Source organism: Brucella sp. RRSP16 (assembly GCF_052246815.1).
Lineage (GTDB): Bacteria > Pseudomonadota > Alphaproteobacteria > Rhizobiales > Rhizobiaceae > Brucella > Brucella intermedia.
The window spans coordinates 115,343-172,626 of the sequence record NZ_JBQQAM010000003.1 but is presented as its reverse complement, the minus strand read 5'-3'; the positions used below and the strand labels follow the sequence as shown (position 1 = coordinate 172,626).

Here is a 57,284-nt window from a genome sequence, read left to right as displayed (position 1 = left end):
GTGAAAATGCCCCACTGGTCGATGCGCTGTTCGATCTTGCGATAGCCTGCCTTTTCGACAAGCTGGTCCATCTCGCCCTGCGTGCGGCGGCGCATCACCCATGCCTCGCCGCCGCGATGCGAGGTCAGCGCCCGCGCGATCATTTCAAGCTGCGGATGCCATGGCTGGTTGGTGTAGATCAGCAGTGCGCCGGGCTTCTGCACGCGGGCAAGCCCCGACAGCGAACGATTGATCAGTGCATTGTCGGGGAAAAGCTCGTAAAGACCGGACACGATGGCAAGGTCCGGCTGCGGCGTGACAGCGGCAAGGCTTTCCTCGTTGAAAGCATCGCCCTCTTCCATATGGGCAATGGATTCCAGCCCGCGATCCCGGATGAGCTTGTTGCCCGCCAGCACATTGATCGGCGAATAGTCGCGCAGATGGATGCTGTCCGGCATCGCGCCGGCGCGCACCACCGCATCGATGACATAGCGGCCATGGCCGCAAGCAATATCAAGAATATTGGTCGAGCGGCCTTCGCTCTTCAGCCGGTTGATCGCCACGCCGATCAGTTCTTCCAGATGCACCTTGCGCTGCCGGATGCCCCGCCAGCCGATAGCTTCCAGAAACTGTCTGTCGATGAGCTTGCCGCCCGGTCCAATACCGCGCGCTTCATTCTCATAGACGTAATCGAGCGTCGAACCGGAATCGAAACCGGTGCGCCTGCCGACTTTCAGCCCTTCTGAAAACAGTGCGCCGAAGGCTATCGAAGCACGCGTCGACGCCCAGTAAAGCCCCTGCGCCGTCAGAAGCGGCAGCGGGGTCGACAGCCGGTCCGCCTCGTCACGCGTGTGGCCTGCAATATGCGCTTCCGTCAGGTCGGCGCGCTGTGGCGCTTCGGCAAAACGCGCCTCGATGAAATCATGGATGCGTTCGATGGCCGGTTTGCGATCCCGCTCGCCCAGCGTGTCGTGGTAGAAGCCCTTGAGCACGTGCCGCTCCTTGATGCGGCTGCCGAGGTTCTCGAAGAAGCGATGTTGCGGCGCGGGGCGCACGACGAAATCGCTGCCGGAGATGAGCAGTTGCGTCGGAACGGTAATCGCCCGCGCATCGTCCACCACGCGCTTGGCCGTCTCGTAGAGTTGCAGCAGGATATGCGATGCGATGGGCCGTGTGATCAGCGGATCGGTGCCATAGGATTCGATGCGTTCCGGATCGTGGGTCAGGAATTGCGGCTTGACGTAGGAATTGACGTAGAAAGTGCCTTTCAGCTTCTGCCACAGGCCGATGCCTTCCTTGGCGAATGGCACATAGAGCTTGATGTCGAAGGCGGGCGAAGCCAGCACCAGCGCCCGGATATTCGGCGCATAGTCATGCACCCATGCGGCAGCAAGCACCGCGCCGACGCTCTGCGCGATGATTGCCACGTCCTCGATGGCCGCGCCGGTTTCCTGCCGGATATGGGTGACGAAACAATCGAGATCGCGGATCGACGCGCCGAAGGATGGCGAGAAGCCGCGCACGCCGGGCGACTGGCCGTGGCCGCGCGCATCCCAGGCATAGAAGGCGTAGTCGTCCAGCCCCAGCTCATCGACGAGGTGCGCGACGCGGCCGCTATGCTCGTGCCCGCGATGCAGCAGGACGATGACGCCCTTCGGCTTGCCGGAAAGCGCCGGCCAGAAACGGTAGAACAGCGACGTGCCGTCATGGGTCGCGAACCGGCTTTCCTGCGCCACGCGATGCGGTTTTACTGCCTGCTCGTCCATGCATCCCTCTCCAGCGTTTCCTCGCGAGGCGGCTGCCCCCAATTTCTATTGAGTGAAACAAAATGTTTGCTTAAACGAGCTGGAGCGAACCGCAAATAGCTGTCCAATACTTATTCTTCGTTTCCCAAGAGATTCTTGATGTCCGTTTATCAACTAAAGTCGCGTTTCCAGAATTTACTGAGGCCGCTGGTCGTGCGACTTGCCGCAGGCGGTGTAACCGCCAATCAGGTTACAGTCGCCGCCGCGCTCGTCTCGATCATACTTGGGGCTTTTCTGGCGTGGAGCGGAAATGCGGCATGGTTTGCGCTCGTCCCGGTCTGGCTGTTCCTGCGCATGGCCCTGAACGCCGTCGATGGAATGCTGGCGCGCGAACATGGGCAGAAATCGACGCTGGGCGCCTATCTCAACGAGATCGGCGATGTGGTTTCCGACGCGGCGCTCTATGCGCCTTTCGCGCTGGTCGCCCCGTTCACCGGCCCGTGGATTTTCGCGGTCATATTCCTTGCCACCCTGACGGAATTTGCCGGTCTTGCCGGGGCTTCCGTGGGTGAGAGCCGCCGTTATGATGGCCCGATGGGCAAGAGCGACCGCGCCGTGGTCTTCGGCGTGCTTGGCGCCTGGATCGCCATCGACGGCACCTTGCCGGACTGGATGTTCTGGCTGCAGCCGCTCCTTTGCCTGCTTCTGGCCGCGACCACGATCAAGCGCATCGCAAACGGCGTAAGCGAGACAAAGAACCGTTAAAAGGTATTGGTCCGGTACTGGTATTGACGCAATTGGGGCCTATGTTGGTCCATTCAATTCCAGCTCAATCGGAGGCCATGCCAATGAAGAAAGCTAAGACTGCTTTTCTGTTTGCGGGCATATTCGCATTTTCATCCGCGCAGAGCCCGGCGCTCGCCGCCAGCGACGGCAGCTCCAGCCAGCGCGCCAGGGAAGTCACAGCGGTGGTCAACGCCGTGGCACAGAAGTTGCCCGGCCAGCCGATCAATACGGTGATGTATATCCGCTCCAACAATTTCGAGGTGCTGGCCGGCGACTGCACGGTGCGCGCGCATATCGTCTCCTCCGGCCACAAGGCGAAAAGCACCTCTCCCGACAAGATCAAGGTCCGGCTCAACAAGCGGCGCTGCGCACGCTAACTCCCGTTGAGCTGAGACCTCGCGACGGTCTTGACCACCCAGTCGGCGAAGACGCGCAGGCGGTTGCTCAGATGCCGGTTGGGCGGATAGACCAGATAGATCGGCATCGGCTCGATTTCCCACTCCTGCAGGACGGGGCGCAGCGTGCCGCTGGCGATGTCGTCCTTCACCATGAACAAGGGCGCCTGCACCACGCCAAGCCCGGCCCGCGCGGCGGCAAGATAGGTGGTCGATTCGTTCGCCGCCACCACATAGCGCCCGTTGACCTCGATCTCCTCCGTCCCCTTCCTGAAGCGGAACGGCATCTGCTGGCCGGTCGATGGCCGGAAATAGCCGACCACAGTACAGTCACGGCTGAGGTCCGACGGGTGAAGCGGCGTGGAGCAACGGTCGAGATATTCGGCGGAAGCGCAGGCGATGAAATGCATGTCACCGATGCGGCGCGCGATCAGCGACTGGTCGGACAGCTCGCCGATGCGAATGGCGCAATCGACATTCTCCGCCACATAATCGACGGGCCGGTCCGACACGCCGAGATCGATCTGGATATCGGGATAGCGCTGGTGAAACTCCATCAGCGCCGGAATGATGATGAGATTGGCGACCGCGCCCGCCATTTCGACGCGCAGGCGCCCCTTGGGCAAGGTCTGCGCGCTAGACAGGCTGCCGTCGAGTTCGGCAAGATCGGCGAGCAAACGGGCCGCGCGCTCGTAATAGAGCGCGCCGTCCGGCGTCACCAGAACCCGGCGGGTGGTGCGATTGAGGAGCTTCGTACCAAGATGGGCTTCCAATCCCTGAATGAGATTGCTGATCGTTGCCTTGGGCATGTTGAGCGAGGCGGAGGCGCGCGTGAAATTCCCGGTTTCGACAACCCGGAGGAAGGCGCGCATGGCCGAAAGCTGGTCCATTATCAAAAAGCCGTTATTGTTCGAGATTCTGGACAGTGTAACCAATTATAGGGGACTATTCCAGTTCATAGACAATGATAATATCGGATCATGGCAGTTTGCCGCTAACGCATGTCCCCAAAAAGTGGGAACCGGTTTTGGGGCAAGGACCTGCGTAAGACAGCCAGAGCATTTCCGACGATTTCGTTCCGACAGAAATGCTCCGGCGCATCATGCAGCCCGGTGGAGATCACCTGACAGGCATGAATGCGGCGCAGCAAACAGCCGGAGCGTAGGCGCGAACCATATATAGGCGTGTCCTGCTCCAAACGCATCATTTTCGGACCGGAAGCGTGAAACGGTTTTGCGTTCGGAAATACGTGGAAATAGAATGGATAGGGCGGTCTGGACGATTCCGTGTGACAGAACCGCTTTATACATGAAGGCCAGAAAAGATGTGCGAGAAGTTTAGTGTAGAGAAGTTGCAGGTTCCTGGGCGACTTCATGGTCAAGCCCATGGACAGGCGGGCGACTGCACCTGCAAGGCGCGCATCTACCGGGGAACAAAGCTGCTCTCCCCGCCGCCGGTGGTGCTGCACCTTCACGGTGGCGCTTTCTCGGCCAGTTGTCTGGGCGCCTGCGAGCGCGTCGCCGAAACACTTGCCGAGGCGGGTGCGGTGGTCGTGTCGCCGGAATATTCGTCAGCCTGTCTCAACCCGTTCCCGGCGGCGCTTGAGATAGTCTATTCCATCCTGACTTCGATGCGCGCGCGTTGCCCGGAGTTTGCGCACAAGAAGTCGATGCTGTTCGTCGCCGGTGAAGAGGCGGGCGGCAACCTTGCTGCCGGCGTGGCCCTGATGGCGCGCGATCAATATCTGACCGATCTCAAGGGTCAGATACTGCTTTCGCCCATGCTCGACCCCTGCCTCGCCACGGCGTCTTTCCGCAAATATTGCCCGGAAAGCGCCGTCAAGACGATGTCGGATGGCTGGCAGCATTATCTGGGCGAGTGTGCGGGTTTCACCCACCCCTATGCCGCGCCCGCCTTGTGTACCCGTCTTGCTGGTCTGGCACCCACTTTGCTTGTCACCAGCGCCCAGTGCCCGATGCGTGATGAAACGCAGGCCTATGCCGAGCGTCTTCGTCAGGCGGGCGTGAAGGTCCAATCGCATGTCCTGCCCGGAAAAGCCGGCTGGATACCTGAAAACAAGGTGGCGGGCACCGACTGGTCGCCACAGGAGCACAAACTTGTAGACCTGTTTTCCGATTTCTTCCGGCAGGCAGGAGCAAAGCCAATCGCAGCATGACATCAGTTTTAAAGTCCTCCCAAGCTTTGACCTGATGCCCCAATGAAGCCGGCCCCCACCGGTTAGAGCGAAGCTCTAACCTCCTTGATTGAAAGCATAATCAGACCGATCCTCTCCGGTCGGGTTATGCTGCAGGAGATACAACAATGACATCGATTACAGCCCGCCGGGCCCTATGGGGCGCCGGCCTGAGTATCCTATTGTCTGCAGCTGGCGGCGGCGCCATTCTCTTCGGCGCGCCCCACCTCAAGGCCGATGCCGCAACCGATATTTCCGCTCCCCCGCCTGCCGTGCCGGTTTCCGTCGCCAGGGCGGAATCGCGCCGCATTGCGACCTGGGAAGAATTTTCCGGCCGTCTGGAAGCAATCGACCGGGTTGAAATTCGCCCGCGCGTCGGCGGCGCAATCCTGAAAGCCCATTTCCGCGAGGGCGCTCTGGTGAAACAGGGCGATCTGCTCGTCACCATCGATCCCGAGCCCTATGCAGCGGCGGTGGAAAAGGCGAAGGCACAGGTTTCAGCCGAAGAGGCCCGCGTTGCGCTGGCCAAGACGGAACTGGAACGCGGACGCCAGCTCGTCACCACCCGCACCATCGCCCAGAGCGGCCTCGACCAGCGGTCCAGCGCCTATGACGAGGCGCAGGCAAGCCTGCGTTCAGCCAAGGCGGCCCTTCGTACCGCCGAGCTTGATCTTCAATATACGGAAGTGCGCGCGCCGATTTCAGGCCGCGTCGGGCGGCTGGAAGTAACGGCAGGCAATCTGGTTGCCGCAAGTTCGGCCTCGCCGGTCCTGACCACGCTGGTTTCGGTCGATCCGATCTATGCAAGCTTCAGCGCGAATGAGGAAGTCGTCACCAAGGCGCTTGCCAAGCTTGCGGCCTCGCCCGGCGGAAACGCCATCGAGCGCATTCCGGTCCAGATCGGCACCGCTTCCGATGAAGGTACCCCGATTTCCGGTCATATCCAGCTCATCAACAATGAGGTCGATGCCACGACCGGCACGATCCGCGTTCGCGCCGCAATCGACAATCCGGACGGCAGGCTCATTCCCGGCCAGTTTGTCCGCATCCGCTTCGGCGAACCGGAACCGGATGAAAAGCTGGTGGTGAGCGACCGCGCCATTGCTTCCGATCAGGACAAGAAATTCGTCTTCGTGGTCGGGGCCGATAACAAGGTCGAATACCGGCAGGTGGTTCTGGGACGCAATTATGACGGCCTGCGCATCATCGAACGCGGGTTGAAGCCCGGCGAGAATATCGTCGTGAACGGCCTGCAGCGCATTCGTCCGGGCGTGGTCGTCGCACCGCAACCCGTCACCGAAACACTTGCCAAAAACTGAATTAAAACGGCGCGCCTGAGCGCGCGCTAACCGCAAATGCTCAGCCTCAGCAACCCGCGAAATCTGCCGATTTCGCGGGCCGGGAGAGTCTTTGCCTTCCCGCTTAAGGGGGATAAACAGATGAACTTCTCACGCTTTTTCGTCGACCGGCCGGTCTTCGCTGGCGTTCTGTCGGTCCTGATCTTCGTTGCCGGTCTGATCGGCATGACAGGTCTGCCGATCTCGGAATATCCGGAAGTCGTGCCGCCGCAGATCGTGGTTCGCGCGCAATATCCGGGCGCCAACCCCGCCGTCATTTCTGAAACCGTCGCCACGCCGCTTGAAGAACAGATCAATGGCGTCGAGGGCATGCTCTACATGCAGAGCCAGGCGACCGCCGATGGCGTCATGACGCTGACCGTCACCTTCGCGCTCGGCACCGATCCCGATCAGGCCCAGCAGCTCGTGCAGAACCGTATTTCACAGGCCGAGCCGCGCCTGCCGGAAGAGGTGCGCACGCTTGGCGTCACGACTGCCAAGAGCTCGCCCGACCTGACGCTCGTCGTCCATATCATCTCGCCCGATGGCCGCTATGACGTGAACTATCTGCGCAACTATGCGGTTCTGAACGTCAAGGACCGTATCGCCCGTATCCCGGGTGTCGGTCAGGTGCAGATATTCGGCGGCGGCGATTATTCGATGCGCGTCTGGATCGACCCGCAGAAGGCCGCCGAACGCGGTCTTTCCGCAAGCGACATCGCCAATGCCATCCGCCAGCAGAACGTTCAGGCCGCTGCCGGCGTCATCGGCGCATCGCCGTCCGTCTCGGGTCTCGACCTGCAACTTTCCGTCAATGCGCAGGGCCGCCTCCAGTCGCCGGAAGAATTCGCCAATATCGTCGTGAAGTCAGGCAATGAAGGCGAAATCACCCGGCTGGGCGATGTGGCGCGTGTCGAAATGGGCGCCGCCGATTATTCGCTGCGCTCGCTGCTCGACAACAAGCTCGCGGTCGGCATGGGCGTGTTCCAGTCGCCCGGTTCCAATGCGCTGGACATTTCCGAAAACGTCCATGCGGCCATGGCGGACCTGAAGAAAACCATGCCGGAAGGCGTGGATTTCGACATCGTCTATGACACGACCGGGTTCGTGAAGGCTTCCATCGAGTCGGTCATCCATACGCTGCTCGAAGCCATCGTGCTGGTGGTCATCGTCGTCATCCTGTTCCTGCAGACATGGCGCGCCTCCATCATTCCGCTGGTTGCCGTTCCCGTTTCCATCGTCGGCACGTTTGCGGTCATGTATGTGTTCGGCTTCTCCATCAATGCACTCAGCCTTTTCGGTCTCGTGCTGGCCATCGGCATCGTGGTCGACGACGCCATCGTGGTGGTGGAAAATGTGGAGCGCAACATCGAACAGGGTCTGTCACCGGTCGAGGCAACCTATCGCGCCATGCAGGAAGTGTCCGGGCCGATCATCGCCATTGCGCTGGTGCTGGTCGCGGTCTTCGTGCCGCTTGCCTTCATCACCGGCCTGACGGGCCAGTTCTACCGTCAGTTCGCGCTCACCATCGCAATCTCGACGGTGATCTCGGCCTTCAATTCGCTGACGCTTTCGCCTGCCCTCGCGGCACTGCTGCTGCGCGGCCACGATGCGCCGAAGGATCGGCTCACCCGCATCATGGACAAGCTGTTCGGCTGGTTCTTCCGTGGCTTCAACCGTTTCTTCGGTGCAAGTTCGGAAGCCTATGGACGCGGTGTCGGCAGCATCCTCTCGCGCAAGTCGCTGGTCATGGGCCTCTATGTCGTGCTGCTCGGCGTCACCTTCGTCCTGTTCCGCGCGGTGCCCGGCGGCTTCGTTCCCGCGCAGGACAAGCAATATCTCATCGGCTTCGCGCAATTGCCGGATGCGGCAACGCTCGACCGGTCGGAAGACGTGATCCGCCGCATGAGCGACATTGCGCTCAAGCATCCGGGCGTGGCCAATGCCATCGCCTTCCCCGGCCTGTCAATCAACGGTTTCACCAACTCGTCGAACTCCGGCATCGTTTTCGTGACGCTGAAGTCGTTCGAGGAGCGCAAGACCCCGGAACTGTCGGCCAATGCCATCACCATGGAGCTGAACCAGCAATACGGCGCCATTCAGGATGCCTTCATCGCCATGTTCCCGCCGCCGCCCGTTCAGGGTCTCGGCACGACAGGCGGCTTCAAGCTCCAGCTGGAGGATCGCAACGGGCTTGGCTTCAAGGCGCTTGACGATGCGACCAAGGCGTTTCTCGCCAAGGCCTATCAGACGCCCGAACTGGCTGGTCTCTATTCGAGCTACCAGATCAACGTGCCGCAGCTTTATGCCGATCTGGACCGCGTGAAGGCGCGACAGCTTGGCGTGGCGGTGACCGACGTGTTTGAAACCCTGCAGATTTATCTGGGTTCGCTCTATGTCAACGACTTCAATGCCTTCGGACGCACCTACAGCGTGCGCATTCAGGCCGATGCGAATTATCGCAGCCATGCCGAGGATATCGGCAAGCTGAAGGTGCGTTCGCAGTCCGGTGAGATGATCCCGCTGTCGGCGCTTCTGAAAGTCGAGCAGACCGTGGGTGCCGAACGCGCCATCCGTTATAACGGCTTCCTTTCCGCCGATATCAACGGCAATCCGGCCCCCGGCTTCTCGTCCGGTCAGGCGCAGGCTGCCATTGAACGGATCGCGGAGGAAACCTTGCCACCCGGCATCACCTTCGAGTGGACGGATCTGACCTACCAGCAGATTCTGGCTGGCAGCTCCGGTTTCCTCGTCTTCCCGCTGGCGCTGCTGCTCGTCTATCTGGTTCTGGCCGCGCAGTATGAAAGCCTTGCCCTGCCGCTGTCGATCATCATGATCGTGCCGATGGGCATCATGGCCGCGCTCACCGGCGTCTGGCTGACGGGAGGCGACAACAACGTCTTTACCCAGATCGGCTTGATAGTCCTTGTGGGGCTGTCGGCGAAGAACGCGATCCTGATCGTGGAATTCGCCCGCGAGCTGGAGCTTTCAGGACGAGGCGTCGTGCAGGCGGCGGTCGAGGCAAGCCGGTTGCGTCTGCGTCCGATCCTGATGACCTCGATGGCGTTCATCATGGGCGTGGTGCCTCTGGTAACGTCGACCGGCGCCGGTGCGGAAATGCGCTCGGCCATGGGCATCGCGGTCTTTGCAGGCATGATCGGCGTGACCGCCTTCGGCATCTTCATGACGCCGGTGTTCTATGTGCTGATCCGCAAGCTCTCCGGCGAGCGCCCGTTGAAACATGCAGGCGCCAAGATCGAGGCCCCGCATCTGGCGCCGGGGGAATAATCCCGGCGTCTCCTTCCATCGCCTTCCACAGAAGGGCCGGAGCAATCCGGCCCTTACTTCATTGTGGATTGGCCTGTTGCCGTCGCGATATCGCCCGAATCGGTTTCTTAAGAGGAGGCTTTGTCCGCTGCATGAAGGAGAAGATCGTTGCAGAAGTCCGGTTTGCTTGCCCTCGTCCTCGCTGCCACCGCCCTGGCAGCATGTTCCGAAACGACGCCCGGTCCTTCGGCAAGCGCCTCCCCCGCCAGACCGCCGGTCGATCCCACCCCCATCACCGGCAACTGGTGCAGCCCTGACGGCCAGCGATTCGCCATTTCCGGCGAGCGTTTCGACAGCCGCGACAGCCAGTGCTCCGTCACGCGGATGAACAATTACGAAGGCACCTTTACCGTCTCCATGTCCTGCACGGCCAACGGCCAGCAGTCGAAGGAAAACATCACCATTTCACCGGTCGGCCAGACGCTGCATATCTCGTTCCTGTCGATGGGCGGCAAGCGCGCCGTGGTCAACCGCTGCGCCTCCTGACCGGGCCGAAATCAAATCAAGGCAGAACCGTGAACCGGCGCGATTTTCGCGCCGGATGCGTTTTTCGCGGCAAACCATGACTTTTTCCCACCAAAACTTGTGGCGAAGACCCGACAAAATCATGGCGAAAATGCGGCAAATGGCATTTTGGGGATGATGTGATGCGACAGGAGGGGTCCGCTCTGCTAAACTCCCCGCTGCAATGCCATACCCAAATTATAGGGAGACAGACATGAAAGTCGTATTCGTGACTACCGCTGTCCTCGCTCTGTCGGTTACAGCCGCGATGGCAGACTGCACCTATCACAGTGCTCAATCCTCCACGAAAATGGAGAAGCCGCAGACCACTGCAAGCATCCAGACAACGGCTCCGGAACAGAAATAACCGCCGGAAAAGCCGGGAACCGGATAGCCCATCCTGATTCGTGACGATCGCGCCGCAACGCCGGTCGTCACTTTTTCTGAAATTGAAACAGGGCAAAAAAAAGCGCGCCCTTCAGATGAAGGACGCGAAAGAGTTGCAAGCTCGCTCTGTTCGAGGAACCTGAACGGCAGGTTCTAGGCTCGACCAGATGCCTGTCGGCCATTTTGCCCTGGAAGCGACCCAGAATGCGGGACCGGTTTTTATTCGTAGCTCGAAGCGCTTCGCTTCGAGAGTAACCGTTATCGCCGCTTCCGCGCTGTCCGGACTGGTTTGGCTGCCTATCGACCCCGACTCCCCGCGGTCGATAAGCAGCCCCCGCCCAATTTTTTGCGTCAGCCTCCTAAGCCCCAACAGGCCGACGGTTATTTAGTGGACGCTCTAGTAGCGAAAAACAATTCCCCTATTCAGGGGGGTGGGTTAGAAAGAAGAACTGCCCCACTTTTCCGGCAATGACTTTCAGCAGCCGGTAGATTTTGAAAGACTTTATGAAACCGTTTGATATTTATTTGAAATTGGACCAGACTTTTTCAGTGTTATGTGCGAATTGACGCTTTTGAAGGGGATTTTCGTCCGCCAAACTCAGGAGATTCTTGAAATTTCGGGCATCCTCCCTTTTAAGCTTCGCTGCATTCGCATTCGTTCGTTTCTGGAGATACCTCACGTGTCACGCGCAAACTGGATGTTCGCTTTCCGGCGTCTTCTGGCGCTCCCGGCACTGATCGCGCTGTTCGCCGTCTGCCAAATCATCCTTTCCACAGGCGCGGCTCCTGCTGCATCGCCTGCGACGGTGACCATCACGCTGACCGTCATCGCCCCCGATGGAACGACGCGCGTATTGAGCAATGACGACTTCACGCAGTTGCCGCAGAACACGTTGCAGACCAACACCGCCTGGACCGAAGGCCCGCAGAATTTCGACGGCGTGCTGCTGCGCGACGTGCTGGCAACGGTGGGTGTGGACGGAAAAAACGTCCCCAACCGTTCGATCACCATTCTTGCGCTCAACGATTACAGTATCAGCATTCCGCTGGAGGACGCCTACAAGTACAATGTCCTTGTGGCGCGCAGGATGAACGGCCGGGAGCTGAGCCTGCGCGACAAGGGACCATACTGGATCGTCTATCCGCGTGACCAGCATCAGGAACTGAACGATTCGCGCTATGATCACCGCTGGGCATGGCAGGTGAAGCAGATCGAGGCGAAATGAGAATCAAGCGGGGCTATATTCTCTCCGGCCTTGTCATGGCAGGTTTTGCGGCCCTGCTCGCTTATGCATTCAGCCAGCTTCTCCAGATCCAGAAATCGCTGGCGACCTATACGGGCGAGAACATGGTCTGGGCCATCACCAAGACCGAACGCGACGCCGGACGCCTGGCCGAAACGGCGCTGACAATGCCAGCGGGGAGCACCGACACCGCCGATCTCTCGCTTCGCCTCGACGTTCTTTACAGCCGCTTCGCGCTTCTGGCCGACGGGCCACAGAAGAAATATTTCGCCCGCATTCCGGGCGCTGCCGAAATCATCCAGCGCAATACCGACCGGCTTCCCCAAATCGAGGCGATGATCAAGGCGGGGCCGGAACAATTCGATCCGCTCGCCATCTATCGGGCGCTGGTGCCCATGCGCGATGAACTGACCAAGGTTGCCGATGACGCGACGATCGTGGAGCAGGACCGTGGCGGCGCGCAGCGCGACCAGCAATTGCAGTCGATCTACCTGATCATGTTCGCGGTGCTGGGCATCATGGCGACGGGCGCCATCCTGTCCTGGCAGGTGGTTTCCAACATGCGCAAGGCCGAGCGCGCCCACAAGGCATTGCAGGAGTACAAGCAGCAACTGGAACAGACCGTCGCCGACCGCACCGCCGCCCTGCGCGAGGCGCTGGAAAGCGAGCGCAAGGCCAAGGAACTCTACAAGAGCTTCATCACCACGGTTTCGCACCAGTTCCGCACGCCCGTATCGATCATCGACATCATCGCCCAGCGCTTCATCCGCCGCGCCGACGAGTTCACGCCCGAAATCATCATCGACAAGGCCAAGCGGATGCGCAACGCCAGCCGCCGCCTGATCCTGCTTCTGGAAAGCACAGCCAATGCGGAACGCCTTGATGAAAGCGGGTTCCAGATCAACCGCCAGCCGGTCGATTTCTCCGAACTGGTGCGCAACACCTGCGCCTATCATCAGGAGCTGCATCCCGAGCTGGAACTGGTGACGGACATTCAGGACAGCGAGACGTTCTGTTACTGCGACGGCATTCTGGTCGAGCAGATTCTGGTCAACCTGCTTGGCAACGCCACCAAATATTCGCCCGCCGGCAAGCCCATCGAAGTGGCCACGGAAGAAGACGAGAACGAATTTCGCTGCATCGTCCGCGACCACGGCATCGGCATACCGGCGGAGGAAGCGGATCGCATATTCACGCGCTTTTTCCGCGCCAGCAACGCATCGCACATGGCGGGCACCGGCCTGGGCCTCAGCCTGTCGCGCGCGCTCGCCGAATTGCACGGCGGAACGCTTGTCTTCACTTCGATTGAAGGACAAGGTACGGTATTCATCCTCACTCTACCAAAGGTGGCCCAGCATGCGACTGCCTGAAATCCTCCCCCAGCCGACCGTCCTCTGCATCGAGGACGAAACCCATATTCTGGAAGAACTGATCGATGAACTGGGCACTTCGGGGTTCAACGCCATTGGCGCGGCCAATGCAACCGAAGCGCTGCGCGTGCTGGATACGACGACGCCCGACATCATCATCTGCGATATATTGATGCCCGGCACCAACGGCCTGCAATTTCTGGAACAGATCCGCAGTTCCCGCACCGACCTTGCCGGAACGCCATTTCTGTTCCTGACCGCGCTTGCCGACCGCAGCCACGAGCTGGCCGGCAGGGAAGCCGGTGCCGACGATTACCTGACCAAGCCCATCGATTTCGATGTCCTCATCCTCACGATCCGCGCCCGGCTCAATCTGGTGGCGCGCGTGAAGGCCATATCCAACCAGCCTGCGGCAGCGGAGCCGAACGGCGAGTTCATCCATCTTTCGCGCCGGGAAACCGAAGTGTTGAAGGAGATCGGCACCGGACAGCGCAACGGCGAAATCGCCCGCAAACTTGGACTGTCGGAACATACCGTCAGCGATTATGTGAAGGCCATCTACCAGAAGCTCAGCGTGTCGTCGCGGGCCGAAGCAACGCGGGAAGCCATCAGGCGTGGCCTGGTCGACATGAGATAGGCTTTCGAATTCAACCGGTTTTTCTGGGGATGAGCGGTAATGATCTCGACAATCCGAAAGCCCCAAATTACGGTTTGCCCATGAAGCAACCGGTTCGACAACGCGCTGTCTTCTTCATTGGCGGCTATGATCCGAAAACGCCGGTGGCGTTCTTTGGACGATTGAACAGAGAAATCAAACGGTTCGAGGCACTGTGGAGCGTTCGTTCCGACGTTTCGGATGTCAGCGTGTCGCCGGACGGCGAGATCGGCTCCGTCGCGATCGCGACGGCCTCCGCCGATGATGAATGGGCGACACAGACCGACTTCAATTTTCTCGTTCTGGACAAGATCGTGCTGGCGGATTTCGACCGTCCGCTGCCGGTCAGGCTCGCCAAATATCTCGCCGCCTTCGGTGATTTCGTCCTGACCGGCACCGCTTTGCGCTTCTTTGCCAAGGCCTGGCGCTTCGGCCTTTATTTTCTCTATCCTTTTCTCGTGCTCGCCCTATTCGCGGTTGCGGGCTATGCGGTGGCGCGTTGGACGGTCCAGTGGCTCGGCGCCCTGAGCTGGCTTGTCGGCCTGGCGGTTTTTTTCGCGGCGCTCGCCATTCTGGGCAAAAGATGGTCCACCAACCACCTGATGGACCTCTGGTCGTTCTCGCTCAATTTCATTCGCGGACGGCGGCGGGATGCAGAATCCCTGATGCAGCGCTTCGCAGCCGGCATCGTCGAGCGCACCGCGGCGAAACATTATGATGAAGTCATCCTGATCGGCCACAGCACCGGCGGCATGCTGATGCTGGATGTTGCAGCGCGCTGCCTCGCCATCGATCCGGAATTCAGCAGCCATGCGCCGAAGGTGACGGTCCTCACGCTCGGATCGACCGCGCTCAAGGCCGGTTACCACCCGGCGGGCGGGCATTTTCGCGAGGGCGTGCAGCGGCTGGTGGACGATGGCAGGATCGACTGGGTGGAAATCCAGTGCCTGACCGATGCGATCAACTTCTACAAGACCGACCCCGTGGCCGAGATGGGTTTGAAGCGGGATGCGCAGCGATCCTTTCCCGTCACGCGGACGGTGCGCATAAAGGAAATGCTGCAGCCGGAAATCTACCGGCGTGTGAAGCGAAACCTTTTTCGCGTGCATTATCAATATGTATTCGGAAATACGAAGCCCTATTGGTATGATTTCTTTCAAATCTGCTGTGGGCCGGTCTCGCTCCGGGAACGGACCGACGACCGCATAATCGGCGCCCTGCCAAGGAAGGAAACTGTTGCCGAATGACACCAACACTGGCTGCAATCGTCTGGAGTATCGGGCTTGTCGCCTGGGTCGTCATCCGCATTCCGCACCAGCGGCGCGCGCGCAAGATCAAGGTTGCGAAGGATGCAAGGACGCTGGCCGACAGGCTCGCGCTGGGGGCGGCGACTGTCGGCCTGTCGCTGATCCCGATCGTCTATGTCGCAACCGGCTTTCCCGCCTTTGCCGACTATGCCTTCCAGCCGTGGCTGGCCTGGATCGGGGTGGTTGTCGAGATCGCCTTCCTCTGGCTTTTTTATGCAAGCCACCGGCAGCTCGGCAAGAACTGGTCGGTCTCGCTTGAAATCCGCCGCGAGCACAAGCTGGTGACCGAAGGGCTCTATAAATATGTCCGCCACCCGATGTATCTGTCGTTCTGGCTGTGGGCGATTGCGCAGTTCTGCCTGCTTCCGAACTGGTTTGCGGGGCTGGCGGGCCTTGTCGGTGTCGCCATCCTCTATTTCTATCGGGTCGGCCACGAGGAGGCGATGATGCGCGCGGCGTTCGGCGCATCCTATGACGACTATGCTCGCAGGACGGGCCGCGTCATCCCGAAGATCAAAATATAGCTCAAGTTCTAGTGATTTGGCCGAAGCGGATCGGCGCTCTAAATACTCTTTCGATGCGTTCCGTTCGAAAGCCTTTTTCGAACGTGCCCCAACAGGTAGTCGAAGATGGTTTCAAAGCCCGATAGTTTGCATTCGAAAATGACCCGCCGCAGCCTGATCTTTGCGGGGGCGGCGCTCGCCTTCTGTGGGGGCGCGGCGCAGGGAGCGCCCAGAACGCCTTCGCGAACCGCGCCGCAGGCCGATGTCTATCTCCTGCGCGGCTTCGGGGATATCTTCTCCACCGGCATCGACGAGATCGGCAAGCAGTTGCAGGCCAACGGCGTCGATGCGCATGTCGAGGGGCATCAGGCCTGGCGTTTTGTGCTGAACCGGATTCTCACCGACCAGAGAAACAATCCGCGTGCGCCGGTGGTGCTGATCGGCCATTCGCTGGGCGCTAATGCCGTTATCGATATTGCAGCGGCGCTTGAAAAGAAGGGCATCCAGGTTGCCTACATGGCGACCTTTGCCGCCACCGCTCCCGCCCCCCTGCCCGGCAATATAAGACGTGTGGTGAACTTCTATTTCAAGCAGCACGGCTGGGGCCTGCCGCTGACGGCCGGGCCACGTTTCAGGGGAAGCCTCGACAACCGCGATTTTTCCGGCATGAAGGATATCGGCCATTTCAACATCGAGAAGCAACGCCCGCTTCAGGACGAAGTGGTGCGCAATGTGCTGGGCATCGTGCGCTCGAGATGATCGGAAAAGCCGATTGGCGGAAGAGAATGGGAGTCGAACCCACCAAAGACCGTCTATCGGCCCCTCCCGGATTTGAAGTCCGGACATGCCACCGGGCATGCATCCCTTCCAGATATTGATTCATTCCATAAATTCGTCTCAGGTGGCCCCGACGAGAGGCAGTTTCCGCCCCGCTGCCACCATTTCACTTACTCCTCATTCCTACCGCACCAGCAATCGAAGCGTCAATCTGGACAACTGGCCGATCACTGAATGATGCAGGTGCCCGGCCATTCATTGCAGGCTCGGTTTGCGCAACCGCCGGCGACAGCCAGAACCAGTATCAGGCACATGGTTGTTGAAAATAGCTTCACAGGGCTCCTCCCGTTTGTGGTGTTTCCCCTTGCGCAAAATCGCCGAACAGGTCGAGCTTGCGGCGGTTGAGGCGGCGCATGTCTCCGCGCCTTATCGTAACGCTGTTGCGGTCGAAGAATTCCAGTATCTGGATCGCCACCTTGCGGCCGCTGTCGACCCGGTCGCGAAATCGCGCAGCGATGAACCAGCCGCTGTCGAAAGCCGCATCCATGTCCGACAATATTCCGATCATCTCGGCAATCGTTGCGCGGAGGAAAAAATGGTCGTGCGCCACTTCATGCACCCGACCCATGCGCCCGGCAAGCTTGAGCAGGCGGCGGATAACTTCCTCCCGCTCATCCAGCAGACCCGCAATATCGCGAACGCGCGGCGGGCGAAAACGGGCATCGCCGCCAAGAAGCGGCGCGATGCGCTGCCAGAGCGCCTCGTCGGCATCGCTCATCGTCACTTCATGATCGCGCAGGCGCAGCCAGGCACCGTCGAGCCGCAACAGGTCCGCCTCGATGAGCGCGGCGATGGCGGCGCGGAAGGCCGGGGCCGGCAGGCGCGGCTTCAACAGCAAGCGCAGCCGTTCCACCCCCATGCCGATCAGGTCCGGGTTCTCCGCGTGGAAAGCACCGAGCCGCGCCACAATCTCGTCCCCCAGCGCATTCCATCGCTCCGGCAACAGGAGGAGCACGGAATTTGCCTGCGGCAGCATCACCGCATCGAGCGCCTGGGCCAGTGCTTGCGGATCGTCGGCCAGCGCCCGGTCGCGCTGGAAGGCCGTCGCATCGAGATAATATGGTTCGACGGACAGCAGCGCCCGCGCCGCCTGCACGGGATCATCGATGGAATGGGCGTCGAGTTGCGCCATGCGCTCGGGGCTGCGGCGCTTGCGCTGCGGCGGGCGCAGATCGAGAAAACGTCCGCCGCCGATGGTTCGTTGCGCGGACACATCCCGGATGACGAAACGGTCTCCGGCGGCCACGGCAAGGGGGCGATCCAGAACCAGTTGCACCCGGCCTTCCGCGCCGGGCCGAAGCTCGTCGCCCCGCAAAGGCACGATGCGCGCGCCAACTTCCGCCGACGCATGATGAAGGCGCGCAGGAAACCACTGGCCTATCGGCTTTTTCTCGGAAGGCAATATTTGCAGCGAGGCATCGATGCGGTCCGTGGGGCGATGCAGAGCGGGCGACACCAGCATGTCGCCGCGATGCACCGCCTCTTTGGATATGCCTTCACCTGCCAGATTGAGCGCGCAGCGATCCCCCGCCTGCGCGGTTTCGCTCGGCCGGTTCTGTGCATGAATGGTCCGGACCCGCGCTTCTTTTCCAGCCGGGCTGATCGCCAGATGATCGCCGATGGCGACCTTGCCGGAAAGCACTGTGCCGGTGACGACCGTGCCTGCCCCCTTCAGCGTGAAAGAGCGATCCACGACCAGACGAAAACGTCCGTTTGCCTGCCGCTCGCCAAACGCACGCGCCTGCGCCTCCAGCATGGCTCTGAGATCGTCGATCCCGGCGCCGGACACGGTGGAAACCGCCAGAACGGGAATATCGGCAAGCCCGGTCGGCGCCAGTTCGTTGCGGATAGCGGTTTCCACTTCCGCAAGGCGGTCGGGCTCGGCAAGGTCGGATTTTGTAATGACGGCGACACCGCGCCGGATGCCGAGCAGATTGACGATTGCCAGATGTTCGCGGGTTTGCGGCATGATGCCGTCATCGGCGGCGACAACCAGCATGACGAAATCGATGCTCGCCGCCCCGGCCAGCATCGTATGCACGAACTTCTCGTGCCCCGGCACGTCGACGAAGCCCAGTATATCCTTTTCGTCGCCGGACAACGGCAGATAGGCAAATCCGAGATCGATGGAAATGCCCCGCGCCTTTTCCTCTTTCAGCCGGTCCGTATCCACCTGTGTAAGCGCGCGCACCAGCGCGGTCTTGCCATGGTCGATATGCCCCGCCGTTCCAACGATCATTGATTTTCGTCCAGCGCATTGCGCGCTGCCTCGATGAAAGGCGCGGCAAGCGCGCTGCCCGACCTTGCGCGCTGCAGATAATCGTAAGCCGCCAAAGGATCGCGTTCCACGCCCATGCCAAGATGCAGCGCCGCCCCCAGCATGGCCTGCCCGTCGGCATCGCCCGCATCGGCGGCCTTCCGCCACCAGTAGACCGCCCTGGACGGATCACGCGGCACGCCGAGGGCATTATGGTAGATCATGCCAAGCCGCGTCATGGCTGCGGCAACGCCGCCTTCGGCTGCCTTCAGCGCCCATTCCCGCGCCTCGACCGGATCGGCGGAAATCACCTCGCCCTCGATGAGCATCCAGCTCAGCATGTCCTGCGCCTGCGCATCACCCTGTTCGGCGGCAAGGCGGTAAAGCCGCGCAGCTTCCGTGTAATCGGCTTCGATGCCCTCGCCCTTGAAAAGCAATGAAGCGAGATTGCGCTGGCCGGAAGCATCGCCAGCGGAGGCGGAAAGGGTCAGCCAGCGCTGCGCGAGGCCGATATTCTTCTCGACGCCCATGCCGCCTGCAAAACAGGCGCCGATATTGTTCTGCGCTCGGGCATTGCCGCTACGGGCCAGCGGCTCCCAGATGGAAAGCGCCGTTGCGTAATCACCCGTCTTTGCAGCCGCAAGCGCCTTTTCCAGCGCCTGCGCCGTCGTGTCCTGCTTCGTTTTGCGGGCGAAGAGATCAGCAAGCCGCATAGGATGACAGGTTCCTGATGAAACTGCTTTCGTTGTCAAGACAGCGCAAGTCGAGCACGAGCGCGCCCTTTTCTATCCGCCCGATGACCGGGAGAGGCAGCGCGCGCAGCGAAGCGCCAAGCGCTGTCAGTGCGGAGCCGCTGCCGTCCTTCGGTGCAATCGACAGACCGGCGCTTGGCACGGTCGAAAGCGGCAAGGCCCCGGAACCGATCTGGCTGGCGCAATCCGCCACCGTGACGGTGAAAGCGGTGCCGAGCACCTTTTCCAGCGCGGGTTTGAGCCTTTCCGCCTGCGCGGCAATTTCTGCCTGCGGGCGCGCCAGATAACGCAGGGTCGGCAGTTTTTCCGCAAGCCGCTGCGGGTTGCGATAAAGTTTCAGCGTCGCCTCAAGCGCTGCAAGCCTGATCTTGTCGACCCGCAAGGCGCGCTTCATCGGGTTCCTGTTGATGCGCGCGATCAGATCGCGCCGCCCGACGACGAACCCCGCCTGCGGGCCGCCGAGAAGCTTGTCGCCGGAAAAAGTGATGATATCAGCGCCTTCGGCCACTGCCTCGCGCACCGTCGGCTCATGTGCGAGACCGAAAGCTGTCAGATCGGCCAGCGTGCCGGAACCGAGATCGTTGACCAACGGCACGCCCCTCGCCTGCGCGATTGTCGCAAGTTCCGGGGCAGTGACTTCGCGCGTGAAACCCTCAATCCGATAGTTGGAGGTGTGGACCTTCAGCACCAGACCCGTATCGGAGTTGATCGCATTTTCGTAATCGCGCGGATGGGTGCGATTGGTGGTGCCAACTTCGACAAGCCGCGTACCGGCGCGGGTCATGATATCCGGCATGCGGAAAGCGCCACCGATCTCGATCAGTTCGCCCCGCGAAACAATGGCTTCCTTGCCCGAGGCAAGGCTGTTCAGTACCAGAAGCACCGCCGCCGCGTTGTTGTTGACGATGGTGGAATCCTCCGCCCCGGTCAGTTCGCAGACAAGCGCGCGCAGATGATCGTCACGCTCGCCGCGCGCGCCTGAAGAAAGGTCGAACTCAAGAGAAACCGCCTGCCGCATGGCTTGCGTCGCAGCCTCGATTGCGGCTTCGGCCAGAATGGCGCGCCCGAGATTGGTGTGCAGGACCGTTCCGGTCAGGTTGAACAAGGGGCGCAGGCTCGACTGCCCGGATGCTTCGAGCAGGTGAATAACCCGCTCCGCCAAAAGCACGTTGCTGGAAGGCGCGGCGCCGGACTTCACCGCCTCGCGCTCATTCCCCAGCACCTTCCGCACGGCTTCCGCCACCGACGCATGGCCAAAGCTCTCCAATGCTGCGGCAAGCGCGGGCATTTGCAGGAGGGCATCCACGGAAGGAAGATGGCGCAGCGACGATTTGATCTGGTCCATGCTGCCTCACAATCTGGCAAGAAGCGGGGAGAACCCGCCTCGCCTGTAAGGCGTCTCGCGCATCAGCATATCGAGGCCGAGGCTTGCAACATCGTCGGCCACCGGATCGGCATCCGAGGATAGCTGCTGATAGATGATCTTGACCCAGCTTTCGCATTCATCGCAGGTTTCGGCCTTGATGACGCCACCGCCTTCCTCGACTTCCTTGTAGCCGATGCCTTTTGTGGACCCGCAGCACGTGCATTTGATCCGCACATAGTGCCAGAGCGTGTTGCAGACGGAACAGGAGCAGAAGCGCGCGCCATGCGCACCGTGCCAGCCGACCACCATGGAGCTTGACGGCATGCTGCCGCAAGCGGGGCAGACGCCATCGGCAACCGGCTTCACCGACTTCGGGTCGAGCGCCGAGGCGAGCCGCGCAAGATGAAGCTGCAATCCCGCCCAGATATAGATGTGCTCGGCAATTGCGTCAGGCGGCAGAACGCCGGCAAAGATCGCCTCGACCATCCGGCGACGTTCATTCGCATCGCTGCCCGCCACACGCTCCAGCGCATCGGCGGCGTCCTGCGGCTTGGCGATATTGCGGGCGCGCTCGAAGAGCCGGTCGAAGATGGTGTGAAGCCCCGCATCCGATGCGGCATCCGCACGATCGATCGAGGGCATGCCGAACTCGCGTCCCCGATCATTCTCCTGCCGCGCAGCGACAGGGCTGAGCCCGGCGTCTATTTCGGACTGCGCGTCGCTCAGATCGGCGATGAATTCCAGATAGGGTTTCAGCGGGCTGACCGAGGCCAGAATACGCAGGCGCTCCGCCCGTCTGGCAAAGAGCGCGCCGGGGTCCGGCAGTTGCACGAAGGGTGGGGCCGATATTTCGCCGATGACCGTCGGGTCCGGCACCAGATCTTTCTTGCCTGCCATGTCACTCCTCACGAACCCAACGGGCCACGTGGACCACTGAATAACGTCATTCTGAGACGCCTGCCGGGAAATGCAACCCGGAAGGCGAAGTTTCAGAGCATGATTCCAAAAAGCTGAAACCGTCTACGCAGGGAAATCAGTCCACTGGTCTGAACTCTGATCCTGCTTCGATCAGATAAATCATGCTCAAACAAAAGCCTGGGGCGAGATGAAGCTTCAACTTGAAAGCATGCCGCTCTAGGCGGCAGGCTTGCCGCTGCCCTGCTTCGCCTTCTGTTTCGATGTCAGTTCGCGCAGCCACTTGCGATGGTGCCGCCAGGCCCATCCGCCCGTCACCGTGCCGCGTGTCATCGCATGGATCGTGCCCTTGACCCAGATCGCGGCATAGACATGCACGATCCAGACGCAGATGGCCGCGACCGCCGCCATGGAGTGAACGAACAAGGCCCAGCGCTGCTGGTTGATGCTGGTATAGGAGCCGAAATATTCGTTCCAGATCATCAGGCCGGACACGATCAGGATCACGATCAGTAGCGACATGGACCAGAAAACAAGCTTCTGACCGGCATTGTATTTGCCGACTTCCGGCAGCTTTTCCTCATTGCCGGCAATCACGTCATTGGCCTGCGACAGCCATTGGCTGTCTTCGCGCTTCCACAGATTGGCGCTCCAGAAGCGCAGGAACAGGCCGAGAAAGCTGAAGAACAGGACAACGCCGATCCATGGATGGATGGCGCGTGTCCACTGCCCGCCGCCGAACAGGCCCGACAGGAAAAACAGCCACGGGTGGAACATTGCAAGGCCGGAAAGGGCGAGCAGCACCAGGCTGGCGGCGGTGATCCAGTGATTGATGCGCGCGCTGCCGGAATAGCGGTGCACCCTGACCGGCGGGCCGGGTTCTATGCCGTCGCCGCGCTCAACATCGTCAAAGTCGGTCCTGCTCATGAGCTTTTTTCCCCCGTGAGCTTTTCGGCCTGTTCCTCGTCGTGTTCTGTCACGACATTCGGCCCCTTGAAGATATAGTGCAGCAGACCCGCTGCAGCGGCCAGCCCCATGACGGCCATGCCCGCATATTTGGACACGCCCTTCCACGCCTCGACAACCGGGCTGATGCGCGGATTGTTCGGCAGGTTGGCATAGAGTTCGGGCCGGTCGGCATGGTGCAGCACATACATGACATGGGTGCCGCCGACGCCCGGCGGATCGTAGAGCCCGGCATTCTCAAAGCCGCGCGATTTCAGGTCCTTGATGCGTCCGTCGGCCCATTCCTTCATTTCGTCCTTGGTGCCGTAGACGATGGCCTGCGTGGGGCAGGCCTTGGCGCAGGCCGGTCCCTGCCCCACCGCGATGCGGTCGGAACAGAGCGTGCATTTATAGGCCTTGTTGGTGACCTCGGAAACGCGCGGGATGTTGAACGGGCAGCCCTTGATGCAATAGCCGCAACCGATGCAGTTATCGTGGATGAAATCGACGATGCCGTTGGAATATTGCACGATTGCACCGGGCGCCGGACAGGCCTTGAGACAGCCGGGGTCTTCGCAATGCATGCAGCCATCCTTGCGGATGAGCCACTCCAGATTGCCGGTATCGGGATTATCCCACTCGGTAAAGCGCATCACCGTGAAGGTGTTCGGCGTCAGGTCGTGCGGATTGTCATAGACGCCGACATTGATGCCCACTTCCTCATGCGTGTCGTTCCATTCGGCGCAGGCCGACTGGCAGGCCTTGCAGCCGATGCATTTCGACACGTCGATAAGCTTCGCCACCTCGGTCTGGCGCTCGGCAGGCGGCGTCACATTCGACGCCGACCGCCTGATCAGGTCCTTGTCACCGAAGCGCGGCTGTTGCGGCTGGACGCTAGGATTGGGAACGGGTGGAAACATTTATCCCTCCTAAGCCACAGGCGCGCTTGAGCGCTCGATATTGACCAGAAACGCCTTGAATTCCGGCGTCTCGATGTTCGCGTCGCCGACGAAAGGCGTCAGCGAGTTGGGGCCGAAGCCCTTGCGGGCAGCACCCATGAAGCCCCAGTGGAGCGGGATGCCGACCACATGCACCGTCTTGCCGTCGCAGATCAGCGGTTTGATGCGCTTGGTCACCACCGCCTTGGCCTTCACCGAGCCGCGCTTCGACCACACGCGCACCCAGTCGCCCTTGGCGATGCCCTTTTCCTTCGCCAGTTCCTCCGAGATTTCGACGAAGAATTCCGGCTGCAGGACCGCATTCACATGGACATGCTTGGTCCAGTAGTGGAAATGCTCCGTCAGACGGTAGGAGGTGGCCGCATAGGGGAACTCCTCCGAAGCCGTTTCGGCGAACTGCTTGAAGTCGTCGTTGAAGACGCGCGCCACCGGATTGCCCCGGATGTTGGACGCAATCACATTGGCGAGCGGCGATTCAAACGGCTCATAGTGGGCCGGGAACGGACCGTCGCGCATCATGCCGCGGCTGAACAGGCGCGACGCGCCTTCCGCATTCATGATGAAGGGGCCGACTTCCTGCGGCTTGGCGGTCGGCGCAATGTCCGGCACGTCATAGCCCGTCCACTTCGAACCGTCCCATTCGATGAGCTTGCGGCTCGGGTCCCACGGCTTGCCGTCGATGTCGGCGGAGGCGCGGTTATAGAGAATGCGGCGGTTCGCCGGCCATGCCCACGACCAGTTGAGATAGGCGCCCGTCTCGTCCGGATCGTGATTGTCGCGGCGGGCCATGTTGTTGCCCGCCTCGGTGAAGCAGCCGGAATAGATCCAGCAGCCCGATGCCGTCGAGCCGTCGTCGCGCAGCGCCGCGAAACCGGCGAGCAGCTTGCCCGCCTCGGCGACCACCTTGGTCGGATCGGCCGGATCGGTCACCGTGGAAAGCGCGCGGCCGTTCAGTTCCTTGGCCAGCTCTTCCGCCGTCGGCTCGCCCTCATCCTTGTAATCCCAGGTGAGATTGAGGATCGGATCGGGGAAAGCGCCGCCTTCCTTGCGATAAAGCTCGCGCAGCCGCAGGAAAATCTGCGCCATGATCCAGTTGTCGGTCTTCGCCTCGCCGGGCGGTGTGGCGCCGGGCCAGTGCCATTGCAGCCAGCGCCCGGAATTGGTGAGCGAACCCTCGTCCTCCGCAAAGCAGGTGGAAGGCAGCTGGAACACTTCCGTCTGGATGGAAGCCGAATCCACATCGTTGAATTCGCCGTGGTTTTCCCAGAAACGCGAGGTTTCCGTTTCCAGCGGGTCCATCGTGACGAGGAATTTCAGCTTCGACAGGGCATCGGTCAGCTTCTTGCGGTTCGGCACCGCCATCAGCGGATTGAACCCCTGACAGACATAGCCGTTGACCTTGCCATCATGCATCATGTCGAAAATGCGCAACATGTCGTAGTTCGGCACGTCGAGCTTCGGCAGCCAGTCGAAAGCAAAGTCGTTTTCGACGGTCGCGGCGCTGCCCCACATCGCCTTCTGGAAACTGACGAAGAACTTGCGATAGTTCTGCCAGTAGCTCGTCTGGTTGGGGCGCAGCGGCTTGAAACCGCGTGTCGACATGTAGATTTCGAGATCGGTCTCCTTTTCGACCGGGATGTTCATATAGCCCGGCAGGAGGTTGGACATAAGGCCGATATCGGTCAGCCCCTGAATGTTGGAGTGACCGCGCAGCGCATTCATGCCGCCGCCGCGCACGCCGATATTGCCGAGGATCAGCTGCAGCATCGCCATGCAGCGAATATTCTGCGATCCCTTGGAGTGCTGCGTCCAGCCGAGCGCGTACATCGATGTCATCGTCTTGTCCGGCGCCGAGCATTCGGACATCATCTCGGCCACTTTCAGGAATTTCTCCTTCGGCGTGCCACAGATGCGCTCCACCATTTCCGGCGTGAAGATGGAAACGTGCTGTTTCAGCAGGTTCCATACGCAGCGCGGGTTCTGCAGCGTATCGTCGACGACCGCATAGCCGTCATCGCCGATCACATATTCCCAGCTCGAGCGGTCGTAGTCGCGCTTTTCCTCGTCATAGCCGGTAAACAGCCCGTCCTTGTACTCGAAGCCATCCTTGATGATGTAGCTGGCATTGGTGAAATGCTTCACATAATCCCACTGCACCTTGTCATTCTGAATGCAGTAGTTGATGACGCCGAGCAGGAAGGCGATATCCGAACCCTGCCGGATGGGCGCGTAGAAATCCGCCACGGAAGCCGTGCGCGTGAAGCGCGGATCGACGACGATCAGCTTCGCGCCGCGATGGTGCTTGGCCTCCGTCACCCATTTGAAGCCGCACGGATGCGCTTCCGCCGCATTGCCGCCCATGACGACGACGAGATCGGTGTTCTTGATATCGGTCCAGGAGTTGGTCATTGCTCCGCGGCCAAATGTTGGGGCGAGACTCGCCACCGTCGGGCCGTGTCAGACGCGTGCCTGGTTATCGAATGCGACTATGCCTGTGCTGCGCACCACCTTGTAGGTGAGAAACGCCGTTTCGTTGGTGGTGGCCGATGCCGCGAGGAATCCCGTCGAGACCCAGCGATTGACCGTGGTGCCCGCCGCATTCTTGGCGATGAAGTTGGCGTCGCGATCGTCTTTCAGATGGCGCGCGATGCGGTCGAGCGCATCTTCCCACGAAATCTGCTTGAATTCGGCGGCGCCCGGCTCGCGCACCCGCGGATTTTTCAGGCGGGTCTCGGCCTGGACGAAGCCCCTGAGTGCCGCGCCCTTCGGGCAAAGCGTGCCGCGATTGGTGGGGTGATCCGTATCGCCTTCGACGTGGACCAGATCGGCCTTCTCGCCTTTCCTCACATCCCCCTTGGAATAGAGGATGATGCCGCAGGCGACCGAGCAGTAAGGGCAGGTATTGCGGGTTTCGGTCGTGTTGGTCAGCTTGAAGGGACGAATGGATTCGGCATAGGCGCTTTCCACCGCACCAAAACCGAAGGACCCAAGCGCCGAAGCCGCCACTACCGCCCCCGTTCCGCCCAGAAACTGGCGGCGTGAGAGCTCCACATTCATTGCGCTGCACCTCCCTGATCGTCAGAAGAAAAATGCCGAAGCATATCCCTCCCTGAATTGGACTTGCCTGAACTCAGTTCACCGCAATAAACCCAAGTTGTCAACCGAAGGGCAGGTTAAATTAATTAACAATAAGACCCATTTATCAATAATATGAATTTTATAGTCAGGTATTAATACATGAACCTCATCACAGGAATGACTTGGAAACGCGCCAGCTGATTGACGTTGCCGTGTAAAAACGCCAGACTGATGCCGTGGCTTCTTTTGTTGCTCCCGAGTTTCGGGGCTTGAATTTTGAGCGGCTCCTGCCTCGCACCGGCTTCCCTGACCCGATGCGACGGCATCGTGCGGCCCTCGGCTCCGGCCCCCTCAGCCGCGCAAAACCACAGCCCGAATTTCCTGCCATCGCTGCATCTACGCCCTTCGCGCGTTCCGGGCTTTTCGGGCTTTCCGGACCTTCCAGCTTGGCGGCGCGAAAGTCGTCCTTCCATGCCATCGCACAGAACAATTCAGAGCAAAAAGGGGATCGTCATGAACCGTCGGGAACTTCTTAAATCCGGTGCGGCCTGTGCCGCGTTCAGCATGCTGCCAAATTTCGCCTCTGCGGCCAGCACCGCATTCGCGCCGCAGCCGTCGGATTGGCGCAGCTTCGAGATCACCACCAGCGTGACGCCTGCCGCTTCGGGAGAAGCCATTCGTGTCTGGGTTCCGCTGGCGGGCTTCAATGCCGATGACTGGAACCGCCCGGAGGGCAATCGCTGGACGACCAATGCCAAGGTCGCGCGGCTCGACCGCGATCCGGCGAGCGGCACCGGCCTTCTCTATCTCGAATGGGATGGAGGGGAAGAAAAGCCGCAAGCCGAAATCATCAGCCTCATCTCCACCCGCGACCGTTCGGGCAACCTCGAGGCACCGGCCAAGGCCGTACCGCTGACCCGCGCGGAACGCGAACGCTATCTGGCGGGAACGCGGCTTGCGCCGGCCGATGGCATCGTCAAGCAGACCTCTGACAGGATCGTTGCGGATGCCGATACCGATCAGGAGAAGGCGCGCCGGATCTACGACTGGGTCGTCGCCAACACCTATCGGCGCGCCTCGACACGCGGCTGCGGAGACGGCAATATTGTCGCCATGCTCGACAGCGGCGATCTCGGCGGCAAATGCGCCGACATCAATCCTTTGTTCGTGGCTCTCGTCAGGGCAGCGGGAATTCCGGCCCGCGACCTTTACGGCGTGCGCGTCGCGCCTTCCGCCTTCGGCTACAAGAGCCTCGGCGCGAAGAACGAGGTCATCACCAAGGCCCAGCATTGCCGCGCCGAAATCTATCTCGACGGCATCGGCTGGGTCGCGACCGATCCGGCAGATGTGCGCAAGGTGATGCTGGAAGAGGAAAAGGACGGGCTCCCCGCCGACGATCCGCGTGTCGCAGCCGTGCGGCAAAAACTCTTCGGTTCATGGGAGGGCAACTGGGTCGCCTTCAATGACGGCAGCGATATCGCCTTGCCGTCCGCGCAAGGGCCGGAACTTGGCTTCCTCATGTATCCGCAGGCCGAAGTCGCCAGCACCCGTCTGGATTGTCTCGATGCGGACGCCTTCCGCTACGCCATGACCGCGCGCGAAATAACGATATAAGTTCTGAGGACATCATGGATATTGCATCGCCTATTCGTCTCAGCACGCTTGCCCATGGCGGCGGCTGCGGCTGCAAGCTTGCTCCTGCCGTTTTGCAGGATCTGCTGTCGGACCAGCCGGTCATGCAGCCGTTCAGCCAGCTTCTCGTCGGAACGGAAACCGGCGACGACGCCGCCGTCTGGCAACTGGACGACGAAAACTGCGTGATTGCCACGACGGATTTCTTCATGCCGATGGTGGACGATCCATTCGATTTCGGGCGCATCGCGGCCACCAATGCGATATCCGACGTCTATGCCATGGGCGGAACGCCGATCATGGCGCTGGCGATCCTCGGAATGCCGGTGAACAAGATGCCCGCCGAAATGATCCGCGAAATCCTGAAGGGCGGTTCCAGCATCTGCGCGGAAGCGGGCATTCCGGTTGCGGGCGGGCATTCCATCGACGCCCCGGAACCGATCTACGGGCTGGCGGTCATCGGCACCTGCAAGCTTTCGAACCTGCGCAGGAACAGTGGCGCGCGTGTCGGCGACACGCTGATCCTGACCAAGGCAATCGGCGTCGGCATCTATTCCGCCGCCTTCAAGAAGCAGGAACTCGACAGCGCCGGTTATGATGAAATGATGGCGTCAGTCACCTTGTTGAACCGGGTCGGTGCCGAACTCGGCAAGGATGGCGCCGTTCATGCCGTCACCGATGTGACCGGCTTCGGCATTCTCGGCCATGCGCTGGAAATGGCGCGCGGCTCCAATGCGGGCATTGCGCTGGACTATTCCGCCCTGCCCTTTCTCAATCAGGCCGAACATCTGGCGCAAGCCGGTTTCGTGACCGGAGCCTCCACCCGCAACTGGGCAAGCTACGGCCATGGCGTGCAGCTTCCGGACGACTATCCGCTCTGGAAACAGCAATTGCTGACCGACCCGCAGACGTCCGGCGGGCTTCTCGTATCCTGCGCGCCGCAGCAAGCCGAAAGGCTCCTCGGCAGCATCCGCGCCGCCGGCTATCCATCCGCCCGCATTGTCGGGAAAGTGACGGACGATGCGGGCCGCGTGACCGTAAACGGATGAAATCGCTGCAACATCAGCCTGAAAGCAGGATGCGTGGATTCTACAGTCTGGAGGGCCGTTTGTGCGTTCATAAGCACGTGCGGGGCTTCAGGACGGCTCATCAACAGCTCCCTCATTGTTTGGACTGTTCCCCTCTGGAAATCGGTGGCATGAGTCGATAAAGGCAGTAGCGCGTCCCGAAAAGTGCGAAGCGGTTTTCGGAAAAGATGCGCGTTAAAAACAAACGGATAATATTTTCCAGAGGGACATCATGGGCTATTTTCCAAGTTGGCGTTTGACATCAAACGCCGTCGTGCTTCCTGACGAGCGTCTTCCGGCCGCCGCCGCCATTCCGATGGGCGTGCAACACCTGCTTGCAATGTCCGGCTCGACCATCGTCGCGCCCCTGCTCATGGGCTTCGATCCCAATGTAGCCGTCTTCTTTTCCGGCATCGGCACGCTTCTGTTCTTCGTGCTGACGGCAGGCCGGGTGCCAAGCTATCTCGGTTCGTCCTTCGCGTTCATCGCGGTCGTCATTGCCGCAACCGGCTATGGCGGCTCCGGCCCTAATCCCAATATAGCAATCGCGCTTGGCGGCATCATCGCCTGCGGCGCGCTCTATGCGCTTATCGGCCTCGTGGTCATGGCCATCGGCACGGGCTGGGTGGAGCGGCTTATGCCCCCGGTCGTCACCGGCGCCATCGGCGTTTCCATCGGCCTCAACCTCGCCCCGGTCGCTGTCGGCCAGCTGAAGGGAAGCGGCACGCATATCACCATCGCGCTGCTTACCGTTCTCTGCATGGGTATGATCGCCGCCTATGGTCCGCGCGGCACCAAGCGCCTGTCGGTGCTCTTCGCACTGCTTTTCGGTTATCTGCTGGTCCTGATCCTCGGCAACGGCCTTGGCATCGTGCCGGGCATCGATTTCACCGCCGTCAGCAATGCGGCATGGTTCGGTCTGCCGCATTTCACCACGCCGGAATTCAACTGGCAGGCGGTCACCCTGATCGCGCCGGTCGCCATCGTGCTCGTGGCGGAAAACCTCGGTCATATCAAGGCGCTCGGTTCGATCACCGGCCAGAACATGGACCGCTACATCGGCCGCGGCTTCCTCGGTGACGGCATCGCGACCATGATTTCCGGTTCGGGCGGCGGCACCGGCGTAACCACCTATGCCGAAAACATCGGCGTCATGGCGATGACCAAGGTTTATTCCACGCTGATCTTCGTGATTGCCGCCGTCATGGCGCTGATCCTCGGCATGTCGCCGAAATTCGGCGCGATCCTGCAGACGATCCCGGCTCCGGTTCTGGCTGGTCTTGCCGTTTCGGTCTTCGGCCTCATCGCCTCGGCCATGGCGCGCATCTGGATCGTCAACAAGGTGGATTTCGCGGATTCCCGCAACCTGTTCACCGCCGGTGTGGCGCTCATTTTCGGCGCGGGCGATTTTACCTTGAAAATCGGCGAGTTCGCGCTCGGCGGCATTGCGACATCAACGCTGGCCGCCCTCGTTTTCTACCAGCTGCTCGGCATCGGCCGCAGCGACAAGCCCACCGAATAAAACCAGAGGGAGCGGGCATCCGGCCCGCTCCTTTCACTGCCGAAGCAGGTCCTGCTTGATCGGCGTCAAATACTGTACTTCTATATTCGTCTATGTCCGAGAATGAAGATCATCCGGATGAGACGGGTTCATGCTATCAGACCTTTTCGAACATAACCGGCAGTGGGCCGCGGAAAAACGCCGGGAAGATCCCGAATATTTCAGCCGGCTGTCCTCGATGCAGCGCCCGGAATATCTCTGGATCGGCTGTTCCGACAGCCGCGTTCCGGCCAATGTCGTCACCGGATTGCAGCCGGGCGAGGTGTTCGTGCACCGCAACGTCGCCAACCTCGTCCATCGCGCCGATCTCAACCTGCTGTCGGTGCTCGAATTTGCGGTCGAGGTGCTGGAGATCAGGCACATCATCGTCTGCGGCCATTACGGTTGCGGCGGCGTGCGCGCCGCCATGGCCGGTTATGGCCACGGCATCATCGACAACTGGCTGCAGCCGGTGCGCGATATCGCGCAGACCCATGAGCAGGAACTCGACCGCTTTACCGATCCCGAGGAACGCCTGAACCGGCTTTGCGAGCTGACCGTCGCCTCGCAGGTGGAAAGCCTGTCGCGCACGCCGGTTCTGCAATCGGCCTGGAAACAGAACAAGGAGATCGTCGTGCACGGCTGGATTTATGGCCTCAAGGATGGCCTGTTGCGCGACCTTCAATGCGAATGCACGAAAAGCGTGCTGGACTTTTCATGTCAGCAGGCCGGTTGATCCGCAAGCAGCTTCCCGGCCCTCACGCGCATGTCGGGTGCAAGTTCGGCTGAACGCCGCGCAACCTTGTCGAAATATACAGAGGTAACTTCGTTGACCGCGCGCAGTTCGCCGTCGAGCGAACCCGCCATCGTCTGGCGAAACGTGATCGACGAGCGCCCGACTTTCAACACCTGCGAATGGATCGTCAGCAGGTCCCCGGCTGGCACTTCCCGCTTGTATTCGGTTGTCGAGCGCACATCCGCCCAGCCGAATGCCTCATCGGGAATTTTCCCTGCGATGTGGCCAAGCAGTTGGAAGCTCGCATCGTCGAACATCCCGGCATAATGTCGGACATTCATGTGTCCCATGACATCGCACATCCACGGATGCGCGACGCCCACAAAAGTAACAAGGCCCCTCATCGGGCCACCGACCGGTAACCGCCGAGGAAGGCCGTGAGATTATCGCCCAGCGCATCGCACAGATAGCCGCCTTCCTGCACGATGACGGTTGGCAGCCGCAGCTTCGCGATCGCTTCGGCGATGCGTCCGAAACCGCCGGTGGTCACCGACAACCCGCCGAACGGGTCGCCCTCGAACGGGTCGAGGCCTAGTGCGACAACAATCGCATCGGGCGCGAAGGCTTCGATGCGGCGGAAGGCCGTGTCGAGCGAAGCGAGGAATTCGGCGTCGCCGGATTTGCGCGGCAGCGGCAGGTTGAGATTGTAGCCAAGCCCCGCGCCTTCGCCACGTTCGTCGGCGTGGCCCCAGAAGAATGGATAGAAACGCACCGGATCGGCATGGATGGAGACGGTCAGCACATCGGGGCGGGAATAGAATATGCCCTGCGTGCCGTTGCCGTGATGAAGATCGACGTCGAGGATCGCCACGCGCCGGGCCTTGGAGCGCAGGCGCTCTGCGGCGACCGCCGAATTGTTGACGAAGCAGAAGCCGCCCGCCACATCGGCAAAGGCATGATGCCCCGGCGGACGGCAGAGCGCATAGGCCGCGACCTCGCCTGCAAGCACCGCATCGGCGGCATCGACCGCGCTCCACGCGCTCCAGCACACGCTTTCCCATGTGTGCTCGGCAATCGGGCAGGCCGTATCGGCCATGTGATAGCCGACCTGTCCCACGGCGGACGCCGGATAGCGGCCATCACGCGCAAGCGGATGGATGTTGGGGATCACCTCTTCCGACGCCTCTTCGATACGCCGCCAGCGGGCATGGATGTGCTGAAGGAATTCCAGATATTCCGGCGTATGCACGGCGGCAATCGGGCCAAGGCCGTGATCTTGCGGACGGATGATCTCGCAGCCTGCGGCCTTCGCACCGGCGAGCAGACGTTCGACACGCTCCGGCTGTTCGGGGTTCGGCTGCGGCGCGCCGCTGGAAAGAAAGGCTTTCGGGTCGTGACGCTTCTGCTCGACGGCGTAAAAGGCTTTCATGACTGCTCCCTGATTTGATTGATGCGCGCCAGGCGGGTGAAATCCTCGCCATAGGCGCCGTGATCGCGGTCGGATTCGATCCAGCCGATACCGAGCCGCTCATAAAATCTCTGCGCAGCAATATTGTCCCGGTCCACGGCCAGCCGCAGATAGACGCCGCCCCGCGCCATCGACCAGGAGGCGACATGGCGCAGAAGCACTTCGCCGATCCCGTTGCCGCGAAAGGCTTCATCGACATAGAGGTCCTGCACGTAGACGCCGGGCTTGCCATACCATGTCGAGAAGATGGGGAAGAACAGGGCGAGCCCGGCAAATGCCCCGTCCACCTCGGCGATCAGGCTGGTGAATGCCGCATAGGGGCCGAAACCGTAACGGCGAAAATCCTCGACCGTGCTGGAAATCCTGTCGGCAGCGCCAAGCCCCTCGCCCATGATGCGGATCGCCTCATGGATCATTTCGGCATCGGCGGGTTCGCCCAGACGAACGATGATGCGCCTTTTGCTATCCAACACGATTTTCGGCATCAGAGCATTTCCTGTCTTGATTGAATCATTGGAAGCTCTCTATCTGATTGTTTGACCGCATGTCTTTTCGGGAGACATGCTCTAGAATGCCACCCTGTCTCCGCCTTTGAGGCCCAGATATTCGCGTGCCTCCTCGGGCGTTGCAACGTCCAGCGACAGGCTGTCGAGGATGCCGCGGATGCGCCGCACCTGATCGGCATTGCTTCTGGCAAGCTGGCCCCGCCCGTCATAAAGGCTGTCTTCCAGACCGACGCGGACATTGCCGCCCATGGCGGCCGCCATGGTGATCATGGGTATCTGGTGCCGCCCCGCCGCCAGCACGGAAAAGGAATAGTCGTCCCCGAACAGCTTGTCGGCAATCCGCTTCATATGCATGAGATTGTCCGGATCGGCCCCGATGCCACCCAGAACGCCAAAGACGAACTGGATGAACAGATGGCCCGACACCAGTCCCCGGTCGCGGAAATGCGCCAGCGAATAGAGATGGCCGACATCGTAGCATTCGAACTCGAAGCGCGTGCCGCAGCCCTGTCCGAGACTGGTCAGAATGCCTTCCATGTCCGCGAAAGTGTTCTTGAAGATCGAATGGCGGGTGGCTTCTAGCAGTTCCGGCTCCCACGCATGTTTCCACTCGCGCGGCTTGTCGAGTGCCGGGAACAGCGCGAAATTCATCGAACCCATATTGAGCGAGCACATTTCCGGCTCTGCCCGGAGCGGCGCGGCGAGCCGGTCCTCCAGCGTCATCAGCGACGAGCCGCCGGTGGAGATATTCACCACGGCAGATGTCGATTGCTTGATGCGCGGCAGGAACTGCATGAACAGGTCCGGATTGGCGGACGGCCTGCCGTCGCGCGGGTCGCGGGCATGCAGATGCAGGATCGACGCACCCGCTTCCGCTGCCGCAATGGCTTCGCTCGCAATCTCGTCGGGCGTTACCGGCAGATGCGGCGACATGGACGGCGTGTGTACGGAACCGGTCACCGCGCAGGTGATGATCACCTTGCGACGCATTTTCTTCTTGTCGGTCATGATCCGGTTTCCTTACGCATTCACGGGCAGTTTGAGCTCACGCGCCAGAACCTCCAGCGTATCGCCGACGATGGCGGTGATCTCGCCGACCTGTTCGCGGCTGACGATCATGGGCGGGCAGACCAGGAAGTGATCCCCCTCGACGCCGCCGCGCGTGCGGCGCGAATAGATGATCAGCCCGCGCTCATAGGCAAGATCGACCATGCGCTGATGGGCGTTCAACTCCTTCGGCAGCGGCTTCATGGTTTCAGGGTCGGAAACGAATTCGGCAGCGAGCAGCAGGCCCTTGCCGCGCACATCGCCGATGAAGGGGAAGCGCTTTGCAAGCCCTTCCAGTTCGCCCTTCAGCGCATCGCCCATGCGGGCGGCATTGCCGACGAGATCGAGGCGATCGATTTCCTGCAGCACCGCCTTGCCCGCCGCGCAGGCCAGCGGATTGCCGGCATAGGTGAAGCCATGCAGGAAGCCGCCCGCGTCCAGAACCGGTTGCACGATGCGCCCCGGCGCTGCCATCGCGCCCAGCGGGCAATAACCGGAGGCAAAGCCCTTGGAAAGCGCGATCAGGTCCGGCTTGCAGTTCCAGTGGTCGCCGCCCAGAAACTTTCCGGTGCGCCCGGCGCCGCTCATCACCTCGTCATGGATCAGCAGGATGCCATAACGGTCGCAGATTTCGCGGATGCGCGGATAATAGCTGTCGGGCGCGACCAGCGCGCCCGTGGACGCTCCGCCGATCGGCTCCATGATAAAGGCGAGCACGCTTTCAGGGCCTTCCTCCTGAATCCGTTCCTCCAGCATGTCGGCATATTTCTGTCCGCGCTGTTCCATCGAGAGATTGTCGCGGTCGAGATAGGCGGTCGGTGCCGGAACCTTGGGCATTTCGCGCATGATGGGCGCGAAAGGCTCGCTCAGGGCCGCATAGCCGGTGACGGCGAGCGCCCCAAGCGTGCCGCCGTGATAGGATGGAAAGCGTGAAATCACTTTCCAGCGCTTGCCCTGCCCGGTCGCAACCGCCCATTGGCGGGCAAGCTTGATGCAGGATTCGACCGCTTCCGAACCGCCGGAAACGAAGAATATCTTGTCCAGACCTTCCGGCATCCGCTCGGCGGCCATGCGCGCCAGATCTTCCGCCGGTTCGTTTTCAAAATGCAGGCGATAGGCGAAGGTCACGCGGTCCATCTGCTCCTTCATGGCATCGAGCACGTTGCGATTGCCATGGCCGATATTGACCACCATCGCGCCACTCGATCCGTCGATGACGCGGCGTCCGTCCTGGTCCCAGATGTAGATGCCCTCGGCGCGATCCACCAGCGGCCTGCGCAGGCGCGACTGGTAGAAAAGATGCGATGCCGGGCGTTCATTCTGTGCATTTGTGTTGAGCATGGCGTTACTCTGTCAGCGCTCGAGATAATGGTTGAGAACATTGGCGGTCACGCGCTCGACCATGCGGTCGCCGCGCTTGAGAGCCGCTACCCACTCACAGCTTCCGGCGTGGAAAACCTCGCCCTTGCCGCGTGGAAAATTGACGATCATGCCGCAGCCCCGCTTGATGCGTTCCACGGCTGCATCCCCATCATTGCCAATCAACGTATCGGCCACGAATTTTGCATCGGCGTCGGAAAGGAACTGGTCGTCGGCCGGAATATCCGCGCTTTCCTCCTTGAGAGACGACATGCCGAGCGCCAGAATCTGCAACCCGTCAGGTGCGCCGCTGCCCTCCTTCGGCTCCGGCAATCCGCCACGGATCACATAATCCAGCCCGTCGACCTCGTAGCCGAAGGCATGGCCTTCCGAACCCAGAAGATCGCCGTAATAGATGCCGGTTCCTGCAAAGGCCCAGTGTTCGGGACGGTAGACCGGGAAACCGCGAACGCCGCGCGGGGCGCAGCCGCCCCAGCCGACATAAAGCCCGCGCAACGCATTGAGGCCGAAAGTTTCGGCAGCAGGCCGTCCGGTTTCAGTCGCTTCCCAGCAGCCGCTTGTGCGGCGCGGATCGGCGGAGCGATAGACCGGGTCTTCGGCACGGGCGCGATATTTATAGCAGGTCTGGCGCTTGCCATTGTCCTCAAGCCGTGTCTGCCACATGAAATTGCCCGCAAAACGGGCCGCACGACCGCCGCCATCGACATAATTATCGACGGCATCGCGCATTTCCCATGTCCAGTATTCATCATGACCGACAAAGACCACGCAGTCATAACCGTCGAGAATTTCCGGCGCGAAATGCAGCTCATGCTGGGTTGCGAGATCGACCGCATAGTCTTCCCGTTCGGCCCAGCGGAAGAACAGGCTGTCATAGCTTGCCCAGCCGGACGAGGCATATTTCTTGGAATAGCCATTGGCATAGGCCCATTCCATGTGCGGATAGCGCGGTGGCGCGGCAGGGGGCGTGACGATTTCCAGCGGCACGCGCGGCGCATCGGGCGGCAGCAGCGCGAAGCCACGGCAGAACGGGCGCTCGATGCTCACCGTCGTCGCATATTGATCGCCATTCGGCCCGGTAATGCCCTGATAATGGTTGGAGCCGCCCCAGGTATTATAGGCCGTCCATGTGCCGGTTGCGGCAACCTGCAGGATACGGCCCGGCTTGCGCCCCGCCGCAGGGCGCAGGATGAACAGGTGATGGCAATGGATGGGCTGGCCGTCATTGCCATGCGCCTTCAGCGTGATGCGATAAGCGCCGGAGGGCCAGGTCTCATCCGTCCTGACGGCGAATGTCGTTTCCCAGCCGCAGCCGACGACCGAACATTGCGCCGGTGTATCCTGCCATTTGCAGTCGATACCGCGTTTTGAGAATACCGGCGTTACCACTGCGCCGTCCCGCACGATTTCGATGTCGAAACGCTGCGCGGTCGCACTTACCTGCAGATGAACCGTCGCGCCCGGCAGATAGGAATAGGCGTCGGTATAACACCAGATTTCGCCGCGCGGCCCGTCCATGCCGGGATATTCGTAATAATGGCCGAGGACAGCGTCGCGGCGCTGCGCCGGGGTCAGCCCGAAATCGGGAAACTCCCCGAAATTCGCAAACTCGTTGTTTCTCTCGCTCATGCCAACACCTCACGCAGCCAGATATTTCTTGAGGAAGGAGCGGGTACGCTCCTGCACCGGGTTGCTGAGTATCTGGTCCGGCGGTCCTTCTTCCACGACTACGCCGCCATCCATGAACAGGATGCGGTCGGCAACCTCGCCTGCAAAACGCATTTCGTGCGTGACGATCAGCATCGTCATGTGTTCGGCGGCAAGCTGTTTCATGACGGCATTCACTTCGTCCACCAGTTCGGGGTCGAGCGCCGAAGTTGCCTCGTCGAACAGCATCACCTTCGGCTGCATGGCGAGCGCACGCGCGATTGCCACGCGCTGCTTCTGCCCGCCCGACAGGCGCGAGGGGTAGACGTCGATCTTGTCGGCAAGCCCGACCTTCGACAGAAGCTCCAGCGCCAGCGTGCGCGCCGCGTCCTTGCCCATGCCCTTGAGCTTGACCGGGCCGAGCGTGATGTTTTCCAGCACGGTCAGATGCGGGAACAGGTTGAAGTGCTGGAACACCATGCCCATCTGCTGGCGCACCGCATTGATGTGCTTTTCGAACGCCTGCCCTGCCAGCGGCTGGTTGACCTGCACGCCGTCCAGCCAGACCTCTCCGCCATTCAGCGTTTCCAGATGGTTGATCGACCGCAGGAGCGTGCTCTTGCCGGAGCCGCTGGGACCGATGATGGCAACGATCTGGCCCCGCGCCACTGAAAGGTCTATGCCCTTCAACACTTCCAGCGCGCCGTAGGCCTTGCGGGCGTCCTTCACTTCGACCATCGGTTTTGCCGATTTGGAGCTGCTCATCGCGTGACCTCCACTTTTCTTTCAATGCGCCGCAGGCCAGCCTCGAGCACGAGATTGACCACGTAATAGATGGCCGCGACGGTAATATAGAATTCAAACGGGCTGAAGGTTTCACTGATGGCAAGCTGGGCGCTGTGCACCAGTTCGGCAATGCCGATGATCGAAACCAGCGACGTGTCCTTCAGAAGAACGATCATGTTGTTGCCGATCGGCGGGATGGTGTTGCGGATCGCCTGCGGAATGACGACATAGCGCAAGGCCTGACCGTGGCTGAAACCGATGGAACGGGCGCCTTCCATCTGGCCCGGATCGACAGCCACGATGCCCGCGCGGATGATGTCGGCATTATAGACCGCGAAATGCAAGCTGAGGCCGATGATGCCCGCGCCAAGGGCCGGAATATCGATGCCGATCTGCACCAGCCCGAAATAGATCAGGAACAGTTGCAGCAGAAGCGGCGTTCCCATGAACAGCCACATGAAGAACCGCACCGGCCAGGCGAGGATTGCGGGCGCATAGAGCACCACCAGCGCAAATGCGATGCCGAGCACGAAGCTTAGGAAGGCCGAAGCCACGGTCAGAACCAGCGTCCACCAGAGGCCGGTCAGAAGCAGATCGGTATAGGGAGTGACGATGCTGAAATCGAGAGCCTGCATCCAGTCCTCCCTCACTGCGCCGCAAAGCGCTTGTCGAGAAGATCGACCCCGCGCGCCACGACATAGATGATGATCATGTAGAGAATGGCGGCGACGCCGAAAATCTCGAACGGCTTGTAGGTCGAGCCGATAAAGCGCTGCGCGGTATAGGTCAGCTCGACCACCGAAATGGTGGAAACCAGCGCCGAGCCTTTCAAAAGAGCTATGGCATTGACGCCAAGCGGGCGGATCATCAGCCGCGCCGCCTGCGGCAGCACGACGAGCCGCATGGTCTGGCCGCGTCCGAAACCGATGGAGCGCGCGGCTTCCGTCTGGCCGCGGTCGACGCTCTGGATCGCGCCGCGGATCGATTCCGACATATAGGCGCCGATATTCAGCCCGAGCCCGATGACACCGGCGGCAAACGGCTCCAGATTGATGCCGACCTGCGGACCGCCGAAATAGAGAATGAAGAGCTGCACCAGGCAGGGCGTGCCGCGAAAGACGCTAACATAGGCCGCCGCCAGCCCGCGCAGAATGGGTGAGCGGGACAGGCGGCCCGCCACGAGTATTGCAGCCACCACAAGGCCTAGGATCAGGGCCAGCGCGGAAATTTGCACAGTCACCCATGCCGCCTCCAGAAAAAACGGGAGGACGCGCTGCATCAACGCAAAATCCATCGGAAAACTCCGGTCAATCGGTTCTCAGCCGGCCCGGACAATTGCCGGGCCGGGATGACGGCATGTCAGCGGATGTCGCTGCCGATCCACTGCATCGAGATTTTCTCGTAGGTGCCGTCGGCCATGATCTCGTCGAGAGCCTTCTGCATCGCTGCCTTCAGTTCCGGATTGTTCTTGCGGATGGCGATGCCGATGGCGACGCTGCCGCCTTCGATGTCCGGCGTATCGAGCTTGCGGACCTTCTGCCCGGTTTCCTTGATCGCCACCATGACCGGGATATTATCGACGACGATGGCGTCGACGCGGCCCGAATTCAGCTCCAGCATCAGTTCCGGCAGGCCCTTATAGGTGCGGATGGTCCAGCCGCCCTGCTCGCGCGCCCATTTCTCGTGGGTTTCGCCAAGTGTCACGCCCAGCGTCTTGCCCTTGAGATCATCGAGCTTCTGCACGGCAGAATCCTCCTTCACGAAAACCGCGCGGCCCGCGTGATAATAGGGTCCGACGAAGTCCACCGCCTTCTCGCGCTCCGGCGTGATCGTCATGGAGCCGACCACCGTGTCGAACTTGCCCGCCCGGAGACCTGCGACGATACCGTCCCATGCTGTTGTGATGAGCTGCGGCTTCAACTGCATGCGTTCGGCAATGGCCGAACCGATGGACGCATCGAAGCCCACGACTTCGTTCTTTTCATTGACGAAATTGAACGGCGGATACTGGCCGCTCATGGCGATCTTGAGTTCTCCCGATGCCTTGATCTTTTCAAGATCATCCGCCTGTGCGGGCGCAACTGCAAAAACTGCGGTGGCGGCAATCGCGGCAGCGGCAATGAAACCCGTGAATCTGTTAAACATCTTGTTCCCGACTTCCTCTTGTTTGTTTTTCTTGAGGCTTGTTTCTGCCCCTCAATATTCATGATTGCTTTTATGGATTCATTTCGCAAATAGATAATGGGAATGGATTGCATAGATTTCATGAATGGATAAAGCCATGTCGTTACATCGGCCCGAGCGCCTTGTCTGGGATCTGGACTGGAACCTGCTGCGCAGTTTCGTGGTGATCGCGGAGGTGAAAAGCATCACCCGCGCAGCCGAACGCCTCAACCTCAAACAGCCGAGCGTAAGCAATGCCTTGCGCCGTCTGGAAGACCGCATCGGCCAGCGGCTGGTGGAGCGGGACGCCACCCATTTTGAGCTGACGGAAGTCGGCAAGCTTCTTTATGAGCAGAGCATCGAGGTCTTCGGCGCCATTTCCCAATTGCCGCAGCTGGTGCGCGGGGTGGGAGACGACGTGACCGGCCATGTCACCATATCGGTTGCGAGCCACATTATCTCGCCGATCTTCGATCAGGCGCTTGCGCTCTTTCACGAACAGCATCCGCGCGCGACCCTGACGATCAACGTATCCGCCAGCACCGAAGTCGCCCGGCTGGTGCGCGAGAAGCGCGCCTCTTTCGGTCTGGGACTGGTGAGCAATCGCGATCCGGCGCTGGACTACACGATGGTCTATCGGGAGTTCTTCGGCTTTTTCTGCGGCCCCCGCCATCGCATGTTCGGCCAGTCGGGGTTGACGCTCGCCGATCTGAAGGGGGAGCCGTCCGTGTCGTTCCAGACCGACCATATTGCCGACGCGCTACGACCTGTCGCTCTGCTGCGCAGCGAGGCGCGGCTTTCGCCGGAGGTGGTCGGCACGTCATCGAGCCTTGAGGAAGTGCGCCGCATGATCATCACCGGCCTTGGCATCGGCCCGCTACCGCTGCACGTGGCCCGGCGCGAGATCGATGACGGTCTTCTCTGGCGCCTGCCACCCTATGAAAACCCGCCCGCCATCGATGTTTTCCTGATCCACAATCCGGAAACCAATCTCAACAAGGCCGAGAAGGCCATGCTTGCCGGACTGAGGGGGCTGATTGCTTCCACCCCCATGGAAGAGCGTATCTATGGAGATTGACGAGCGGGCATTACCCGCCCGTCCTTATGGCGTCATTCTGCCGCTTCGGCGGCGCATAGCGCATCGCATTCGGCGGTTTCCGTCGCAGCGGAAAGGCTGGCCTGACCAAGCGCGACCACGGCCATTGCGCTGAGGCTCGCCACGACCGAAACCCAGAAGCCGTTCCCGGCGCCGAAATTGTCGACCACCCAGCCGGAAACGAAGGCGCCCAGCGCCATGCCGATGCCGATGCCAGTCATGACCCAGGTGATGCCTTCGGTCAGCATCGCCTCTGGCACGCGGCGTTCGATCAGGCCGAATGCCGTGATGAATGTCGGGGAAATCGCAACACCGCTGACGAACACCGCCGTCGCCAGAAGCGCGGTCGATGTACCGGCGAAGGGCAGCGGCAGCGCGGTCAGGGCAAGGACGCTGACGGCGATCAGCAACTGGCGCTGCAATGGAATGCGGATCGACAATGCGCCAAGCGTTATCCCCACAAGAAACGAACCGATGGCATAAACACCGATGACGATGCTGGCTGCGCCGGGCTCGCCAAGCTCCCGCGTGATCGCCACGGCGCTGACTTCAGCCGTCGCGAAGGTCGAGCCGACGAAGATGAGAGCCAGCGTGATGATTTGCACGGGACGCGACCAGATCGCCGAACGTTGCGGGTTGTTCCGGTCGAGCGCACGAATCGGCGGCTCGCTGGAACGTTGCAGGAGGAAGGCAACCGTTCCCACGGCGAGGAAGGCCGTGCTGATCAGCATCCCGGCTTCGGGAAACAGCGAAACCGCCAGGGCCACGGAAAGGGAGGCACCGGAAATATAGACCAGCTCATCCGCCGCAGATTCAAACGCAAAAGCGGTGTTCAGCTCGGGACGATTGCGGAAAATTTCAGTCCATCTTGCCCGCACCATCGCGGGAATGCTGGGCATGACGCCGGCAAAGAACGCCGAGGCGAACAGGGTCCAGTTCGCCCAGCCCTGATTTGTAGCTATGAGCAGAAAGATGAAGGCTATCACCGAAACGATGGTGGCGGGCATGACGATGCGGCTTTGTCCGTAACGGTCGACAAGGCGCGAAATCTGCGGCGACACAAATGCATTGGTCAGCGCGAAGGTGGCAGAGACCGCGCCCGCCAGCCAATATTCGCCATGGGTCTGCGCGAGCATGGCTACAATGCCGACAGGCGCCATCGCAATGGGAAGACGGGCGAAGAATGCAGCCGCCGAAAAGCCGACAGCGCCGGGCGCGCTGAAAATCTCTTTATATGGATTGGACATCGGAGTGGGTCCTTGAAAGGGGAAATTGCATCACTTGCATACGATCCGTATGTTAATTAAATAATTGATACGCGGCGTATGTCAACTAATATACGCAGCGTATCTGAATAAATGGAGCGACGATGCGTAAACCTCGCAGCGAAATGATTGCCGAAACAAGGGCGAAGCTGATGGCTGCGGGCCGCAAGGCTTTCGGCACCGTTGGCTATGCCGAAGCTTCGATGGATGATTTTACCGCCTCCGCCGGACTGACGCGAGGCGCGCTCTACCATCATTTCGGCGACAAGAAGGGTCTTCTGCAGGCCGTGATCAACGAAATCGATTGCGAGATGGCGGCGCGGCTGTGCACGATTTCCGCGAAAGCGCCCAACCGGTGGCAGGGCTTTGTCGACGAGAATGTCGCCTATATCGAAATGGCGCTGGAACCTGAAATCCAGCGCATCATGTTCCGCGACGGACCGGCGGTGTTTGGCGATCCGTCCTGCTGGCCGAGCGCCAATGGCTGCATCCGCACGATCACCACAAGCCTCGATGCCTTGCGCGAGGAAAGCGTCATCATCGATATCGACGCGGAAGCCGCCGCACGGCTGATCAACGCGGCAAGCAGCAGCGCGGCGCAGTGGATCGCCAATTCCGACGATCCCGAAGCGACGTCAAAGCGCGCGGTGAAGGCGTTCCGGACATTCCTGGAAGGCCTCTTGAAGCGGGAAGGTTGAGCTAGCCCGAGACGATCGAGGTGAAATCAGCCATGCCCGCGAAACGGGCGGCACGGACCTTGCCATATTTGCTCTTGTCGACGACAAGATGTTTCTCGACGGCGCGTTGCATGGCCATCTGCTTGATCGGCACTTCGTGGAAGTGCGAGCACGTGACCCCGTGCTGTTCATCGACCCCGCCAGCGGACAGAAAAGCCTTGTTGATGTTGACGCGCTTCAGGACGTCGATCCCCTCATCGCCCGAAAACGATGCCGCCTCCGGGTGGTAAAGCCCGCCCAGAACGATGAGGCGCACATCGCCGCGCTGCGACAGGATTTCGGCGATGTTGAGCGCGTAGCAGACGACGGTGATGTGCTGGTTCTGCGGAATGCGGTGAGCAAGATGCGGCATCGTCGTGCCGCAATCGATGAAAACCGTATCATAGGGTTCAATCAATGCGGCGGCTGCGGCGCAAGCCTGCGCTTTCGCGCCGGCGTGGCTGTCCTTTTCAAAATCGAAGACATAATCGCCGTTGGCGCCGTCCTGCGTGGGGATAATGTAACCACCCAAACAATTGAGCGCACCGCCGTCGCTGCCTATATCGCGGCGGATCGTCATTTCCGAAACGCCGAGACGCGCTGCCGCGTCGCGCAGACGAAGCACGCCGACTTCATCGACCAACGCCGCCAGTTCAGCAATGCGCTCTTCTTTTCGGCTGATTCTGCTCACACTGTCCCCAATTCTTGCAGTCTGCTCATCCGTTTAAACGTCCGTCACATTTCACGCAATTACGATCCTTCGATCTTGACAGGCCGAACATAAATGTGAAACGATCCAAACATAATGATCGGATTATAACATTATAATTCGCATTGTCGGGAGGATATGACAACAGGGTTTTGCGCGCGCCGGACAGAATTCGGTTGGCAGCGTCAAACAGGCGGGAAAGCAGATTGATTTTCGCCCGGCCGGGAAGCCGGGGCATGGAGGAGAACGCCGGTGCACCCACCGTTCCGGGTGCACCGGCGCAGCAACAGTTGGGCCTGTCGGAGCCATCGAGGCAGACGGCCAGAGAATTCCCAGGGAGGAAAACCGGTGAAAAAATTTCTAGCATCCGTGGCGATTGCCATGTCCGTTGCCGTTCCGCACGCTTTCGCGGAAGGCGTCGTTGATACGTCGAAGATCAACAAGGAACTCATCACCACGGCCAATGACAAGAAGTACACCATCGCGACGGTCGTGAAGGTGGACGGCATTGCATGGTTCGACCGCATGCGCGATGGCGTGGACCAGTTCAAGGCCGACACCGGCAATGACGTCTGGATGGTCGGCCCGAGCCAGGCGGACGCCGCGGCACAGGTGCAGATTGTCGAAAACCTGATCGCGCAGGGCGTTGACGCTATTGCCATCGTGCCGTTCTCGGTCGAAGCAGTGGAGCCGGTTCTGAAGAAGGCGCGCGAGCGCGGCATCGTGGTCATCAGCCATGAAGCATCCAACATCCAGAACGTCGACTACGACATCGAAGCCTTCGACAACAAGGCCTATGGCGCCAACCTCATGAAGGAACTGGGCAAGTCGATGGGCGGCAAGGGCAAATATGTCACGACCGTAGGCAGCCTGACCTCCAAGTCGCAGATGGAATGGATCGACGGTGCCGTCGAATACCAGAAGGCCAATTTCCCGGAAATGGCAGAGGCAACCGGCCGCCTCGAAACCTATGATGACGCCAACACCGACTATAACAAGCTCAAGGAAGCGATGACCGCCTATCCGGACATCAAGGGCATTCTCGCGCGCCGATGCCGACCTCTGCCGGAGCCGGACGCCTGATCGCCGAAGGCGGTCTCAAGGGCAAGGTCTTCTTCGCAGGCACGGGCCTCGTTTCGGTGGCTGGCGAATATCTGAAGAACGACGACATCCAGTATATCCAGTTCTGGGACCCTGCCGTTGCAGGCTATGCCATGAACATGCTGGCCGTCGCAGCGCTTGAAAAGAAGAACGACCAGATCAAGGCCGGTCTCAATCTGGGACTGCCGGGCTATGAAAGCCTGCTGGCGCCGGATGCCGCCAAGCCGAACCTGCTCTATGGCGCAGGCTGGGTCGGTGTGACCAAGGAAAACATGGATAAGTACGACTTCTGATATCCATGGATGTTTAGAGCGCATCCCAAAAAGTGTGAAACGGTTTTTGGATAAGATGCGCGTCTAAACAAACATATGGAGCGCCGATCTGATTCAATCATATCGAAACGCGCTTGACGGGAGGAGCTTCATGCCCCTCCCATCCTGCCAATCGCATTCCAGCCTTGCACGAGGCCCTCATGAGTGAAAACCTGATCGAACTGCGCCATATCGGAAAACGTTTCGGTGGCGTCAGGGCGCTGGACGACGTTTCCTTTGCCATCAAGCCCGGCGAAATCCACTGTCTGGCAGGCGAGAACGGCTCCGGCAAATCCACCATCATCAAGGTCATTTCGGGCGTCTACACGCCGGAAGACGGCGAGATACTGATCGACGGCAAACCTGTCGGCAAGCTCGATCCCGTCAAGTCGGTTCATCACGGCATTCAGGTGATCTATCAGGATTTCTCGCTGTTCGGGAACCTGACCGTTGCCGAAAATCTGGCCATCAATACTTTTCTGATCGAAGGCCGCAAGGGCGTCGACTGGAAGCGCGTGCGCGAACTGGCGCAGAAGGCGCTCGACCGGCTTGGCGTCAGCATCGACCTCGATGCGGATGTGGACAGCCTGCCGACCTCCGGCAAGCAGATCGTGGCGATTGCGCGCGCCGTCATGGCCGACGCCCGCCTCATCATCATGGACGAACCGACAACCGCGCTGACGCGGCATGAGGTGGACGCGCTGTTCAGGATTGTGCGCGATATTCAGGCGCAGGGTATCGCGGTGCTCTTCGTCAGCCACAAGATGCGCGAGATGCTGGAAATAAGCGAAAGGCTGACTGTCTTCCGCAACGGCAGGAAAGTTGCCGAAGGCCCGATTTCCGATTTCGACGAGCCAGCAATTACCCGCGCCATGACCGGCCAGGAACTCACATCGGACCATTATCACTGGACCCCGCGTGAAGGCGCTTCGGCCGATCCGACGCTGGAAATCGCCAATCTCTCCGTACCCGGTTCCGTGGACAATGCCAGCCTCACCCTCCATGCAGGCGAGATCGTCGGAATATCCGGGCTGATCGGTTCGGGCCGCACGGAGCTCGCGCTGGCGCTCTTCGGCATGAAGCCGGATTTCACCGGCACCGTGCGCATCGACGGCAGAAAGGTCCACCCGAAAACCGTGCAGGAGGGGATCGCCTGCGGCGTCGCCTATGTGCCGGAAGACCGCCTGACGGAAGGCCTGTTCCTGACGCAATCGATCGAGCGCAACATCATCGTGACCTCGATCGAGAAATTCGTGCGCGGCCTTTTCATAGACCGCGCGAAAGCGGACACCACGACCCGCGACATGTTTTCGGCCATGCACATTGTGGCCCCCGGCCCGCATACGCCGGTCAATCACCTGTCCGGCGGCAATGCGCAGCGCGTGGTGCTCGCGCGCTGGCTTTTGACTGGTGCCAAAGTGCTGATCCTCAATGGGCCGACCGTCGGTGTCGATGTCGGCTCCAAGGCGCAGATCCACAACATCATCCGCAAGCTCGCGCGCGATGAAGGGCTCGCCGTCCTGATGATTTCCGATGACGTGCCCGAGCTGGTGCAGAACTGCAATCGTGTGCTGGTGATGCATCGCGGGCGTTTCGTCGATGAGCTTTCCGGTGAAACCATGACCGAAGATGCCGTCAACGACCGGCTCAAGACGCTGAATTGAGGAGCCGGCCCATGAAATTCTTCCGCAGTACCGAATTCATCATTGCCTGCGTCCTGTTCGCGGCGATGGTCATTATCGGCCTCATCAATCCGGCATTCTGGTCGCTGGACAATATCTTCGGCCTGCTGCGTTCCAATGTCGTGATCGGCATCATGGCGCTCGGCGTTCTGCTGGTGATGATTTCCGGCGGCATCGATGTTTCCTTCACCGCCTTTGCCATCGCGGCCATGTATCTGACGGTCCGCGCCATGGTCTATCTCGGCTATGACGGCGTGTTCATTCCCTTCGTCGCGGCAACATTGATCGGCCTGCTGCTCGGCGCTTTCAACGGCCTGATCATCCATCGCTTCAAGATGATCCCGCTGATCGTCACGCTCGGCACAGGCTCCATCGTGCGCGGCCTGGTGCTGGGCCTTGTCGGCACCAGCATCGTCAACATCAACAAGATGCCGAAGGAACTGATCGCATTCGGCAAGACCGATGTGATCTCGCTGACATCGGCCTCCGGCACGGCTTTCGGCCTGACCGCGATGTTCCTCGTCTATCTGGCGCTGGCGCTACTGATCCACCTGATCCTCAATTATACGATGATCGGCCGCAGCGTTTATGCCTATGGCGGATCGCCGGAAGCGGCGAAGCGCGTCGGCTTCAATACCCGCCGCACCATCTTCTTCGTCTATTGCGTGGCCGGGGCGCTCGCAGGCTTCGCGGGCCTTCTGCATTCCTCGATGATCTGGCTTGCCAATCCGCGTGATTTCGTCGGGCTTGAGCTGGACGTGATCGCAGCCGTGGTTCTTGGCGGCGCGTCGATCTTCGGCGGACGCGGCACCGTTCTGGGCACGCTGATGGGTGTCTTCATGCTCGTCATGGTCAAGAACTCGCTCATCATCATGAAGGTCGACACCACATGGCAGCGCGTCGTGGTGGGTCTCATCATCATCGTTGCCACCGCCATCACCGCATGGCGTGACCGCAAAAGCATCGCCTGAGGAGACAAGCGACATGAAACAGTCTTTCGACATGCGCCGCATCCTTGGCGGAGACAGCAATATCATCCAGCTCATCGTCATCACCGTGCTGGTTTTTGCGCTGATGACCTGGATGAACCCGGACAAGTTCCTGCGCTATTACAACTTTGAATCCATCAGCTACATCATGCCGGAGCTGGGCATCCTGTCCGTCGCCATGATGATTGCCATGCTGACGGGCGGCATCGATCTTTCGGTGGTCGGCATCGCCAATCTGGCGGGCATCGTGGCCGGGGTTTATTTTCACTCCTCCATGGTGCAGGCCGCACAGACCTCCGGCTCGGGGATGCTGTTCTACACCATCATCGGCATATTGCTCGCACTGCTGGTCGGGCTTGTGTCGGGGCTCGTCAACGGCCTCCTCATAGCCAGGCTGCGCATCACGCCGATCCTCGCCACGCTCGGCACCGGACAGGTGCTGATGGGGCTTGCCCTGGTTCTGACCGGCGGGCCTGCCATCGTCGGCTTCCCTGATGCGTGGAACTGGGTCGGCAACGGCAAGCTGTTCGGCATCGCCACGCCTTTCCTTCTGTTCATCGCGGTGTGCATCGTCGTGGCAATTCTCCTGACGCGCACCACGCTCGGCATCAATCTCATGCTGATCGGCACCAATCCGCGGGCTGTCGTCTTTGCCGGCATCCGCAAGGAGCGCATGATCCTCTATTCCTACATGCTCACCGGCGTTCTGGCTTCCATAGCCGGGATCATCCTCTCGGGCCGCACCAACGCCGCCAAGTCGGACTATGGCGCGTCCTACCTGCTGCAGGCCGTGCTGATCGCCGTTCTCGGCGGCACCAATCCGGCAGGCGGCAAGGGGCGGGTGCTGGGCATCGCCATCGCGCTCGTGGCGCTGATGCTGCTTTCCTCCGGCTTCCAGATGATGCGGTTCTCCAACCACCTCATCGATTTCATCTGGGGCGCCTTCCTCATTCTCGTCATCGCGATCAACGCATCGCGCAATCAGGGCAGGTGATCCCTATGCAGAATATCGGGCAGGACATCGAATTTCATCTTCGCCGCCAGGATTTTGTCGAGCAACCGCATGTGATCGCCAACACCTATGGCCTCAGCGTCACCGCCTTTCGCTATCCAACCGGCATAGAGGCGCTGCTGGTCGAGAACGAGCGCGGCAACATCATCGTGCTGCCCTTCATGGGCCAGATGATATGGGGGGCGGAATTCAACGGCGTGGACCTCACCATGGGCAACAGCTTCTCCATGCCGCGCCCGGCGACCACCATCGTGGAAACCTATGGCTGCTTTGCGTTCCACAGCGGCATCCTGCGCAATGGCTGTCCTTCGCCTCAGGACAATCATCTTCTGCATGGCGAAATGGCCTGCGCAAAGATGGACAAGGCGGGCCTTCTTTTCGGGCATGACGCGCGCGGCGCCTTTGTCGAAATCACCGGCGAATATGAATACGTAATGGGCTTCGGCGCGCATTATCTGGCACGGCCAAGCGTGCGGCTTCATGCCGATGAAACGCTGTTCGACATCACCATGGACGTGGAGAACCTTTCATCCGCTCCTATGGAGCTGATGTATATGTGCCACGTCAATTTCGCCTATGCGGAAGGCGCGCGGATCGTGCAGCCGGTGCCTTATACGCCCGATCACGTGCAGGTGCGCACCGCCGTTCCCGGCCACGTCACGCCCAACGACGATTACCTTTCGCTGATCGACGAACTGGCCACCGACCCGGCCGCGATGGAAGTGCTGGATGAACCGGAGCGCTACGATCCCGAGCAGGTCTTCTATATTCGCGGCCTGCCGAAAGATGCCGATGGCAACACGCATCTGATGATGCAGCTTCCCGAGGGCGACGGATTTGGCATTTCCTACCCGACCGAAGTCTTCCCCAAGACCGTGCGCTGGATCCTCGTGAACGGAGACGCGCAGGTTGCAGCCTTTGCCCTGCCCTCGACCTGCGAGCCGGAAGGCTATCTGGCCGAAAAAGCCAAGAATAACGTGCAGGTTCTGGCACCGGGTAAGCGCGCCGTCTTCCCCGTGCGCGTCGGCTATCTCGATACGACAGCCGCCGAACAGTTTGAAGCCACGATCAGGGCACTCTGAAATTTCAAAGGAACAACTCATGACCAGAAAGATCGGAGTGGTCGGCTCCAACATGGTGGACCTCATCACCTATGTGAACCGTATGCCCGGCCCCGGCGAAACGCTGGAAGCCCCGACATTTGAAATCGGCTGTGGCGGCAAGGGCGCCAATCAGGCCGTCGCCGCCGCGCGCCTTGGCGCGGATGTGATGATGGTCACGCGGGTGGGCGACGATATTTTCGCCGACAACACCATCCGCAACCTGAATGAGTTCGGCGTCGACACGCGCCATGTGCGCAAGGTCCCCGGCAAATCGAGCGGCGTAGCCCCCATCTTCGTCGAGCCATCGGGTGAAAACTCGATCCTCATCGTCAAGGGCGCCAATGCCGATCTTCTGCCCGCCGAAGTCGACAAGGCTGCCGACGACCTGAAAGCTTGCAGCCTTATTCTCATGCAGATGGAAGTTCCGGTCGAGACGGTCTACCACACCATTGCCTTTGCTGCCGAAAACGGCATCGAAACCATCCTGAACCCGGCCCCTGCCGCCGCCGATCTCGATCCCGAGTTGATCCGGCAGGTGACCTTTCTCGTGCCGAACGAGAGCGAGCTGGCAATCCTCTCCGGCCTGCCGACCGGAACGGACGACGAAATCGTCACCGCAGCGCGTTCGCTCATCGCGCGTGGCATCCGCACCGTCATCGTTACGCTCGGCGGGCGCGGAGCGCGGATGATTACGGCAAGCGAAATGGTCAATATTCCGCCAGTCAAGGTCACGCCGAAGGACACGACCGGCGCAGGCGATGCCTTTATCGGCTCCTTCGCCCGGTTTTACGCCGGGACCGGCGATGTGGAAGCCTCGCTTCGCAAGGCCGCCCTATATGCGGCCCATTCCATCACCCGGCCCGGCACGCAAAAAGCCTATGCCAGCCAGGAAGAATTCGAAACGTTCTGCCGCGATCACGCCCCCTCGACCGAACGCGCCTGATCGTAACTGAACCCATGAACGGACAATGAAATGACCGAAGCCCTCCCCCGCAATAACGGGACACCGCTCAAGCCGGAATGGTTTGAGGACGTGTCCGTCAATCGCAGCGCCTCCGAGCGCCGCGCCGCCACGATCAGCGCCCGCCGTTCGGTGAAGAAGGAATATCAGGCGGCGTGGCTCATCCGCGCCATCCAGTGCATAGACCTGACGACGCTCGCCGGCGACGATACCGCGGGCCGTGTGCGCAGGCTCTGCTCCAAGGCGCGCCGTCCGGTGCGCGAGGATATTCTGGAAGCGCTGGGCCTCGCGGATGCAGGCATCACCACCGGGGCGGTCTGCGTTTATCCGACCATGGTTCCGCATGCCGTGAAGGCGCTTGAAGGTTCCGGCATTCCGGTCGCCTCGGTGGCGACCGGCTTTCCTGCCGGTTTGACCCCCTTGCCGCTGCGCCTTGCCGAAATCACCTATGCGGTGGAACAGGGCGCGCGTGAAATCGACATCGTGATTACCCGCGAGCATGTGCTGACGCAGAACTGGTCAGCCCTTTACGACGAGATTGCCGCCATGCGGGAAGCCTGCGGTGACGCTCACATGAAGGCGATCCTCGCCACCGGCGATCTCAACACGCTCACAAATGTCTATCGCGCCTCGATGGTGGCGATGCAGGCGGGTTCGGATTTCATCAAGACCTCGACCGGCAAGGAAGATGTCAACGCCACCTTGCCGGTGAGCCTGACCATGGTGCGGGCGTTGCGCGATTATGGCGCGCTTTCCGGCCAGAGCGTCGGCTTCAAGCCTGCGGGCGGCCTCAAGACCGCCAAGGATGCGCTCGCCTGGCTTACCCTGATGAAGGAAGAACTCGGCAATCGCTGGCTGGAACCCGATCTGTTCCGCATCGGCGCATCATCGATGCTTGGCGATATCGAACGGCAATTGGAGCACTTCGTGACCGGGCGCTACTCCGCCGCCAACCGTCACGCTGCTGCATAAAGTTTATCGCATTTCTGCGACGCCAAAAGCTCCATTTGGCTGCAAATGCTTAGAGGATTTTCAGAATGCGATCCATCAAGGACATTCTCAAGACCATGGAATACGGACCTTCACCCGAAGCAAACGGCGATGTAAACCTGTGGCTGGAACAGCATGGCCGTTCTTTCGGCCACTATATCAACGGAGCCTTTGTCAAGCCGGAAGGCCGCAAGGCGATCGCCGTCGCCAATCCGGCCAATGGCGACAAGCTCGCAGAAATCACCTGCGGCAATGCGGATGATGTCGATCAGGCGGTAAAAGCCGCCCGCGCCGCTTTCGGCAAATGGTCCAAGCTGTCAAGCTACGAGCGCGCGAAATATCTCTATGCCATCGCGCGCCATATCCAGAAGCGCGAGCGCTTCCTCGCCGTGCTGGAAACCATGGACAATGGCAAGCCGATCCGCGAAACCCGCGATATCGACATTCCGCTCGCCGCCCGCCATTTCTACCATCATGCGGGCTGGGCCGAGATGGTGGAAGATGAGTTGAAGGGCTTTTCGCCGGTCGGCGTCTGCGGTCAGGTCATTCCGTGGAATTTCCCGCTTCTCATGCTTGCCTGGAAGATCGCGCCCGCTTTGGCCGCCGGTAACACGGTGGTTCTGAAACCTGCCGATCTGACGCCGCTTTCGGCCATTGCCTTTGCTGAGATCTGCCACGAAGTAGGCCTGCCCGCAGGTGTCGTCAACATCGTGCAGGGCGACGGCGCCACCGGCGCGGAAATCTGCGGCCACGACGGGGTGGACAAGGTTGCCTTCACCGGCTCGACGCAGGTTGGCCGTGTCATTCGCGAGCAGATCGCAGGTTCGGGCAAGAAACTCTCGCTGGAACTGGGCGGCAAGTCCCCCTTCATCGTCTTTGAAGATGCCGATCTCGATGCCGCGGTCGAGGGCGTCGTCGATGCCATCTGGTTCAATCAGGGCGAAGTGTGCTGCGCCGGGTCACGGCTGCTGGTGCAGGAAGGTATTGCCGGGCGTTTCTATGCCAAGCTGAAAAAGCGCCTCGAAAGCTTGCGGGTCGGCGATCCGCTCGACAAATCGACCGATGTCGGGGCCATCGTCTCGCCCGGTCAGGTGAAACGTATCTCCGATCTGATCCAGAAGGGCATCGAGGAAGGCGGCGAACTGTGGCAGACGCCGAACCCGCTCCCAGCCAAGGGCAATTACATCGCCCCCGGATTCTTCACCGAAGTGGATCAGGCCTCGACCGTGTGTCAGGTGGAAATCTTCGGGCCGATTGCGGCAGCGACGACCTTCCGCACACCGGACGAAGCCGTGTCGCTCGCCAACAATACGCGCTACGGGCTGGCTGCGTCGATCTGGTCTGAAAACATCAATGTCGCACTCGATCTTGCGGCGCGGGTAAAGGCCGGTGTCGTCTGGATCAACTGCACCAACATGCTGGATGCCGGAGCCGGTTTCGGCGGCTACCGCGAAAGCGGGTTCGGTCGCGAAGGCGCACGCGAGGGCATGTACGAATATCTTGTCTCCGATTGGGAAAAGGCGCTCTCCCCGGCCAAGGTTGCGGAAGCCTTCGTGCCATCGGCCTCGCCTGCCAGTGACGACAAGGTCACCGTCGACGACATCGATCGCACGATGAAGAACTATATCGGCGGCAAGCAGGCGCGCCCCGATGGCGGCTACAGCTATTCGGTCATCGGCAAGGGTGGCGCGGTCATCGGTCAGGCCGGGATCGGCAATCGCAAGGACATTCGCAACGCGGTGGAAGCGGCGACAAAGGCCGGAAGCTGGGGCGCAGCAACAGCCCATAACCGAGCGCAGGTGCTCTATTATCTCGGCGAAAACCTTGATGCGCGCCGTGCGGATTTCGTGGCGCGACTGATGGAAAGCACCGGCGTCAACGAGAAAAAGGCGGAAGAGGAATTTGAAACCGCGCTGCGCCGCATCTTCTATTATGCCGCGCAGGCCGACAAGTTCGACGGGGCGGTGCACTCAACCAAGTCGCGCCATGTAACGCTGGCGATGAACGAACCGTGGGGCGTGATGGGCATCGTCTGCCCGGACGAAGCGCCGCTTCTGTCGCTCGTCTCGCTCGTGCTTCCCGCAATCGCCATGGGCAACCGAACGGTGGTCGTGCCTTCCAGCCGCCAGCCGCTGATCGCAGGCGACTTCTATCAGGTGCTCGACACGTCCGATGTGCCGGGCGGCGTGGTCAATATCGTCACCGGAGAACGCGACCTTCTGACGAAGACGCTGGCCGAACACGACGATGTTGCGGCTGTCTGGTACTTCGGTTCCCGCGAGGGCAGCGCCATGGTCGAAAAGGCTTCAGCCGGAAACCTCAAGGCCACTTGGGCCAACAACGGTCGCCTGCCCAACTGGCTTAACAAGGCCGAAGGACAGGGCCGTGATTATCTGCGGCGGGCTGTGCAGGTGAAAAATATCTGGGTGCCTTACGGGGCATAGGCCAAGAATAAAAGGCCCGCTTCGGCGGGCCTTTTGCTGTGCATTTACTGCGGCACCCACAAAATGGCGTCGGAATTGATCCCGAGAACCAACGCCTGCGCGACAGCACGCGCCTTCAACTCTTCGCTTGGCTCCGGCTCGCGCGACAGCACCCAGAAGTAACTGCGCGTAGAGCCGACAATGATCGACCATTGATAGCCGCCTTCATCGATATCCATGATGTTGTAGCCGCCGTAGAATGGCCCGAAGAAGGAAACTTTCAACGCGCCTTCGTCGGGAGACCGAACAAAGCGCGCGGTTCCGGTGGCCTGCGTCCAGCGACCTTTCCACGGATCGAAGCCGCGATTGACCACTTTCACCGTTTGATCGGGATTCAGCGAATATTCCGCGGTCGTGCGCGTCAGACCACGCTCGAAACGGTTTTCAAGCCGTCCCACTTCGTACCACTTGCCGAGATAGCGCGTGAGATCGAAGGGTTTAACCGGGACTATTCCCTGTGGAATTTGCGGCGAGCTTGCCCGGGTCAGCGCGTATCCCACGGCCAATCCCGTCAGACCCAGGGCGAGTTTTCCAAATCTCATCGTCTTCCCTTCCTTTTTCGCATGAAGAGAAAAAACCGATGCCGGGGCGATTGGTTCCCCACAGGCGGTAGGACGCCCTTTCGCAACGTCATCCAACTGTCACGCAATCCGAATAGAAGCTCCCAAGTCATTTGGATTGCGGGAAAATGTTACAGTCCTCTAATATAAAAGCGGATATTGCCGTTCGGGCTGAGGGGCTGAATCTTGCCTACGGTCCGACCACGATATTGAAAAATATCGATCTTTCACTGCCGCGAGGACAGACCCTCGCCCTGCTAGGGCCGTCCGGTTGCGGCAAGACCACGCTGCTTCGCCTCGTGGCCGGACTGCTCGCCCCGACGAAAGGATCGATCACGATCAACGGCATCACCGTCGCGGATGCCCGGAAGGGCACTTTCGTCCCGCCTGAAAAGCGGCATCTCGGCATGGTGTTTCAGGATTATGCGCTCTGGCCGCATATGACCGTTTTCGGCAATGTGTCCTTTCCGCTCGAAATGCGCGGGCTGGGCCGCGCGGAGCGGGAAAAGCGCGTTGCCTCCGCACTCGACCGCGTTGGTCTGGCCGGATTTGGAGAGCGTGCGATCAGCGATATGTCGGGCGGCCAGCAGCAGCGCGTCGCCATTGCCCGCGCCATCGTTGCCGAACCGGGACTGGTATTGTTCGACGAGCCGCTTTCCAATCTCGACCGGGAACTGCGCGAAAACATGGTCACCGAGATCGGGCAGCTTGTCGCCAATCTGGGCCTGACCGCGATCTATGTCACCCACGACCAGAGCGAAGCCTTTTCCCTGGCCGATCAGGTGGCTGTCATGCGCGCCGGTGTGATCGAGCAGCTGGCTTCGCCTGAAGCGCTTGTCGCCGAGCCGACCACACCTGCGGTCGCCGATTTCCTGCGGCTCGGCTGTGTCGTACCGGTCGAACAGCGCGACAATGCCTACAAGATCGCGCGCACTGAAATCCACATCGCCCAAGGTTCCGCCGCCGGACAGGCAACCCATGTGCTGTTGCCGTCGCGCTCCGTGCGCAGCGTTCCCGTCCATGAAGCCGCAATTCCCGCAACCGTGCTGCGATCGCAGTTTCGCGGCGACGGCCACCTGACCACGGTGCGCATCGGTTCGCAGCAGGACGGTCACGAACTGACTTATCTCGACCATATCCGCCTTTCTCCCGGCGTTCCGGTCGGCATTTCGGTCGATGCCAGCCAGCTGCGCTGGTTTTCGAAATAGGACCATTCCATCAGGCAACATCTCAGGAGAGACAGATGAAAAAATCCATTCTCGGCGCAGGGCTGGCGCTTGTCACCGCCTTGCTGTCCAGCACGGCAGCCCATGCAGACATCACCGTCTATTCGGCTGGTCCCGGCAGCCTGATCGAAAAGCTTGCGGCAGGCTTCACCGCCAAGACCGGCGCGAAGGTCAACGTCTTTCAGGCAACCACCGGCAAGGTCATGGCGCGCATCGAAGCGGAAGCCGCCAATCCGGTTGTCGACGTTCTGATTTCGGCGTCCTGG

Annotated in this window: 50 protein-coding genes, 1 tRNA gene and 1 pseudogene (2 of these 52 running past the window's edge); 29 read left to right on the top strand and 23 right to left on the bottom strand. The window is 60.7% G+C overall.

The genetic code is table 11. The annotated features are described in order from the left end of the window. Positions 1–1,745 carry the 5' portion of a bifunctional alpha/beta hydrolase/class I SAM-dependent methyltransferase gene (locus ACS5UA_RS06320; RefSeq protein ID WP_112701336.1) on the bottom strand. 40 nt of this gene lie to the left of the window's left edge, so only the first 1,745 of its 1,785 coding nucleotides appear in the window; the start codon lies at positions 1,743–1,745; its stop codon lies beyond the left edge, outside the window. 138 nt (positions 1,746–1,883) lie between these two features. Here ACS5UA_RS06320 and ACS5UA_RS06315 point away from each other — a divergent pair, with 138 nt between their 5' ends. Beyond that, on the top strand, positions 1,884–2,489 hold the full coding sequence (locus ACS5UA_RS06315; RefSeq protein ID WP_112701337.1) for a CDP-alcohol phosphatidyltransferase family protein: 606 nt from the start codon (positions 1,884–1,886) through the stop codon (positions 2,487–2,489). Between the two features lie 83 nt (positions 2,490–2,572). Beyond that, positions 2,573–2,887, top strand: coding sequence for a hypothetical protein (locus tag ACS5UA_RS06310; RefSeq protein WP_006472074.1), 315 nt, complete (start codon positions 2,573–2,575; stop codon positions 2,885–2,887). Here ACS5UA_RS06310 and ACS5UA_RS06305 read toward each other — a convergent pair. Beyond that, on the bottom strand, positions 2,884–3,795 hold the full coding sequence (locus tag ACS5UA_RS06305) for a LysR family transcriptional regulator (protein ID WP_112701338.1): 912 nt from the start codon (positions 3,793–3,795) through the stop codon (positions 2,884–2,886). The two genes, ACS5UA_RS06310 and ACS5UA_RS06305, sit on opposite strands and share 4 nt — an antisense overlap. Positions 3,796–4,229: 434 nt before the next feature. On the opposite strand from ACS5UA_RS06305, the gene ACS5UA_RS06300 reads away from it, so the two are divergent. The 11 genes from ACS5UA_RS06300 (at position 4,230) to ACS5UA_RS06250 (ending at position 16,492) form a co-directional block, all read left to right on the top strand. Then, the gene (locus ACS5UA_RS06300) at positions 4,230–5,081 is read left to right on the top strand and encodes an alpha/beta hydrolase (protein ID WP_112701339.1); all 852 of its coding nucleotides are present in this window, start codon (positions 4,230–4,232) and stop codon (positions 5,079–5,081) included. Positions 5,082–5,227: 146 nt separating this feature from the next. Beyond that, positions 5,228–6,418 carry an efflux RND transporter periplasmic adaptor subunit gene (locus ACS5UA_RS06295; protein WP_443101234.1) on the top strand — a complete coding sequence of 397 codons (1,191 nt, stop codon included), beginning with the start codon at positions 5,228–5,230 and terminating at the stop codon, positions 6,416–6,418. Between the two features lie 120 nt (positions 6,419–6,538). Then, the gene (locus tag ACS5UA_RS06290; RefSeq protein WP_006472072.1) at positions 6,539–9,724 is read left to right on the top strand and encodes an efflux RND transporter permease subunit; all 3,186 of its coding nucleotides are present in this window, start codon (positions 6,539–6,541) and stop codon (positions 9,722–9,724) included. A 147-nt stretch (positions 9,725–9,871) separates the two neighbouring features. Then, positions 9,872–10,249 carry a hypothetical protein gene (locus ACS5UA_RS06285; RefSeq protein WP_112701340.1) on the top strand — a complete coding sequence of 126 codons (378 nt, stop codon included), beginning with the start codon at positions 9,872–9,874 and terminating at the stop codon, positions 10,247–10,249. A gap of 232 nt (positions 10,250–10,481) precedes the next feature. After that, entirely contained in the window at positions 10,482–10,634 is a 153-nt protein-coding gene (locus ACS5UA_RS06280; protein ID WP_155723819.1) for a hypothetical protein, read from the top strand. Positions 10,635–11,334: 700 nt separating this feature from the next. Then, on the top strand, positions 11,335–11,880 hold the full coding sequence (locus ACS5UA_RS06275) for a molybdopterin-dependent oxidoreductase (RefSeq protein WP_241084123.1): 546 nt from the start codon (positions 11,335–11,337) through the stop codon (positions 11,878–11,880). Then, positions 11,877–13,268, top strand: a complete 1,392-nt coding sequence (locus tag ACS5UA_RS06270; protein ID WP_112701343.1) for a sensor histidine kinase — start codon at positions 11,877–11,879, stop codon at positions 13,266–13,268. The genes ACS5UA_RS06275 and ACS5UA_RS06270 overlap by 4 nt, the downstream gene beginning before the upstream one ends. After that, entirely contained in the window at positions 13,255–13,905 is a 651-nt protein-coding gene (locus ACS5UA_RS06265; RefSeq protein ID WP_112701344.1) for a response regulator transcription factor, read from the top strand. The genes ACS5UA_RS06270 and ACS5UA_RS06265 overlap by 14 nt, the downstream gene beginning before the upstream one ends. Before the next feature lie 80 nt (positions 13,906–13,985). Next, complete coding sequence (locus ACS5UA_RS06260; protein WP_112701375.1) at positions 13,986–15,170, top strand: alpha/beta fold hydrolase; 1,185 nt, start codon at positions 13,986–13,988, stop codon at positions 15,168–15,170. Next, positions 15,167–15,754: a protein-S-isoprenylcysteine O-methyltransferase gene (locus ACS5UA_RS06255; protein ID WP_112701345.1), complete on the top strand. Its 588-nt coding sequence runs from the start codon at positions 15,167–15,169 to the stop codon at positions 15,752–15,754. The genes ACS5UA_RS06260 and ACS5UA_RS06255 overlap by 4 nt, the downstream gene beginning before the upstream one ends. A gap of 138 nt (positions 15,755–15,892) precedes the next feature. Next, the gene (locus ACS5UA_RS06250) at positions 15,893–16,492 is read left to right on the top strand and encodes a thioesterase domain-containing protein (RefSeq protein WP_112701376.1); all 600 of its coding nucleotides are present in this window, start codon (positions 15,893–15,895) and stop codon (positions 16,490–16,492) included. A gap of 14 nt (positions 16,493–16,506) precedes the next feature. On the opposite strand, the gene ACS5UA_RS06245 is transcribed toward ACS5UA_RS06250, so the two are convergent. The 8 genes from ACS5UA_RS06245 to fdnG form a co-directional block, all read right to left on the bottom strand. Then, positions 16,507–16,602, bottom strand: a tRNA-Sec gene (locus ACS5UA_RS06245). Positions 16,603–16,841: 239 nt separating this feature from the next. Continuing rightward, positions 16,842–18,809 (bottom strand): selenocysteine-specific translation elongation factor, encoded by a 1,968-nt coding sequence (gene selB, locus ACS5UA_RS06240; protein WP_112701346.1) that lies wholly within the window; start codon positions 18,807–18,809, stop codon positions 16,842–16,844. Beyond that, a complete protein-coding gene (locus ACS5UA_RS06235) occupies positions 18,806–19,540 on the bottom strand; it encodes a tetratricopeptide repeat protein (protein WP_241084124.1) in 735 nt (244 codons plus the stop codon). Before ACS5UA_RS06235 ends, selB begins: the two co-directional genes overlap by 4 nt. Then, positions 19,527–20,924, bottom strand: coding sequence for an L-seryl-tRNA(Sec) selenium transferase (selA, locus tag ACS5UA_RS06230; protein WP_112701347.1), 1,398 nt, complete (start codon positions 20,922–20,924; stop codon positions 19,527–19,529). Before selA ends, ACS5UA_RS06235 begins: the two co-directional genes overlap by 14 nt. Positions 20,925–20,930: 6 nt before the next feature. Further along, positions 20,931–21,842 (bottom strand): formate dehydrogenase accessory protein FdhE, encoded by a 912-nt coding sequence (gene fdhE / locus ACS5UA_RS06225; protein WP_112701348.1) that lies wholly within the window; start codon positions 21,840–21,842, stop codon positions 20,931–20,933. A 237-nt stretch (positions 21,843–22,079) separates the two neighbouring features. Then, a complete protein-coding gene (locus tag ACS5UA_RS06220; protein WP_112701349.1) occupies positions 22,080–22,787 on the bottom strand; it encodes a formate dehydrogenase subunit gamma in 708 nt (235 codons plus the stop codon). Further along, positions 22,784–23,725, bottom strand: a complete 942-nt coding sequence (gene fdxH, locus ACS5UA_RS06215) for a formate dehydrogenase subunit beta (RefSeq protein ID WP_112701350.1) — start codon at positions 23,723–23,725, stop codon at positions 22,784–22,786. The genes ACS5UA_RS06220 and fdxH overlap by 4 nt, the downstream gene beginning before the upstream one ends. Positions 23,726–23,734: 9 nt before the next feature. After that, a complete protein-coding gene (fdnG, locus tag ACS5UA_RS06210; protein WP_443101233.1) occupies positions 23,735–26,821 on the bottom strand; it encodes a formate dehydrogenase-N subunit alpha in 3,087 nt (1,028 codons plus the stop codon). 534 nt (positions 26,822–27,355) lie between these two features. Here fdnG and ACS5UA_RS06205 point away from each other — a divergent pair. The 4 genes from ACS5UA_RS06205 to can all read left to right on the top strand — a co-directional run bounded on the left by ACS5UA_RS06205 (position 27,356) and on the right by can (position 31,817). Beyond that, positions 27,356–28,456, top strand: a complete 1,101-nt coding sequence (locus ACS5UA_RS06205) for a transglutaminase-like domain-containing protein (protein WP_112701352.1) — start codon at positions 27,356–27,358, stop codon at positions 28,454–28,456. A 14-nt stretch (positions 28,457–28,470) separates the two neighbouring features. Continuing rightward, complete coding sequence (gene selD / locus ACS5UA_RS06200; protein ID WP_112701353.1) at positions 28,471–29,523, top strand: selenide, water dikinase SelD; 1,053 nt, start codon at positions 28,471–28,473, stop codon at positions 29,521–29,523. Positions 29,524–29,773: 250 nt separating this feature from the next. Beyond that, on the top strand, positions 29,774–31,063 hold the full coding sequence (locus ACS5UA_RS06195; RefSeq protein ID WP_112701354.1) for a solute carrier family 23 protein: 1,290 nt from the start codon (positions 29,774–29,776) through the stop codon (positions 31,061–31,063). Positions 31,064–31,193: 130 nt separating this feature from the next. Continuing rightward, complete coding sequence (gene can / locus ACS5UA_RS06190) at positions 31,194–31,817, top strand: carbonate dehydratase (protein WP_021585464.1); 624 nt, start codon at positions 31,194–31,196, stop codon at positions 31,815–31,817. Here can and ACS5UA_RS06185 read toward each other — a convergent pair. From ACS5UA_RS06185 to ACS5UA_RS06140, 10 genes are all read right to left on the bottom strand, one after another. Beyond that, entirely contained in the window at positions 31,802–32,221 is a 420-nt protein-coding gene (locus ACS5UA_RS06185; RefSeq protein WP_031346177.1) for an acyl-CoA thioesterase, read from the bottom strand. The two genes, can and ACS5UA_RS06185, sit on opposite strands and share 16 nt — an antisense overlap. Then, positions 32,218–33,246: a histone deacetylase family protein gene (locus ACS5UA_RS06180; protein WP_021585462.1), complete on the bottom strand. Its 1,029-nt coding sequence runs from the start codon at positions 33,244–33,246 to the stop codon at positions 32,218–32,220. The genes ACS5UA_RS06185 and ACS5UA_RS06180 overlap by 4 nt, the downstream gene beginning before the upstream one ends. Beyond that, positions 33,243–33,770, bottom strand: a complete 528-nt coding sequence (locus tag ACS5UA_RS06175; RefSeq protein ID WP_021585461.1) for a GNAT family N-acetyltransferase — start codon at positions 33,768–33,770, stop codon at positions 33,243–33,245. Before ACS5UA_RS06175 ends, ACS5UA_RS06180 begins: the two co-directional genes overlap by 4 nt. An 81-nt stretch (positions 33,771–33,851) precedes the next feature. Next, on the bottom strand, positions 33,852–34,799 hold the full coding sequence (locus ACS5UA_RS06170; RefSeq protein WP_021585460.1) for a 3-keto-5-aminohexanoate cleavage protein: 948 nt from the start codon (positions 34,797–34,799) through the stop codon (positions 33,852–33,854). A 12-nt stretch (positions 34,800–34,811) separates the two neighbouring features. Then, on the bottom strand, positions 34,812–36,179 hold the full coding sequence (locus ACS5UA_RS06165) for an aminotransferase family protein (protein ID WP_021585459.1): 1,368 nt from the start codon (positions 36,177–36,179) through the stop codon (positions 34,812–34,814). A gap of 12 nt (positions 36,180–36,191) precedes the next feature. Continuing rightward, a complete protein-coding gene (locus ACS5UA_RS06160) occupies positions 36,192–37,847 on the bottom strand; it encodes a N,N-dimethylformamidase beta subunit family domain-containing protein (protein ID WP_112701356.1) in 1,656 nt (551 codons plus the stop codon). Positions 37,848–37,856: 9 nt separating this feature from the next. Continuing rightward, positions 37,857–38,603, bottom strand: a complete 747-nt coding sequence (locus tag ACS5UA_RS06155; RefSeq protein ID WP_112701377.1) for an amino acid ABC transporter ATP-binding protein — start codon at positions 38,601–38,603, stop codon at positions 37,857–37,859. A gap of 23 nt (positions 38,604–38,626) precedes the next feature. Then, positions 38,627–39,286, bottom strand: a complete 660-nt coding sequence (locus tag ACS5UA_RS06150) for an amino acid ABC transporter permease (protein WP_006472058.1) — start codon at positions 39,284–39,286, stop codon at positions 38,627–38,629. A gap of 11 nt (positions 39,287–39,297) precedes the next feature. Further along, complete coding sequence (locus ACS5UA_RS06145; protein ID WP_021585455.1) at positions 39,298–39,945, bottom strand: amino acid ABC transporter permease; 648 nt, start codon at positions 39,943–39,945, stop codon at positions 39,298–39,300. A 65-nt stretch (positions 39,946–40,010) separates the two neighbouring features. Next, positions 40,011–40,796, bottom strand: coding sequence for an ABC transporter substrate-binding protein (locus ACS5UA_RS06140; protein ID WP_021585454.1), 786 nt, complete (start codon positions 40,794–40,796; stop codon positions 40,011–40,013). A gap of 136 nt (positions 40,797–40,932) precedes the next feature. On the opposite strand from ACS5UA_RS06140, the gene ACS5UA_RS06135 reads away from it, so the two are divergent. Continuing rightward, on the top strand, positions 40,933–41,892 hold the full coding sequence (locus ACS5UA_RS06135; RefSeq protein WP_021585453.1) for a LysR family transcriptional regulator: 960 nt from the start codon (positions 40,933–40,935) through the stop codon (positions 41,890–41,892). Between the two features lie 32 nt (positions 41,893–41,924). Here the strand turns inward: ACS5UA_RS06135 and ACS5UA_RS06130 are convergent, their stop codons facing one another. Then, a complete protein-coding gene (locus ACS5UA_RS06130; protein ID WP_021585452.1) occupies positions 41,925–43,157 on the bottom strand; it encodes an MFS transporter in 1,233 nt (410 codons plus the stop codon). 122 nt (positions 43,158–43,279) lie between these two features. Between ACS5UA_RS06130 and ACS5UA_RS06125 the strand changes: the two genes are divergently transcribed. Beyond that, a complete protein-coding gene (locus ACS5UA_RS06125; protein WP_031346173.1) occupies positions 43,280–43,873 on the top strand; it encodes a TetR/AcrR family transcriptional regulator in 594 nt (197 codons plus the stop codon). 1 nt (position 43,874) lies between these two features. Here ACS5UA_RS06125 and ACS5UA_RS06120 read toward each other — a convergent pair whose 3' ends face one another. Beyond that, a complete protein-coding gene (locus ACS5UA_RS06120) occupies positions 43,875–44,582 on the bottom strand; it encodes a DeoR/GlpR family DNA-binding transcription regulator (RefSeq protein ID WP_021585450.1) in 708 nt (235 codons plus the stop codon). Between the two features lie 366 nt (positions 44,583–44,948). Here ACS5UA_RS06120 and ACS5UA_RS06115 point away from each other — a divergent pair. The 8 genes and pseudogenes from ACS5UA_RS06115 to ACS5UA_RS06080 all read left to right on the top strand — a co-directional run bounded on the left by ACS5UA_RS06115 (position 44,949) and on the right by ACS5UA_RS06080 (position 55,193). Further along, positions 44,949–45,994, top strand: a pseudogene (locus tag ACS5UA_RS06115) (autoinducer 2 ABC transporter substrate-binding protein). Positions 45,995–46,173: 179 nt separating this feature from the next. Then, positions 46,174–47,676, top strand: coding sequence for a sugar ABC transporter ATP-binding protein (locus tag ACS5UA_RS06110; protein WP_112701357.1), 1,503 nt, complete (start codon positions 46,174–46,176; stop codon positions 47,674–47,676). Positions 47,677–47,687: 11 nt separating this feature from the next. Continuing rightward, on the top strand, positions 47,688–48,665 hold the full coding sequence (locus ACS5UA_RS06105) for an ABC transporter permease (RefSeq protein WP_006472056.1): 978 nt from the start codon (positions 47,688–47,690) through the stop codon (positions 48,663–48,665). Between the two features lie 13 nt (positions 48,666–48,678). After that, the gene (locus ACS5UA_RS06100) at positions 48,679–49,677 is read left to right on the top strand and encodes an ABC transporter permease (RefSeq protein ID WP_443101232.1); all 999 of its coding nucleotides are present in this window, start codon (positions 48,679–48,681) and stop codon (positions 49,675–49,677) included. Between the two features lie 5 nt (positions 49,678–49,682). Continuing rightward, on the top strand, positions 49,683–50,777 hold the full coding sequence (locus ACS5UA_RS06095; RefSeq protein ID WP_021585447.1) for an aldose 1-epimerase family protein: 1,095 nt from the start codon (positions 49,683–49,685) through the stop codon (positions 50,775–50,777). A 19-nt stretch (positions 50,778–50,796) separates the two neighbouring features. Beyond that, positions 50,797–51,741, top strand: a complete 945-nt coding sequence (gene rbsK, locus ACS5UA_RS06090; RefSeq protein WP_021585446.1) for a ribokinase — start codon at positions 50,797–50,799, stop codon at positions 51,739–51,741. A gap of 30 nt (positions 51,742–51,771) precedes the next feature. Next, positions 51,772–52,731 (top strand): deoxyribose-phosphate aldolase, encoded by a 960-nt coding sequence (deoC, locus tag ACS5UA_RS06085; RefSeq protein WP_021585445.1) that lies wholly within the window; start codon positions 51,772–51,774, stop codon positions 52,729–52,731. A gap of 65 nt (positions 52,732–52,796) precedes the next feature. Further along, positions 52,797–55,193: an aldehyde dehydrogenase family protein gene (locus ACS5UA_RS06080; RefSeq protein WP_162718809.1), complete on the top strand. Its 2,397-nt coding sequence runs from the start codon at positions 52,797–52,799 to the stop codon at positions 55,191–55,193. A 44-nt stretch (positions 55,194–55,237) separates the two neighbouring features. Here ACS5UA_RS06080 and ACS5UA_RS06075 read toward each other — a convergent pair whose 3' ends face one another. Then, on the bottom strand, positions 55,238–55,774 hold the full coding sequence (locus ACS5UA_RS06075) for a lipocalin family protein (protein WP_112701358.1): 537 nt from the start codon (positions 55,772–55,774) through the stop codon (positions 55,238–55,240). Positions 55,775–55,920: 146 nt separating this feature from the next. Here ACS5UA_RS06075 and ACS5UA_RS06070 point away from each other — a divergent pair, with 146 nt between their 5' ends. Beyond that, positions 55,921–57,000, top strand: a complete 1,080-nt coding sequence (locus ACS5UA_RS06070; RefSeq protein WP_025092123.1) for an ABC transporter ATP-binding protein — start codon at positions 55,921–55,923, stop codon at positions 56,998–57,000. A 35-nt stretch (positions 57,001–57,035) separates the two neighbouring features. Further along, positions 57,036–57,284: the beginning of an ABC transporter substrate-binding protein gene (locus ACS5UA_RS06065; protein ID WP_006468295.1), read on the top strand. The gene runs 714 nt beyond the window's last position; the window shows 249 of its 963 coding nt (coding positions 1–249); the start codon lies at positions 57,036–57,038; its stop codon lies off the right edge, out of view.

Excerpts from the sequence above, each read along its gene's own strand:
- ACS5UA_RS06315 (WP_112701337.1), top strand. The coding sequence starts at position 1,884 with ATGTCCGTTTATCAACTAAAGTCGCGTTTCCAGAATTTACTGAGGCCG.
- ACS5UA_RS06310 (WP_006472074.1), top strand. The coding sequence starts at position 2,573 with ATGAAGAAAGCTAAGACTGCTTTTCTGTTTGCGGGCATATTCGCATTT.
- ACS5UA_RS06305 (WP_112701338.1), bottom strand. The coding sequence starts at position 3,795 with ATGGACCAGCTTTCGGCCATGCGCGCCTTCCTCCGGGTTGTCGAAACC.
- ACS5UA_RS06300 (WP_112701339.1), top strand. The coding sequence starts at position 4,230 with ATGTGCGAGAAGTTTAGTGTAGAGAAGTTGCAGGTTCCTGGGCGACTT.
- ACS5UA_RS06295 (WP_443101234.1), top strand. The coding sequence starts at position 5,228 with ATGACATCGATTACAGCCCGCCGGGCCCTATGGGGCGCCGGCCTGAGT.
- ACS5UA_RS06290 (WP_006472072.1), top strand. The coding sequence starts at position 6,539 with ATGAACTTCTCACGCTTTTTCGTCGACCGGCCGGTCTTCGCTGGCGTT.
- ACS5UA_RS06280 (WP_155723819.1), top strand. The coding sequence starts at position 10,482 with ATGAAAGTCGTATTCGTGACTACCGCTGTCCTCGCTCTGTCGGTTACA.
- ACS5UA_RS06270 (WP_112701343.1), top strand. The coding sequence starts at position 11,877 with ATGAGAATCAAGCGGGGCTATATTCTCTCCGGCCTTGTCATGGCAGGT.
- ACS5UA_RS06265 (WP_112701344.1), top strand. The coding sequence starts at position 13,255 with ATGCGACTGCCTGAAATCCTCCCCCAGCCGACCGTCCTCTGCATCGAG.
- ACS5UA_RS06260 (WP_112701375.1), top strand. The coding sequence starts at position 13,986 with ATGAAGCAACCGGTTCGACAACGCGCTGTCTTCTTCATTGGCGGCTAT.
- ACS5UA_RS06255 (WP_112701345.1), top strand. The coding sequence starts at position 15,167 with ATGACACCAACACTGGCTGCAATCGTCTGGAGTATCGGGCTTGTCGCC.
- ACS5UA_RS06250 (WP_112701376.1), top strand. The coding sequence starts at position 15,893 with ATGACCCGCCGCAGCCTGATCTTTGCGGGGGCGGCGCTCGCCTTCTGT.
- selB (WP_112701346.1), bottom strand. The coding sequence starts at position 18,809 with ATGATCGTTGGAACGGCGGGGCATATCGACCATGGCAAGACCGCGCTG.
- ACS5UA_RS06235 (WP_241084124.1), bottom strand. The coding sequence starts at position 19,540 with ATGCGGCTTGCTGATCTCTTCGCCCGCAAAACGAAGCAGGACACGACG.
- selA (WP_112701347.1), bottom strand. The coding sequence starts at position 20,924 with ATGGACCAGATCAAATCGTCGCTGCGCCATCTTCCTTCCGTGGATGCC.
- fdhE (WP_112701348.1), bottom strand. The coding sequence starts at position 21,842 with ATGGCAGGCAAGAAAGATCTGGTGCCGGACCCGACGGTCATCGGCGAA.
- ACS5UA_RS06220 (WP_112701349.1), bottom strand. The coding sequence starts at position 22,787 with ATGAGCAGGACCGACTTTGACGATGTTGAGCGCGGCGACGGCATAGAA.
- fdxH (WP_112701350.1), bottom strand. The coding sequence starts at position 23,725 with ATGTTTCCACCCGTTCCCAATCCTAGCGTCCAGCCGCAACAGCCGCGC.
- ACS5UA_RS06205 (WP_112701352.1), top strand. The coding sequence starts at position 27,356 with ATGAACCGTCGGGAACTTCTTAAATCCGGTGCGGCCTGTGCCGCGTTC.
- selD (WP_112701353.1), top strand. The coding sequence starts at position 28,471 with ATGGATATTGCATCGCCTATTCGTCTCAGCACGCTTGCCCATGGCGGC.
- ACS5UA_RS06195 (WP_112701354.1), top strand. The coding sequence starts at position 29,774 with ATGGGCTATTTTCCAAGTTGGCGTTTGACATCAAACGCCGTCGTGCTT.
- can (WP_021585464.1), top strand. The coding sequence starts at position 31,194 with ATGCTATCAGACCTTTTCGAACATAACCGGCAGTGGGCCGCGGAAAAA.
- ACS5UA_RS06185 (WP_031346177.1), bottom strand. The coding sequence starts at position 32,221 with ATGAGGGGCCTTGTTACTTTTGTGGGCGTCGCGCATCCGTGGATGTGC.
- ACS5UA_RS06180 (WP_021585462.1), bottom strand. The coding sequence starts at position 33,246 with ATGAAAGCCTTTTACGCCGTCGAGCAGAAGCGTCACGACCCGAAAGCC.
- ACS5UA_RS06175 (WP_021585461.1), bottom strand. The coding sequence starts at position 33,770 with ATGCCGAAAATCGTGTTGGATAGCAAAAGGCGCATCATCGTTCGTCTG.
- ACS5UA_RS06170 (WP_021585460.1), bottom strand. The coding sequence starts at position 34,799 with ATGACCGACAAGAAGAAAATGCGTCGCAAGGTGATCATCACCTGCGCG.
- ACS5UA_RS06165 (WP_021585459.1), bottom strand. The coding sequence starts at position 36,179 with ATGCTCAACACAAATGCACAGAATGAACGCCCGGCATCGCATCTTTTC.
- ACS5UA_RS06160 (WP_112701356.1), bottom strand. The coding sequence starts at position 37,847 with ATGAGCGAGAGAAACAACGAGTTTGCGAATTTCGGGGAGTTTCCCGAT.
- ACS5UA_RS06155 (WP_112701377.1), bottom strand. The coding sequence starts at position 38,603 with ATGGTCGAAGTGAAGGACGCCCGCAAGGCCTACGGCGCGCTGGAAGTG.
- ACS5UA_RS06150 (WP_006472058.1), bottom strand. The coding sequence starts at position 39,286 with ATGCAGGCTCTCGATTTCAGCATCGTCACTCCCTATACCGATCTGCTT.
- ACS5UA_RS06145 (WP_021585455.1), bottom strand. The coding sequence starts at position 39,945 with ATGGATTTTGCGTTGATGCAGCGCGTCCTCCCGTTTTTTCTGGAGGCG.
- ACS5UA_RS06140 (WP_021585454.1), bottom strand. The coding sequence starts at position 40,796 with ATGTTTAACAGATTCACGGGTTTCATTGCCGCTGCCGCGATTGCCGCC.
- ACS5UA_RS06135 (WP_021585453.1), top strand. The coding sequence starts at position 40,933 with ATGTCGTTACATCGGCCCGAGCGCCTTGTCTGGGATCTGGACTGGAAC.
- ACS5UA_RS06130 (WP_021585452.1), bottom strand. The coding sequence starts at position 43,157 with ATGTCCAATCCATATAAAGAGATTTTCAGCGCGCCCGGCGCTGTCGGC.
- ACS5UA_RS06125 (WP_031346173.1), top strand. The coding sequence starts at position 43,280 with ATGCGTAAACCTCGCAGCGAAATGATTGCCGAAACAAGGGCGAAGCTG.
- ACS5UA_RS06110 (WP_112701357.1), top strand. The coding sequence starts at position 46,174 with ATGAGTGAAAACCTGATCGAACTGCGCCATATCGGAAAACGTTTCGGT.
- ACS5UA_RS06105 (WP_006472056.1), top strand. The coding sequence starts at position 47,688 with ATGAAATTCTTCCGCAGTACCGAATTCATCATTGCCTGCGTCCTGTTC.
- ACS5UA_RS06100 (WP_443101232.1), top strand. The coding sequence starts at position 48,679 with ATGAAACAGTCTTTCGACATGCGCCGCATCCTTGGCGGAGACAGCAAT.
- ACS5UA_RS06095 (WP_021585447.1), top strand. The coding sequence starts at position 49,683 with ATGCAGAATATCGGGCAGGACATCGAATTTCATCTTCGCCGCCAGGAT.
- rbsK (WP_021585446.1), top strand. The coding sequence starts at position 50,797 with ATGACCAGAAAGATCGGAGTGGTCGGCTCCAACATGGTGGACCTCATC.
- deoC (WP_021585445.1), top strand. The coding sequence starts at position 51,772 with ATGACCGAAGCCCTCCCCCGCAATAACGGGACACCGCTCAAGCCGGAA.
- ACS5UA_RS06080 (WP_162718809.1), top strand. The coding sequence starts at position 52,797 with ATGCGATCCATCAAGGACATTCTCAAGACCATGGAATACGGACCTTCA.
- ACS5UA_RS06075 (WP_112701358.1), bottom strand. The coding sequence starts at position 55,774 with ATGAGATTTGGAAAACTCGCCCTGGGTCTGACGGGATTGGCCGTGGGA.
- ACS5UA_RS06070 (WP_025092123.1), top strand. The coding sequence starts at position 55,921 with ATGTTACAGTCCTCTAATATAAAAGCGGATATTGCCGTTCGGGCTGAG.